The sequence below is a fragment of the Paenibacillus sp. JCM 10914 genome (assembly GCF_001315105.1).
Lineage (GTDB): Bacteria > Bacillota > Bacilli > Paenibacillales > Paenibacillaceae > Paenibacillus_AQ.
On record NZ_BAZR01000014.1, the window covers coordinates 1 to 57,671 of the forward strand.

Annotated in this window: 56 protein-coding genes, 1 tRNA gene and 4 pseudogenes (1 of these 61 running past the window's edge); 43 read left to right on the forward strand and 18 right to left on the reverse strand. The window is 50.8% G+C overall.

Annotated elements, in window-relative coordinates:
• Positions 1 to 387 (forward strand): annotated as a pseudogene (locus JCM10914_RS29300) (hypothetical protein); the annotation flags it as partial.
• A 604-nt stretch (positions 388 to 991) separates the two neighbouring features.
• Here JCM10914_RS29300 and JCM10914_RS15950 read toward each other — a convergent pair.
• Together JCM10914_RS15950 and JCM10914_RS30535 are read right to left on the reverse strand one after the other, a co-directional pair.
• A complete protein-coding gene (locus JCM10914_RS15950) occupies positions 992 to 1,792 on the reverse strand; it encodes a YheC/YheD family protein (RefSeq protein WP_023962801.1) in 801 nt (266 codons plus the stop codon).
• Positions 1,793 to 1,809: 17 nt separating this feature from the next.
• Positions 1,810 to 2,106, reverse strand: coding sequence for a hypothetical protein (locus JCM10914_RS30535; protein WP_023962803.1), 297 nt, complete (start codon positions 2,104 to 2,106; stop codon positions 1,810 to 1,812).
• Between the two features lie 196 nt (positions 2,107 to 2,302).
• Between JCM10914_RS30535 and JCM10914_RS15955 the strand changes: the two genes are divergently transcribed.
• The 20 genes from JCM10914_RS15955 to JCM10914_RS16045 all read left to right on the forward strand — a co-directional run bounded on the left by JCM10914_RS15955 (position 2,303) and on the right by JCM10914_RS16045 (position 18,882).
• Positions 2,303 to 3,448 (forward strand): glycosyltransferase family 4 protein, encoded by a 1,146-nt coding sequence (locus JCM10914_RS15955; RefSeq protein ID WP_036718561.1) that lies wholly within the window; start codon positions 2,303 to 2,305, stop codon positions 3,446 to 3,448.
• A 277-nt stretch (positions 3,449 to 3,725) separates the two neighbouring features.
• On the forward strand, positions 3,726 to 4,118 hold the full coding sequence (locus JCM10914_RS15960) for a WIAG-tail domain (RefSeq protein WP_231638678.1): 393 nt from the start codon (positions 3,726 to 3,728) through the stop codon (positions 4,116 to 4,118).
• Positions 4,119 to 4,297: 179 nt separating this feature from the next.
• Entirely contained in the window at positions 4,298 to 5,158 is an 861-nt protein-coding gene (locus tag JCM10914_RS15965; RefSeq protein ID WP_023962809.1) for a glycosyltransferase, read from the forward strand.
• A gap of 85 nt (positions 5,159 to 5,243) precedes the next feature.
• Entirely contained in the window at positions 5,244 to 6,242 is a 999-nt protein-coding gene (locus JCM10914_RS15970) for a glycosyltransferase family 2 protein (RefSeq protein ID WP_231638679.1), read from the forward strand.
• Positions 6,239 to 7,000, forward strand: coding sequence for a glycosyltransferase family 2 protein (locus JCM10914_RS15975; protein ID WP_023962813.1), 762 nt, complete (start codon positions 6,239 to 6,241; stop codon positions 6,998 to 7,000). Before JCM10914_RS15970 ends, JCM10914_RS15975 begins: the two co-directional genes overlap by 4 nt.
• Positions 6,997 to 7,728, forward strand: coding sequence for a sugar phosphate nucleotidyltransferase (locus JCM10914_RS15980; RefSeq protein ID WP_023962815.1), 732 nt, complete (start codon positions 6,997 to 6,999; stop codon positions 7,726 to 7,728). Before JCM10914_RS15975 ends, JCM10914_RS15980 begins: the two co-directional genes overlap by 4 nt.
• Positions 7,725 to 8,429, forward strand: coding sequence for a glycosyltransferase family 2 protein (locus tag JCM10914_RS15985; RefSeq protein ID WP_023962817.1), 705 nt, complete (start codon positions 7,725 to 7,727; stop codon positions 8,427 to 8,429). The genes JCM10914_RS15980 and JCM10914_RS15985 overlap by 4 nt, the downstream gene beginning before the upstream one ends.
• An 85-nt stretch (positions 8,430 to 8,514) precedes the next feature.
• On the forward strand, positions 8,515 to 8,802 hold the full coding sequence (locus JCM10914_RS15990) for a hypothetical protein (protein WP_023962819.1): 288 nt from the start codon (positions 8,515 to 8,517) through the stop codon (positions 8,800 to 8,802).
• A gap of 36 nt (positions 8,803 to 8,838) precedes the next feature.
• Positions 8,839 to 9,144, forward strand: coding sequence for a hypothetical protein (locus tag JCM10914_RS15995; protein WP_036718565.1), 306 nt, complete (start codon positions 8,839 to 8,841; stop codon positions 9,142 to 9,144).
• Positions 9,144 to 9,443: a hypothetical protein gene (locus JCM10914_RS16000; protein WP_023962823.1), complete on the forward strand. Its 300-nt coding sequence runs from the start codon at positions 9,144 to 9,146 to the stop codon at positions 9,441 to 9,443. Before JCM10914_RS15995 ends, JCM10914_RS16000 begins: the two co-directional genes overlap by 1 nt.
• 35 nt (positions 9,444 to 9,478) lie before the next feature.
• Positions 9,479 to 9,805, forward strand: a complete 327-nt coding sequence (locus JCM10914_RS16005; protein WP_036718567.1) for a hypothetical protein — start codon at positions 9,479 to 9,481, stop codon at positions 9,803 to 9,805.
• 206 nt (positions 9,806 to 10,011) lie between these two features.
• Complete coding sequence (locus JCM10914_RS16010) at positions 10,012 to 11,088, forward strand: glycosyltransferase (RefSeq protein WP_023962825.1); 1,077 nt, start codon at positions 10,012 to 10,014, stop codon at positions 11,086 to 11,088.
• A gap of 27 nt (positions 11,089 to 11,115) precedes the next feature.
• Positions 11,116 to 12,246, forward strand: a complete 1,131-nt coding sequence (locus JCM10914_RS16015; protein ID WP_036718574.1) for a glycosyltransferase — start codon at positions 11,116 to 11,118, stop codon at positions 12,244 to 12,246.
• A 157-nt stretch (positions 12,247 to 12,403) separates the two neighbouring features.
• The gene (locus JCM10914_RS16020; RefSeq protein WP_231638680.1) at positions 12,404 to 13,411 is read left to right on the forward strand and encodes a glycosyltransferase; all 1,008 of its coding nucleotides are present in this window, start codon (positions 12,404 to 12,406) and stop codon (positions 13,409 to 13,411) included.
• A 2-nt stretch (positions 13,412 to 13,413) separates the two neighbouring features.
• Positions 13,414 to 13,794, forward strand: coding sequence for a hypothetical protein (locus JCM10914_RS30540; protein WP_231638681.1), 381 nt, complete (start codon positions 13,414 to 13,416; stop codon positions 13,792 to 13,794).
• A gap of 34 nt (positions 13,795 to 13,828) precedes the next feature.
• A complete protein-coding gene (wecB, locus tag JCM10914_RS16025; protein ID WP_023962831.1) occupies positions 13,829 to 14,923 on the forward strand; it encodes a non-hydrolyzing UDP-N-acetylglucosamine 2-epimerase in 1,095 nt (364 codons plus the stop codon).
• Positions 14,913 to 15,899 (forward strand): polysaccharide biosynthesis protein, encoded by a 987-nt coding sequence (locus JCM10914_RS16030; protein WP_023962833.1) that lies wholly within the window; start codon positions 14,913 to 14,915, stop codon positions 15,897 to 15,899. The genes wecB and JCM10914_RS16030 overlap by 11 nt, the downstream gene beginning before the upstream one ends.
• Positions 15,896 to 16,723 carry an SDR family oxidoreductase gene (locus tag JCM10914_RS16035; protein WP_023962835.1) on the forward strand — a complete coding sequence of 276 codons (828 nt, stop codon included), beginning with the start codon at positions 15,896 to 15,898 and terminating at the stop codon, positions 16,721 to 16,723. Before JCM10914_RS16030 ends, JCM10914_RS16035 begins: the two co-directional genes overlap by 4 nt.
• Entirely contained in the window at positions 16,705 to 17,664 is a 960-nt protein-coding gene (locus tag JCM10914_RS16040; protein WP_023962837.1) for an NAD(P)-dependent oxidoreductase, read from the forward strand. Before JCM10914_RS16035 ends, JCM10914_RS16040 begins: the two co-directional genes overlap by 19 nt.
• Before the next feature lie 165 nt (positions 17,665 to 17,829).
• Positions 17,830 to 18,882 carry a hypothetical protein gene (locus JCM10914_RS16045; protein ID WP_023962839.1) on the forward strand — a complete coding sequence of 351 codons (1,053 nt, stop codon included), beginning with the start codon at positions 17,830 to 17,832 and terminating at the stop codon, positions 18,880 to 18,882.
• An 88-nt stretch (positions 18,883 to 18,970) separates the two neighbouring features.
• Here the strand turns inward: JCM10914_RS16045 and nagA are convergent.
• From nagA to JCM10914_RS16065, 4 genes and pseudogenes are all read right to left on the reverse strand, one after another.
• Positions 18,971 to 20,157 (reverse strand): annotated as a pseudogene (nagA, locus tag JCM10914_RS16050) (N-acetylglucosamine-6-phosphate deacetylase).
• Positions 20,154 to 20,882 carry a glucosamine-6-phosphate deaminase gene (gene nagB / locus JCM10914_RS16055; protein ID WP_023962843.1) on the reverse strand — a complete coding sequence of 243 codons (729 nt, stop codon included), beginning with the start codon at positions 20,880 to 20,882 and terminating at the stop codon, positions 20,154 to 20,156. The pseudogene nagA and the gene nagB overlap by 4 nt, the downstream one beginning before the upstream one ends.
• 5 nt (positions 20,883 to 20,887) lie before the next feature.
• Positions 20,888 to 21,763 (reverse strand): MurR/RpiR family transcriptional regulator, encoded by an 876-nt coding sequence (locus JCM10914_RS16060; protein ID WP_023962845.1) that lies wholly within the window; start codon positions 21,761 to 21,763, stop codon positions 20,888 to 20,890.
• 259 nt (positions 21,764 to 22,022) lie between these two features.
• Positions 22,023 to 22,247, reverse strand: a complete 225-nt coding sequence (locus tag JCM10914_RS16065; RefSeq protein WP_006208732.1) for a LuxR C-terminal-related transcriptional regulator — start codon at positions 22,245 to 22,247, stop codon at positions 22,023 to 22,025.
• Positions 22,248 to 22,459: 212 nt separating this feature from the next.
• On the opposite strand from JCM10914_RS16065, the gene JCM10914_RS16070 reads away from it, so the two are divergent.
• The 6 genes and pseudogenes from JCM10914_RS16070 (at position 22,460) to JCM10914_RS16095 (ending at position 28,757) form a co-directional block, all read left to right on the forward strand.
• A complete protein-coding gene (locus JCM10914_RS16070; RefSeq protein WP_052019840.1) occupies positions 22,460 to 22,738 on the forward strand; it encodes a hypothetical protein in 279 nt (92 codons plus the stop codon).
• A 150-nt stretch (positions 22,739 to 22,888) separates the two neighbouring features.
• Positions 22,889 to 24,685: a sensor histidine kinase gene (locus JCM10914_RS16075; RefSeq protein ID WP_023962848.1), complete on the forward strand. Its 1,797-nt coding sequence runs from the start codon at positions 22,889 to 22,891 to the stop codon at positions 24,683 to 24,685.
• Positions 24,660 to 25,445 carry a response regulator gene (locus JCM10914_RS16080; RefSeq protein ID WP_023962850.1) on the forward strand — a complete coding sequence of 262 codons (786 nt, stop codon included), beginning with the start codon at positions 24,660 to 24,662 and terminating at the stop codon, positions 25,443 to 25,445. Before JCM10914_RS16075 ends, JCM10914_RS16080 begins: the two co-directional genes overlap by 26 nt.
• Positions 25,446 to 25,560: 115 nt before the next feature.
• Positions 25,561 to 26,874, forward strand: a complete 1,314-nt coding sequence (locus tag JCM10914_RS16085) for an extracellular solute-binding protein (protein ID WP_023962852.1) — start codon at positions 25,561 to 25,563, stop codon at positions 26,872 to 26,874.
• Positions 26,875 to 26,978: 104 nt separating this feature from the next.
• Positions 26,979 to 27,859 (forward strand): annotated as a pseudogene (locus JCM10914_RS16090) (carbohydrate ABC transporter permease).
• A 13-nt stretch (positions 27,860 to 27,872) separates the two neighbouring features.
• Positions 27,873 to 28,757: a carbohydrate ABC transporter permease gene (locus JCM10914_RS16095; protein WP_023962856.1), complete on the forward strand. Its 885-nt coding sequence runs from the start codon at positions 27,873 to 27,875 to the stop codon at positions 28,755 to 28,757.
• An 89-nt stretch (positions 28,758 to 28,846) separates the two neighbouring features.
• On the opposite strand, the pseudogene JCM10914_RS16100 reads toward JCM10914_RS16095, so the two are convergent.
• From JCM10914_RS16100 to JCM10914_RS16110, 3 genes and pseudogenes are all read right to left on the reverse strand, one after another.
• Positions 28,847 to 30,231 (reverse strand): annotated as a pseudogene (locus JCM10914_RS16100) (nucleoside recognition domain-containing protein).
• Positions 30,182 to 30,928 carry a FeoB small GTPase domain-containing protein gene (locus JCM10914_RS16105; protein WP_023962862.1) on the reverse strand — a complete coding sequence of 249 codons (747 nt, stop codon included), beginning with the start codon at positions 30,926 to 30,928 and terminating at the stop codon, positions 30,182 to 30,184. Before JCM10914_RS16105 ends, JCM10914_RS16100 begins: the two are co-directional and overlap by 50 nt.
• Complete coding sequence (locus JCM10914_RS16110; RefSeq protein ID WP_023962864.1) at positions 30,925 to 31,176, reverse strand: FeoA family protein; 252 nt, start codon at positions 31,174 to 31,176, stop codon at positions 30,925 to 30,927. The genes JCM10914_RS16105 and JCM10914_RS16110 overlap by 4 nt, the downstream gene beginning before the upstream one ends.
• Positions 31,177 to 31,410: 234 nt before the next feature.
• On the opposite strand from JCM10914_RS16110, the gene JCM10914_RS16115 reads away from it, so the two are divergent.
• The 3 genes from JCM10914_RS16115 to JCM10914_RS16125 all read left to right on the forward strand — a co-directional run bounded on the left by JCM10914_RS16115 (position 31,411) and on the right by JCM10914_RS16125 (position 34,855).
• Positions 31,411 to 32,457: an NAD(P)/FAD-dependent oxidoreductase gene (locus JCM10914_RS16115; protein WP_036718612.1), complete on the forward strand. Its 1,047-nt coding sequence runs from the start codon at positions 31,411 to 31,413 to the stop codon at positions 32,455 to 32,457.
• 1 nt (position 32,458) lies between these two features.
• A complete protein-coding gene (locus tag JCM10914_RS16120; protein WP_023962868.1) occupies positions 32,459 to 32,767 on the forward strand; it encodes a metalloregulator ArsR/SmtB family transcription factor in 309 nt (102 codons plus the stop codon).
• 360 nt (positions 32,768 to 33,127) lie between these two features.
• Positions 33,128 to 34,855: a proline--tRNA ligase gene (locus tag JCM10914_RS16125; protein ID WP_023962870.1), complete on the forward strand. Its 1,728-nt coding sequence runs from the start codon at positions 33,128 to 33,130 to the stop codon at positions 34,853 to 34,855.
• A gap of 18 nt (positions 34,856 to 34,873) precedes the next feature.
• Here JCM10914_RS16125 and JCM10914_RS16130 read toward each other — a convergent pair whose 3' ends face one another.
• The 5 genes from JCM10914_RS16130 to JCM10914_RS31425 form a co-directional block, all read right to left on the reverse strand.
• On the reverse strand, positions 34,874 to 35,764 hold the full coding sequence (locus JCM10914_RS16130) for a carbohydrate ABC transporter permease (protein WP_023962872.1): 891 nt from the start codon (positions 35,762 to 35,764) through the stop codon (positions 34,874 to 34,876).
• A gap of 18 nt (positions 35,765 to 35,782) precedes the next feature.
• Positions 35,783 to 36,667: a carbohydrate ABC transporter permease gene (locus tag JCM10914_RS16135; RefSeq protein WP_036718615.1), complete on the reverse strand. Its 885-nt coding sequence runs from the start codon at positions 36,665 to 36,667 to the stop codon at positions 35,783 to 35,785.
• A gap of 245 nt (positions 36,668 to 36,912) precedes the next feature.
• Positions 36,913 to 37,314, reverse strand: coding sequence for a ClpX C4-type zinc finger protein (locus tag JCM10914_RS16140; protein WP_023962876.1), 402 nt, complete (start codon positions 37,312 to 37,314; stop codon positions 36,913 to 36,915).
• 157 nt (positions 37,315 to 37,471) lie between these two features.
• A complete protein-coding gene (locus JCM10914_RS31420) occupies positions 37,472 to 38,194 on the reverse strand; it encodes an extracellular solute-binding protein (RefSeq protein WP_023962878.1) in 723 nt (240 codons plus the stop codon).
• Between the two features lie 4 nt (positions 38,195 to 38,198).
• Positions 38,199 to 38,825: an ABC transporter substrate-binding protein gene (locus JCM10914_RS31425; protein ID WP_023962880.1), complete on the reverse strand. Its 627-nt coding sequence runs from the start codon at positions 38,823 to 38,825 to the stop codon at positions 38,199 to 38,201.
• Between the two features lie 210 nt (positions 38,826 to 39,035).
• On the opposite strand from JCM10914_RS31425, the gene JCM10914_RS16155 reads away from it, so the two are divergent.
• The 6 genes from JCM10914_RS16155 to JCM10914_RS16180 all read left to right on the forward strand — a co-directional run bounded on the left by JCM10914_RS16155 (position 39,036) and on the right by JCM10914_RS16180 (position 48,703).
• Entirely contained in the window at positions 39,036 to 40,622 is a 1,587-nt protein-coding gene (locus JCM10914_RS16155) for a sensor histidine kinase (protein ID WP_023962882.1), read from the forward strand.
• A gap of 250 nt (positions 40,623 to 40,872) precedes the next feature.
• Positions 40,873 to 42,537 (forward strand): response regulator, encoded by a 1,665-nt coding sequence (locus tag JCM10914_RS16160; protein ID WP_023962884.1) that lies wholly within the window; start codon positions 40,873 to 40,875, stop codon positions 42,535 to 42,537.
• Between the two features lie 77 nt (positions 42,538 to 42,614).
• The gene (locus JCM10914_RS16165) at positions 42,615 to 43,640 is read left to right on the forward strand and encodes an MBL fold metallo-hydrolase (protein WP_023962886.1); all 1,026 of its coding nucleotides are present in this window, start codon (positions 42,615 to 42,617) and stop codon (positions 43,638 to 43,640) included.
• 274 nt (positions 43,641 to 43,914) lie between these two features.
• Positions 43,915 to 45,096: a glucose-1-phosphate adenylyltransferase gene (locus JCM10914_RS16170; RefSeq protein ID WP_023962891.1), complete on the forward strand. Its 1,182-nt coding sequence runs from the start codon at positions 43,915 to 43,917 to the stop codon at positions 45,094 to 45,096.
• A 14-nt stretch (positions 45,097 to 45,110) separates the two neighbouring features.
• On the forward strand, positions 45,111 to 46,214 hold the full coding sequence (gene glgD, locus JCM10914_RS16175) for a glucose-1-phosphate adenylyltransferase subunit GlgD (protein WP_023962893.1): 1,104 nt from the start codon (positions 45,111 to 45,113) through the stop codon (positions 46,212 to 46,214).
• Between the two features lie 44 nt (positions 46,215 to 46,258).
• The gene (locus tag JCM10914_RS16180) at positions 46,259 to 48,703 is read left to right on the forward strand and encodes a glycogen/starch/alpha-glucan phosphorylase (RefSeq protein WP_036718582.1); all 2,445 of its coding nucleotides are present in this window, start codon (positions 46,259 to 46,261) and stop codon (positions 48,701 to 48,703) included.
• A gap of 298 nt (positions 48,704 to 49,001) precedes the next feature.
• Here JCM10914_RS16180 and JCM10914_RS16185 read toward each other — a convergent pair whose 3' ends face one another.
• Positions 49,002 to 49,565, reverse strand: coding sequence for a phosphatidylglycerophosphatase A (locus tag JCM10914_RS16185; protein WP_023962897.1), 564 nt, complete (start codon positions 49,563 to 49,565; stop codon positions 49,002 to 49,004).
• Between the two features lie 168 nt (positions 49,566 to 49,733).
• Between JCM10914_RS16185 and JCM10914_RS16190 the strand changes: the two genes are divergently transcribed.
• The 3 genes from JCM10914_RS16190 to JCM10914_RS16200 all read left to right on the forward strand — a co-directional run bounded on the left by JCM10914_RS16190 (position 49,734) and on the right by JCM10914_RS16200 (position 52,296).
• Complete coding sequence (locus JCM10914_RS16190) at positions 49,734 to 50,792, forward strand: GerMN domain-containing protein (protein ID WP_023962899.1); 1,059 nt, start codon at positions 49,734 to 49,736, stop codon at positions 50,790 to 50,792.
• A 109-nt stretch (positions 50,793 to 50,901) separates the two neighbouring features.
• Complete coding sequence (rph, locus tag JCM10914_RS16195) at positions 50,902 to 51,660, forward strand: ribonuclease PH (RefSeq protein ID WP_023962901.1); 759 nt, start codon at positions 50,902 to 50,904, stop codon at positions 51,658 to 51,660.
• A gap of 3 nt (positions 51,661 to 51,663) precedes the next feature.
• Positions 51,664 to 52,296 (forward strand): XTP/dITP diphosphatase, encoded by a 633-nt coding sequence (locus JCM10914_RS16200; protein WP_023962903.1) that lies wholly within the window; start codon positions 51,664 to 51,666, stop codon positions 52,294 to 52,296.
• A gap of 51 nt (positions 52,297 to 52,347) precedes the next feature.
• Here JCM10914_RS16200 and asnB read toward each other — a convergent pair whose 3' ends face one another.
• Complete coding sequence (gene asnB / locus JCM10914_RS16205; RefSeq protein WP_023962905.1) at positions 52,348 to 54,192, reverse strand: asparagine synthase (glutamine-hydrolyzing); 1,845 nt, start codon at positions 54,190 to 54,192, stop codon at positions 52,348 to 52,350.
• A gap of 163 nt (positions 54,193 to 54,355) precedes the next feature.
• Between asnB and JCM10914_RS16210 the strand changes: the two genes are divergently transcribed.
• Complete coding sequence (locus JCM10914_RS16210; RefSeq protein ID WP_023962907.1) at positions 54,356 to 54,670, forward strand: hypothetical protein; 315 nt, start codon at positions 54,356 to 54,358, stop codon at positions 54,668 to 54,670.
• A gap of 74 nt (positions 54,671 to 54,744) precedes the next feature.
• Positions 54,745 to 55,110 carry a hypothetical protein gene (locus JCM10914_RS16215; protein WP_023962908.1) on the forward strand — a complete coding sequence of 122 codons (366 nt, stop codon included), beginning with the start codon at positions 54,745 to 54,747 and terminating at the stop codon, positions 55,108 to 55,110.
• A gap of 90 nt (positions 55,111 to 55,200) precedes the next feature.
• Here JCM10914_RS16215 and JCM10914_RS16220 read toward each other — a convergent pair whose 3' ends face one another.
• Positions 55,201 to 55,497, reverse strand: a complete 297-nt coding sequence (locus JCM10914_RS16220) for a DUF4870 domain-containing protein (RefSeq protein ID WP_023962910.1) — start codon at positions 55,495 to 55,497, stop codon at positions 55,201 to 55,203.
• Positions 55,498 to 55,659: 162 nt separating this feature from the next.
• Here JCM10914_RS16220 and JCM10914_RS16225 point away from each other — a divergent pair.
• Both JCM10914_RS16225 and JCM10914_RS16230 read left to right on the forward strand, forming a co-directional pair.
• Positions 55,660 to 55,733 (forward strand) — tRNA-Arg (locus JCM10914_RS16225).
• Between the two features lie 137 nt (positions 55,734 to 55,870).
• Positions 55,871 to 56,311 carry a hypothetical protein gene (locus JCM10914_RS16230; protein WP_023962912.1) on the forward strand — a complete coding sequence of 147 codons (441 nt, stop codon included), beginning with the start codon at positions 55,871 to 55,873 and terminating at the stop codon, positions 56,309 to 56,311.
• A 73-nt stretch (positions 56,312 to 56,384) separates the two neighbouring features.
• Here JCM10914_RS16230 and JCM10914_RS16235 read toward each other — a convergent pair whose 3' ends face one another.
• Positions 56,385 to 57,671: the 3' portion of an arginine--tRNA ligase gene (locus JCM10914_RS16235; protein ID WP_023962914.1), read on the reverse strand. Its footprint extends 582 nt past the window's final position; the window shows 1,287 of its 1,869 coding nt (coding positions 583-1,869); its start codon lies off the right edge, out of view; it ends in the stop codon at positions 56,385 to 56,387.

Here is a 57,671-nt window from a genome sequence, read left to right on the forward strand (position 1 = left end):
GACGGTCGATACGGAGCGCGCAAACGCTGCGGTTCAGCGCTGGTATGGCGAATACAGCCTACCAGCTGACGTGTATGTCGTGAAGAAAGGGACGGATGTCGCCGGATATGGGCGAAGTCACCGCCTCGATGAGAAAGCACCGATATTTCTGAAGGACGGCTACATCATCGTTAACTTCAACATCGAGACGATCCGCGACGGGAATACAGCCAGGCCGCATCTGCAATATATCCATGGCCCGCTGATGAACCAGTGGCAGCTGGAAGGGTTCAATCGCTCCTACACCGACCATACGGGAATCGCTTTGCGTTGCAGGACGGGGATGTGCTGTTCTACCATGGCGACCAGTCGAGCAGAGGAGATTTCAGCTCACGGGTGCCGCATTAGCGGATGAGTGGAAAGCGCGAATACAATGGTTGGACGTCGGTTATCTCGAGCCCCCTAAGCCTCGTTGAAACATAACAGATCCAGCGGATTCACTCTCGGCTCGCACTTGCACGGTATCTGCCAATGGAGTGATCGCTGTCCACTAAAGAGGGGCTTTTCAGCAGGGGACACTTCAGATTGCATCCATTCAGATCGAAGTAACCTAGAATCAACCTCTCAAACCGCAAGCTAGCACATCACATTGGGGCGAGTGAGGTAAAACCTGCTAAAGTGCATCTTTTTAGTCTGGGTCAGGCTACAAATGAGGAAATGCCTGCTAAAGTGCATCTTTTTAGTCTGGATCAGGCCGTAAATGAGGAAATGCCTGCTAAAGTGCATCTTTTTCCAAGGAAAAAGCTCCAATTGGACCGTTTCTCTTGAAAAAGATGCACAATCGCAGGAATTTGTGGAAATACGCAAGTTTAGCGCAGGAAAAGCTGCATATTTGCAGCTTTTGGCCGCCTACCTTCAAAATGAATTGGTCGATCCGTATTGGCGACCAACAAATTACCCAAACCAACAAAGCATCATCACATAACAAAACCCAACAACGCCTGCCTCCCTGTCAAAACGGGGGCCAGGCGTTATTGTCGTACAGGTAGCGCGCGAAGGCCATGGGATTGCGGTAACTGTTCTTCCAGGCGTCTTGCATTCCGGCCTCGAGGAAGCCATAGCGTTGGTCGCAGCCATTGCATTCGATGAAATACAACTTGCCTTCATTCGTGATTCCAATGTCCAACCCGAAGTCAGCTGCATAAGGTATAAACAACGAGAGCACGCGGGCGATATGCTGTGAAAATTCCGCGATTCGCTCCAGAGTGAGGCCGATCGGCATTTCGGGCATGCAGCGGGACAATAAATCCGGCACTTCATACGCTGATCCGCCCTGGGCGATATTGGAGACGAAGGTCTGGGGCGGTGAAGTCTTGGCGAACATCCCGGCGATTTCCCAGTGGCCGCTGCCGCCGCGCTGCACCGTCACCCGGATATCGAAGGGGCGTCCCCTGTATTCCGCAAGCGGAATCCGTTCTTGGGCCAGGAAGGAAGAGCGTCGAATTCGCTGACGAATGATTGGATGAAGCGTCCCTGCCGTAGAGGATACCGTCCTCCAGCCTCTGGCAGAAGGGGAGGAGCGGGAGTAGGTCAGTTGATTTCGGTGCTGCCCACTGTTCTGAAGCCGCATAATCCCGATTCCGACGCTGCCGCTGCATGGTTTAAGCACCAAGTCTCCGTACTGGTGCAGCATGGTGCGGATGGTGGAAGGGGTTGCTCTCTCCGTATGAGGCAGAGCTTGCGCGAGCTGGGCTTCCTGCTTCAGCATATGATGAATCACATCTTTGCCATAACGGGTACGCCCGTTGAACACATAAATCCCTCGCCGAATCAGTTCTTCAATGAGCTGTTGATCTCTCTCCTTTGAAAAATCGACCTGACATGAATGGCACGCGGAATAGGGATATGAACGTGTGTATACCCGTTTGATCCGTTTGAATTGGGAATGTATCCACTGACGGTGCGGAGATCCGCTGAAATATGACGAATGGTAAAAAAACAAGGAATCAGCCCGTACATGGAAGCGGCCTCTTCATAGTTAGCGAGTGATTCGGTACCGATTCTCTTGCTGGTAATTCTGCGATACGTATGGTTGTTGAGCAGAATGCCGACAAATTCCGGGTACATGGTTATCCTCCTTGCTGCCAAAGATCCATAGTCTATGTACCCCATCGTATGCACAAGGAAGTTTGTCCCGGATGGACGGGTGTCGCGTGTGATTGGCCTATTCTTAAAATCCTTGCACCAGTCACCGTTAGACGGCTGTCCGGTATATGATAAAATATGGATTCCTCCCAAGTAGATATGAGAAAGGTGTGGCGTTATGAGTATGCGGAAGGTGGCGGTTGTGACGCCGGGGTCTTTTGTTATTCCTTCGGGGAGGAGCAGTTCAGTGGAACGGGTCGTCGAACAGACGGTTCCCTTGGCTAAACAGGCCATGGATCTAAGAATCTATGGCGTTCTCGGAAGGGGCCTGCCGTCCAAAGACAGCATCAATGGCGTTCCATGCTACCGACTGCCATCAGGCGCCAACTACTATCCTTCTCTGCTGCGCCGGCTTCAGAAATGGCGACCTGATATTATCGAGATTCATAACCGTCCCCAACTGGCCCACCGGCTAAAAATGCATCTGTTAGATGCCAAGGCCGTACTAACTCTTCACTCGAACACGTTTATTTCCCCGCCTTACATGAGCGAGCCGCGTTTTGGCGACATCGCTCGTTGGATGGACGGTATCGTTGTGAACAGCCGATTTCTGTTAGACCACATCGTAGAGAAGCACCCGCATATAGCGGACAAAATAACGATCAACCATCTGGGGGTGAGCCTGGAGCACTTTACGCCCCCCTTTAGTCCAGCAGCCAAGGCATTAAAGGAAGCACGATTATCGGACTATGGCTGGAGCGGGAGACGGATCATTCTGTTTGCGGGAAGGCTTATACCAGACAAGGGCGTCCACCATCTCATTCAAGCCCTCCCTCACATCATAGACAGACAACCGGACGTACTCCTGTTGATCATCGGAGGTGCCGCATATGGCTCTGATCGGGAAACCGCCTATGTCCGCGAATTGAAACAAGCGGCTAAGCCCTATCAACGATGGATACAATTCAAGCCCTTCGTCCCTTACCCCTCCATCGCGGACTGGTACTCGCTTGCGGAGGTGGTGGCTGTTCCCTCCTCGTCAAGAGAAGCCTTTGGACTCGTGAATGTAGAAGCGATGGCTGCCGGTGTGCCTGTTATTGCCTCTAGCTCAGGCGGCATTCCGGAAATTGTGGAGAATGGGGTGACCGGATATTTGATCCAGCATGACGATCTCCCGCATGGCTTGGCCGAGCATATTCTTCAGTTGCTTCAGAATGAGAGCTTGCGCCACAGGATCGGCATGGCAGGCCGGGAAACGGTGCGGCAGCGATTCCGATGGGATCATACGGCCGAGCGCTGGCTCCGTTTCATGCAGTCGATTTGAAAATGAATTGCGGCAAAGTCATGATAGGCTGTGGCATGTGCCCCTTTTACAGAATACGATGGTGTATCTAATAGAAGCAGAGGAGAGAGCTGACAGTGAATAAAGCCAGAAGGATCACCAGGGGAAGAGGGAGGAGGCCATTCCGGCGATATCCTGGCCGTTTTAGAACATCCGTCTATCGTGGGGCTTCTTCGGGACATTCGGGTACGGATCAAGCGAGTCGGAGTATAAGCTGGCCGAAGATACGATCGGAGCGAATCACCTCCGGCATCGAAGCGTGCGAAGTCAAGCTATTGAAGATTATTCTGTTTACAGCATACATCTATCTCCCGAATCGATCACGTCCTCCAAGATCGCCACTCAATCGGTGGATCTGGCACATCTGAACTTTACACCTGTTCAAGGGATAACGGATCGGCCGTTAATGCAGCAGTTTGGCATCTTGCCGTTCGTATTTCCGGAGGGTGAGAGCATGATTGACATTACGGTCCCGCTGCAGACCCCGTATATGGATCATTCGTATGTCATGGTTGTATCTTGCAGCGATCCCATATTTCATGCAGGGGTTCGGTCATGCAACGAATTACAAGGGATCGTTGGTATCACAAGGCCCGAAGGCAGCAACTGTGCAGCAGGTTATCTGTCATGGATTGCTATTGGTGGACAATAACATGACGGCGAAGGACAGGGAACGAGGAATCGATCTCTGTTCTTTTTTTGTATATACGTACATATTGCACAGCGGACAGCGGATAACCGTACATCTGCCGTTACAGCACGGACGCGCAAACATACAATAGGATAGATTGCCAAGGTGTCAAGAAACCTTCAACCGGAAGGAGGGCAAATATGCGAAAAGTACGGCGGGTAAGGCGGAATAAACGGGTGACCAGACGTCCGCTGAAAGAGCCGCTGGGCGTTAACCGTATGTATAATCACCCGGGCTATCGTCCCTCGGCTCCACATATACCGCGAGAGAATCATCCATTTCCGGCTGTATCGGTCATTATTCCGGCGATGAACGAGGAAGGCAGGATCGCCGCAGTCATAGCCGAGGCTCGGGCCGTCCATCCCGAGACAGAGGTGATTGTCGTAGCGAATGGATGCGAGGATCAGACCGCTATCATCGCGGAGCGAATGGGGGCTCATGTGCTGACATATACGGAGCCACTCGGCCACGATGTGGGACGAAGTGTGGGCGCAGGTTCGGCTAAAGGCAGTGTGCTGTTATTTACGGATAGTGATATGGTGATACCTGCCAATGAGCTTAGGCCCTATGTGCAAGCTGTCCAGCGGGGCGTGGACGTGGCGCTGAACGATCATACCGGTCCCATCGAACGTACAGAGGTGCATCGGGTGATTCTAGCCAAATATACGCTGAATTCCATGCTGGGCAGACCAGATCTGCACGGAGCCTCGATGACGGCAGTTCCACATGCTTTGAGTCGGCAGGCGCTTGAGGTTATCGGGGTGGAAGCCCTTCAGGTACCGCCGAAAGCGCATGTGTTAGCAATAGATCGTGGTCTGCGGGTAGAGGCCGTGCACCGGGTGGAGGTGGGACGGATGAACCCTGCGCGCGGCCATGGCCGCGATCCACTGGAATGGCTCGTGATCGGGGATCATCTGGAAGCGCTCGAGACATGGATCCAAAGACGCGGAACGCGCGGGGGACATCATGACGGTGGTCGAATACGGGATGTAGTGAGGTGAAACCATGCAAAAGCCTGTTCGTAAAAAAACAGCTTCATTCGCCCTGAAATCTCGGAGACCTCGTTCGCGTAGAGGAGCAGTGCATATGGGGAGATATCGGCTGCTGCAAGGTAACGGCTGGGAACGTCAAGCGATGAGGGCAGGATACCAAGCGGGAAAGCGCCGTAGTACAGGGGCTCGAAAGGCTGCTTCTCAGGCTTACGGCAGCTGGCTGTCTGTGAGCGGCATTCCCGCGGCACAGCGGTTCTATGTGTTACCAGGTACAGCTGAAGCTTTCCGGCGAGGCTTTGAACGCGGATCAAGACAGCGTATTCCAGGCCCCTTGTTGCCCCCGTTGGTCGGACGGCCATCGGTTATCGTATCTGCTTGTAATGAAGCAGCGGTGTTGCCGGCTGTTCTGCGCGAGTTAAGGCGCCTGCCCTTTCACGAGATCATCGTCGTGGAGAACGGAAGTTCCGATCAGAGCTACGCGGTGGCACGATCGTTCCCGGGCGTGATCGTGATCCATGTTCCGGAACGCTTGGGACATGATGTAGCTAGAGCCTTAGGGGCGCAGATGTGTACCGGAGAGCATGTGTTGTTCATCGACGGGGATATGCCGGTTCCGGCAGAACAATTGAGTGCCTATCTGGTTGCGGCGGATCAGGGAGTGGACGTGGTGTTGAACGATATCATGCCACTGTTGCCTCCATTCAGTCGACAAGATGAGGTAACTCGCTGCAAGACTTTTCTCAACCGGATGTTAGGCCGTGACGACCTGGGAGCCAATTCATTAACCGCGGTTCCGCACGCTTTGACGCGACACGCGCTTGACACGTTGGGTTATGCCAATCTGACCGTTCCTCCGAAAGCTCAATCCGTCGCTATTTCGAGAGGGCTGAGAATCGAAGCGGTTCATACCGTCAACGTCCTGCGCGTCAATCGTATCCGCAAGACGAACCGGGGCAGAGACAATCCGGTCGCAAGGTTGATTATTGGCGATCATATTGAAGCATTGGGAGACGCCATGAGGTCTCTAGGCATACGCCTTCAATGGGGACAGGTATCACGTGCCGAACTAGCCTTACGGAGGAACAGTCTATGAATGGAGTAACGAGTATCATTATCCCGACTTATAACGGATTGCATTTGCTGCGCACCTGCATCGAGCATATCCGTCTCTATACAGAGGTGCCTTACGAGATCATTGTGGTGGATAATGGTTCGAAGGACGGTACTGGAGAATATTGTGTACGAGAGAAATTGCGGCTCGTTTCATTACCGGTCAATACGGGTTTTCCCATCGCCTGCAATTATGGTCTCCGTCTGGCTTCAGGCGAACAGCTACTGCTTCTGAATAATGATGTATTCGTCTCGCCCCGCTGGTTAACTCATATGAATCAGGCGCTATACAGCGCAGACAACATTGGCATTGTCGGGCCTGTGACGAATTATGCCAGCGGCATTCAGCAAGTGAAGGTAGGGTATGCCGATCGAACGGCATACATTCAGGAAGCGGAACGCTGGAATACCGCGAATCCGGCTCAATGGCAGGAGGTAAACCGAATCGTCGGGTTGTGCTACCTATTCAAACGAACGGTTATGAATGAGATCGGTCTGCTGGATGAGACGTTCTCCCCTGGTCATTATGAGGATGACGATTATTGCTATCGTGCGCGGCTTGCAGGCTATAAGTTGTTGGTAACCGGTAACGTTCTGGTGCACCATGAGGGTAGTGCCAGCTTCCGCAGTCGGTTCCCGGGTGGATTTCAGGAGCTCATTGAGCGGAACCGAAGACGGTTTGTAGAAAAATGGAATGTGGACCCGTTACAGTTCATCGTTGAGAGGGGTGACGCATCATGAAAGGTGTAATATTGGCGGGAGGTAACGGCACCCGTCTGCTCCCGTTAACCAAATATATGAATAAGCATCTGCTTCCGGTAGGCAAGCATCCGATGATTGCATATGGCATACACAAGCTGCGTCAAGCCGGCGTGGACGACATCCTATTGATCACTGGCTCGAAATCAGTTGGACTGTATGCGGAATACCTGGAGAACGGTCGCCATTTCGGTGTCAATCTCACGTATAAAGTGCAGGAGCAGGCCGGTGGTATCGCCGAGGCGCTGGAGCTTGCCAAGGGCTTCATTCCCCCTGGGGAGCGATTTATCGTATTGCTGGGCGATAATCTATTCCAGGATGATCTGAAACCAATTATCCAGCATTACATGCAGGAGCCCTCCGGCATGGCGATGGTTCTGCTCAGCCCGACGGATCGTCCACATCGATACGGAGTTCCTGTCTTTGCAGAGGATGGCAGCGGCAAATTGTTATCCATTGAAGAGAAACCTGCAAATCCCCGGAGCCAATACGCGGTCACCGGAATATATATGTATGACCATAGCGTATTTGATATCATCAGCCGGATCAGCCCTTCTGCCAGAGGAGAATTGGAGATTACGGATGTCAACAATTTGTACGCGACGGACGGGAAATTACGGTACGATATTTTGAAGCAATGGTGGTGTGATGCCGGAACCTTTGAATCATTGCAGGAGGCGGCGGTGCATATGAAGGATGAATTGCCATGAATCGCACAAGAAAGCTTCCTGCCTCGCTCCATTCTGTGAGACAGGAAGGACGTAAGAATAATCAATATCAAGCCGGCTACGAAGCCGGCTATGCGTTAGGCCTCAGATTGGGTGAAGAAGATCGAGGCAGCGTTTTTGAAGGAACGAGCTTTTTAATCCCAGTTCAGGCCCATGCTGACAGAACGATCCATATCATTCGCCAATTGGAGAAGCAGGTATCACATCCTTATGAGATTCTTGTAGCCGATGCGGGGGCTACTCCAAGCACGAAGCAATATATCCATGATCGTAGCGGAGCTGTACGGCATATCAAAGGAAACCGCACTGATTCAATCGGCGCCCTGCTCAATCAAGCCGTTTCGATCTCTCAAGGCGAGTTTACGCTCTTGCTCATAAACGATTTCCCTGACCAGGAGTCGTGGCCGGATAAGCTGAGGCAGGAGTTTGAAGTTAATTCCGCGATTAAGGTCGTTTATATCAGTACAGCTCCATCGTCTGCGAGTGGGCAGACTTACGATCCACTATCGAATGAGTCGGTAAATGCCGTTTTATTTAGACGCAGTTTATGGTCCTCGACCGGAAAGCTTGATGAGCATGCGGTTTCTTTGGAAACGGCGCTGAAGCAGTGGTTGGAGCGTATTCCCGCCGAACAGCGCATCCGCATTGATGCATCCGATTTCATCTCCATTCCATCAAGGTAATAGCTTCGACTCGCAGCTGGCATGGCACGCAGTTTCGGGTCGGAGCATATGCTGAGAAGACCGAAGAACGAAGGAGAGACCTATAGTGGAAAGCAAAATCAATGATATGATCGCCCATCTCTCGCATTCTCAGCAGCAGCTCGCCCGAATATTGGAAGCACAGCGGCATGCTGCTGTCCGCATGGCTCAAATTATACATGGATTACCGGATTATGAACTTCAGGCAAGCGAAGGATCCAAATCAGGGGCGCAGACAGCGCAAGTAAACCGCAGTATCGTATCCTACTTGAACGCCATGGCGGATCTACAGCAGACAGCAGCGGACAGCCTGGAGATCGTATTAAAGGAATTGAGGGGTCAAGAGGAAGAATAACCCGGTATCGTACCGGAGGAAGAGGCGGGAATGTAGGTGAGTAAAGAAGAGTCTTTTATGCGCATGTTGGAAGCAGCCGTCGTCATTCAACGCGAAACCTCCTTGATATTGGAGGGAAAGGCGGTCGAAGCCGAGAAGGTTCGTCAATGGGTGCTCTCGCAGCAGTCTCCTCAGAACGGATTCAAGGATACATTGGCGATGCATGACCAGATTGTGGAGCAGATCGAGGGACTGACGCGGATCGGATCTGGTCTTTGCCGCAATCTAAGAGTGGCACTCGGCACTGATGGGCAAGCGGCTGGCGGTGGATTTGACGAATTTGATTTTGGAGATTCAGACTGATGATTACGCGCACATACCGGGAGCATGTGGCCAGAGTTGCGATGGTCTCTTCGATTGCAAGAAGCCAGGAGGCGTTGGCCGGGATTCTGCACAACATCGCGGATATTTCTGCCCACTCGGATGTGACCGCTAAACAGCTTGCAGAGAACATTCGGCTGTTGACAGATTATCAGTCGGTCATGACGGAGATGCTGGCAGGCATTCCGCTACATCGTACGAAGTGTGGGGTACCAGCCGCACCTTGGTTGGCAGCTGGGCGCATAGCCGGTTCGGATCAAGCAACCAGCTCAAGAGCATGACACGATTCGTATTTTCATATTCGGGAGGGTAACGAATGAAGTTGAAAATATCAGCCGCACGCAAGGTTAGAAGTACGCGTGTTGTCGGCAGTAAGAAAGTGACTTCTTATGTAAGACGTAATAAGTTGGTTCAAGGTCGTAAACGACGCAGCTTGGGAAGCTATGCCCTGCGAAAGCGCCGTGGACTTCGCAGACGGTACAGTTTGCGCAGAGGTGGCCGCGTGTTCTATCCGGCATCGTCTCAGGCCTACAGTCAAGGATATAACCAATCCTATGATGAAGGGTTTAAAGCAGGGTTCGCCAAAGGCTATGAAGACGGGCAGACTCCGCCAGCACCTCCAGCGCCCCCAGCGGGTGTATGAATAAGGTAGAATGCCCTCACACGAGATCGGGCTTTCGTGTGAGGGTATTTTTGTGTCCTTTTTTCCTTGAAAGTGGGCGATACAGGAAGGGCATACGCCAAATTCCCGTGCTAAGGGACAGTCGTCCATGATGCATCCGTCTGCTCGGCATATAGTTATATGAACCTTGGCAAATACCATAACAAAGTCGGGTGAAGACGGTGAGTATGGCTAAACTGGCGGGCCGGAAGAAAGGCTACCGGGCCGGGTACGATGAAGGATACCGCATGGGAGGATGCCGCGCACTTCTGGATCATGTTGAACCTCCCGCGCTTCCTTTTTTTGAATGGAAGATACTCTATGTTCCGCAAGGATTCGAGTCAATTGATGAAGGTGTGGCGAAGGCGCTGACGCAGTTGGTCCGAGAATGCATCGTGGTCCGTCCCGAGCAGTTGCTGGCGTCCGCCGAGCAGTTCCAACCCGATCTGATTCTCGTGATGAATGGTCTCCATGTATTTCCCTCGGATTTCAGGACTTCCGTCGATCGCTTGCGAGAACAGGGGTATATGACTGCTATTTGGTTTGTGGATGATCCTTATTTCACGGAAGAGACGCCGGAGCTTGCGCAGCACTTCGATGTGGTGTTTACCCATGAGCTTAGCTGCGTACCACTGTATGAGAGCGTGGGCGTGAAGCATGTTCATTACTTTCCGCTTGGCGTTCATCCTGATTTATTCATGCCTACGATGGCTGGACCGCAATACAAGTCAGATATTTGTTTTATTGGCAACGCCTTTACGAATCGAACGGCTTTGTTCGATGAGCTTGCTCCGTTTCTAGTTGGCAAAAAGGTGCGGATCATTGGCGGGTTTTGGGAACGGCTCCGCCGTTTTAAACAGCTATCGCCATTCGTGTACAGCGGATTCATCCCGCCTTCGGAAACGGTGAAATTTTACAACGGGGCCAAGATCGTCATCAATGTGCACCGGCCCATCACGAACGGAGACGATAACCGCAATACGCTCAATCTGCCCGGACGCTCCATTAATCCGCGCACGTTTGAGATTAACGCTTGCGGCACCTTACAGCTTACCGATGTGCGAGAGGATTTATACCGCTACTATTCACCGGGAGTGGACATCGAAACGTTCAGCTCGATTCCTGAGTTGAAACAGAAGATCTCTTACTACCTCATGGAGGAAGATCATCGCAGAAGTATTGCAATGCAGGCATTACGAACAACGATGACAAGGCATACTTATGCTCACAGGCTGCCTGAGCTTTTATCCTTGATACCATTCTAAATCATCTGAAGAGAGGGGCAATTACAAATGCCAAATCGCTTGGCTCCCGGACCAAGGCGGTCCGCCGGATCAAGACCAAACGCTCATTTGCAGGGCAGAAATGCCGGGTTGCATGAAGGATACCAGGAAGGATACTTCAGAGGGAAATCACACGGAATCGTCAACCGCGTTACCTACACACCGCCCGTACGTCATCTCAATGTGCTGTTTGTTAGCTCCGGCAAAGGCTTCCCATATTCGCCGATTGATGAAGCTATTATCGGTACGCTCCACAGCATGGTGGTTCAGGTAACGGTAACGGATGCGAATCAGGATGTAGCTGCGGAGGCGAACCGTACAAGACCGGATCTCGTACTCGTGCTGGATGGAATGTATCTGCCAGTAGAACAGATGGATGCGATCCGGGCGATGGGCATCCGCACGGCGGTATGGATGACGGATGACCCGTATTATTCGGACATGACCGTGGGGTGGGTGCAGCATTATGATTATGTGTTCACGCTGGAACTGAACTGTGTGGCTCTTTATCAGAACATGGGCTGTGCCCAGGTTCATTACCTTCCCTTCGCGGCCTTTCCTGGCCATTATTCTCCCATTGCGATGCCCGGTGCGGTCAAACGCGATATCGGCTTTGTTGGAACGGCTTATCCGAAGCGGATCCAATTCTTCGAGGCGATCATGGATCAACTGATGACGCATAGGACTTTCATCAACGGCAATTGGTGGGAGAGGTTTCCGGGCTATAGCCAGTTTAACAACCGCATCGAGATCAATAAGTGGATGGGCCCTGTCGAGACGGCCGATGTCTATAACAGCGCCAAGATGATTATCAATCTGCATCGTTCGGTGGATGATGACGCGATTAACCAGAATAGTGCGCATCTGCCTGCAGTCTCTCCGAACCCGCGTACGTTCGAGATCTGTGCGTGCGGCACGCTGCAGCTGTGTGACGAAAGAGCCGATTTGGCTCGATTCTACACACCTGGTGTTGAGATCGACACGTACCGCTCCCCTAACGAGTTGCTGGAAAAGGTGGAATACTACCTGGCCAATGACCAGTTGAGAAAAGACATGGCACACCGTGCACTGGAGAGAACGCATCAAGAGCATACCTACGCTCATCGATTAGACACCATGCTGTCCATCATTTTCCCGTAACGAAGGGAAGTTGCAGAAATAGATGAATGTTCAGGGAACAAGCGTCGTTACGGTTACTTTGTCCTAGTAATATATTGTACCAACTGGGTGAAAAGGAGGTGGATCGCATCCGGTACTGCTCGAGAATCCAAAATTACTGTGGATGCGGATAATGCCGATGGCCTCTAAACCAAAATTGTTGATATTCTCGCATGTCTCCAACGAGTTCAGTATTACAGGTGCTGAGAAGCTGCTCCTGTTCTTCTGCGAACAGATGACTCCTCACTTCGATTGCGTACTCGTTGCGCCGAATGAGGGTCGTCTGACGATATTAGCCAGACAGAGAGGCATGACGGTCAAGATTTATCGAATTCCATTACTGCACAATATCTACACTCCTCACCCTGGCCTTCATGCCGAGGCCGATCGACTCATCTCCTCGTCACCATTTAGGGCGCTTCTCAAATGGATTGCCAGAGAAGCTCCCCAGATCATTCTCGTTAATACTTGTGTTCATTTCTTGCCGGCTGCAGCAGGCAAACGTCTTGGCATTCCGGTTGTATGGCAATTGACCGAGAGAATCATGGACAACGGAAGCGAGTCAATCTCAACACACCTCATCGATCGTTACAGTGATTGGCTCATCGGTATTTCTGAGACCGCGGTACAGAGCTTTCCGATGGAGGTCAGGCAGAGTAAAATAACGATTCTTCCTCCTTCCTGGAGCCCGCTCGATCTTCATCCGGAGGAATGGCCTGCTTTGCGGAATGAAATGCGCGCTAAATTGGGCGTTGGCAGCGGCGCTCCGTTAGTCGGCATGATCTCCTCCTTCCTGATCGAGACCAAGGGGGTGCATCACTTTATCAACATGGCGCTATCGCTGAAGGACCTGTATCCTAGCGCGGTCTTTCTGATTGTTGGTAGTGTGCTGAACCTTGAGTATGAGAAGCTGTGCCGCGACATGATCGGCAGCGCTGGAGCGCAGCATCGATTCTTGTTCGCTGGACCGCAAGAGAATATAGAAGCTGTGTACTGCGCGCTCGATATTGTTGTGGTTCCCAGTCTTGTGCTTGAGGGCTTTGGACTGACGGCGATGGAGGGACTCCTGCACGCGAAGCCAGTGGTAGCTTATGGCTCGGGTGGACTGCACGAATTGCTGACGCTGTCGGATGCGAAGAGCTTCTAGCTGTGCCGGAGAACCCGGCTTCACTGGCGGAGAAGGTGAGGCTGTTGCTGAATCAACCTGATCATGGCAGGCTGCAGGGTCAGCTCAACCAGCTTCAGATTCAGAACGTGTTTGGACCTGAGATATATGCGAATCGCTTAAATGCAATGATTGCGCGCTGGATAACCGAGCACCCTGCCTGGTTTCAAGCAGGTGTGAGTCGACAAGTCAGACGACGGTCCGTTAAAGCACGGCGCCATAAGCCGCGAGGCAGGAAGAATAAAAGAAAAATGGTCCTGCGCCGGCGGGCGAAGCGTCTCCGACATAAGAGGAGTGTGAAGCCAGTGAGACGCCGGGCCAGCAAGTCCAGAGTACGCAGATCGCCTAAAAGGCGGTATAAGTAAGATCTGTGATTAAGTTGGCAAGGGAGAATCCATTATGAAAGTCATGACGATCTTGGGTACGAGGCCCGAAATTATACGATTAAGCTTGATCATTCCTCTGCTGGATCAGTATGCTGAGCGTCATGTGCTTGTGCATACGGGACAGAATTTCACCAATTCGCTAAGCGGTGTTTTTTTCTCGGAGCTGGGTCTAAGGCATCCGGATTACGTGCTTCAGGATAAACAGGCAACGTTGGGAAGTCAACTCGCTGTTATGTTCAGTAAAATGGAGGAAATATTGGACCAGGAACAGCCGGATACCGTCTTGCTCCTCGGTGACACGAACAGCGCTTTGTGCGCAATATTGGCTGAACGCATGGGGTATCCGGTCGTGCATATGGAAGCTGGGAATCGCTGTTTTGATTTGAACGTTCCTGAAGAGAAAAATCGCAAAGTTATCGATGCAGTGTCATCTATTAATATGCCTTACACAAGTTACAGCAAGAACCACTTGCTGCGTGAAGGAGTACCGAGCCAGCGCATCGTGCTTACCGGCAATCCAATCTATGAAGTGATGCAGCATTATGATGACAAGGTGGATGAAAGCACGATTATGGAGAAGCTCTCGCTCGCGCCGCAGCAATATTTTCTCGTGACGATTCACCGTGCCGAGAACGTAGACCGGCCCGAGCATCTGCGAGAGATTCTGAACGGGCTGAACGCGGTGGCCGAGACGTTCGGCCGTCGCCTGATCTGCAGTCTTCATCCGCGAACAGCATCCCGTCTTGGCGGAGTCCTGGATATAGCCCTGCATCCACTCGTTGAGATGCATGAGCCTTTTGGATTCTTCGATTTCGTCAAGCTGGAGAAGGAAGCGCTATGCGCGATAACCGATAGCGGCACGGTACAGGAGGAGTGCTGCATCATGCACGTACCTACCGTGACGGTCCGCCAAACCACGGAACGGCCCGAAACCGTGGATTGCGGCAGCAACATCGTGTCCGGATTGGATGCAGCCAGCATTCATGATGCTGTGAAACTTATGACACAGCTTAGTCGGGATTGGAAATGCCCGGAAGGTTATCTGGCGGACAATGTGTCGCGTACCGTCGTAAAATATGTGCTTGGAGGGAAAGTGAATGTTCACTAATCAACGGATTTTGGTGACAGGCGGCACAGGCTCTTGGGGACATGAACTGATCAGCCAGCTTTTGCCGCTGAATCCTAAACAGGTTATTGTGTACTCCAGAAGTGAAGCCACCCAGGTGGCCATGGACCGTGAATTTGAAGATCCAAGGCTTACGTTCCGTATTGGTGATATTCGTGATAAGGATGCCCTGACAGCAGCCTGTCAGGATGTGGATTACGTTTTTCACCTAGCGGCGTTAAAGCATGTTCCAGTCTGCGAGGAGCATCCTTATGAGGCGCTCAAGACGAATGTTGTTGGAACACAGCATGTCATTGAAGCGGCCATTGAGAATAAGGTAAAGAAAGTCATCTATATATCCACCGATAAAGCAGCCAATCCGTCCAACTTCTATGGCATGACCAAAGCGATTGGTGAGAAGCTGATCGTATATGCCAACCTGCTGAGCAAGACGACCCAGTTCGTGTGCGTACGCGGCGGTAATGTTCTGGGGACGAATGGTAGCGTAGTACACGTATTTAAGAATCAGATTCGGCAAAAAGGACAGATCAGCATTACCGATCAGCATATGACCAGATTCTTCCTCACACTGAAAGATGCGATTTCATTGTTATTTAAAGCATCCATTGAGAGTATTGGCGGGGAAATCTTCGTAATCATGATGCCAACATGCCGCATCGTCGATCTGGCCGAGGTGCTCATCGAAGCATCAGGCAGAACGGATGTTACCTTGGTGGAGACGGGAATTCGCCCTGGTGAGAAGATTCATGAAATATTGATGAGTGATTTTGAGAGTCTTACGACCGTAGCTTACGATGATGAGTATCTTGTGATATTGCCGACGCTAGATATTCCAAATCTGAAGGATCATTATCAACATCTGCCGAAAGTATCGTTTAACAGCTTCAGTTCAGAGCACCAGCTCATGACCAAGTCCGAAATCCGTGAAATATTGAAACGCGGGGGATTCTTGCCATGAAGATGCTCATTCTCGGGGGAAATGGTATGGCAGGACACTTGCTTGTGAAATATTTTCAATCTTCAGGCAAGCACGCTGTCTTTTACACCACCCGGGACCGATGCGATTCGCAAGGGCTGGTGCTGGATGTAACGGATATGAGCGCTGTTGAGCAAGTGGTTAAAGCGGTCAGGCCAGATATGATCATTAATGCAGTAGGGGTGCTCAATCAGTTCGCCGAGACGGATAAAATAAATGCTTATCATATTAACGGATTCTTGCCTCATCGTCTGCGTCATTTGGCGGATATGATCTCTGCCAGACTGATTCATATCAGCACAGATTGTGTCTTTCTGGGAACGAAAGGCGGTTATGTCGAGAGTGATACTCCCGATGGGGTCTCTTCCTATGCGCTGACAAAAGCGCTGGGTGAAGTGAATGAACCGGATCATCTCACCATCCGTACCTCGATTATTGGACCGGAGGTGCGCAAGAGTGGAATTGGCCTGCTGAACTGGTTCATGAAGCAAAGAGGAGAGGTCTCTGGCTACCGCAGGGTCATGTGGAACGGCGTTACGACTCTGGAGCTTGCCAAAGCGATCGAATTCTTCATGAATAGAGATGTCGGAGGCCTCATTCATCTTGCCCATCCCAAGCCGCTTAACAAATACGAACTGCTGCTGCTATTCAAGGATATATGGGGCAAAGAGGACGTGACGATACGGCCTTCCGATCATATGGTGCAAGATCGGACGCTGCAGAGCACCCGCCTGGATGCGGCGTATTTATTTCCGGATTACGCGCAGATGCTAAGGGAGATGCACGTATGGCAGCAAAATCACTGACAGCTTCGAAGTTATTGATTACCGGTGCGTCTGGTTTTACGGGACGTCATGCTTGTGCGCATTTTGTCCGGCAGGGTTACACTGTTATCGCTGCCGGGCGAAACGAACAGGCGTTGCAGACCATTCCAGGCGTAACTCCCTTCGTATGCCATCTCGAGGACCGCTCTCAAGTGGAAGACTTGATTCAGCAGATCCTGCCTCATTATATTCTGCATGTAGCCGGAAAAAATTCAGCCTCTGACTCATGGAAGTTTCCGACCGAGTATATGGAGAGCAATGTCATGGCTGCAGTATACGTCCTGGAAGCTGTGCGCAAGTATTGCCCCGGCAGCAGGCTCGTGATGGTAGGCTCTAGGCTTAGCACAGATCCTGCTAAGGGTGCAGCCGCCGTTCCTCATCCGTACAGCCTTAGCAAGACTTTTGCCAGTTGGGTGGCAACGGCATGGCAAAGTCTGTATCAACAGCCGGTTATTCTTGCCGAACCTTCGAATTTGATTGGACCGGGCGAGTCTGCAGGCTTTTGTACATTGCTTGCGAAATACATCGCCCGTTATGAAGCGGGTAGAGCTGTTCCCGAATTTCGAATCAGCTCGCGTTTTGAGTCACGTGATTTTCTTGATGTACGAGATGCGGTAGCGGCATATGATGTGTTGTTAAGAGAAGGAAAACCTGGGATGTCCTACTCGATTCAATCCGGCGTAGAGCACACTCTTGGGGAGTTAGCGCAGGCACTTACGGCTTTGGCACAGATTGCAGTTCCAGTGGATTATGGTCCAAGTGAAGCCAGACTAACTCCTGATTCATTAAACAAAGGAGCCAATGGAGCGAGTGGAGCAGAGCATCTTACGGAGCTTGGCTGGTATCCGCACTTTGCGCTTGAACAGTCGCTTGCCGATATTATGCAATATGCCCGGGAACAAGCACAGCAACCATCTTCATAGGGTAAGATAAAACGCCGGCAGATAGGCTATCTGTTCGGTGTTTTTGTATATAGGGACCCTGAACAAGTGTTATCTTCCATGTAAAAACCTTTCAGCATACCGTAATTGTCCGAAGGCCATCCTATACGTGTTAATACACTTATTATAGAGATGGAGGATGAATTCATGATGAAATCCAAAGCAGTTACGCTTACCGTCTCCACAGCTTTGCTCCTCAGTATGGCGGCAGTGACGGGGTGCGGCAACGCGAACGACGGGAATACGACCCGTACCAACAGTGTGGATGGAGGCCGTGTAGGTGTCCACTCTGTGCGCAATAATCAGAATATGACGGGGTCCCAGCAACATGATCTTACGAATCTGAAATACAGCAACGTGTTATCCAAGAAGGTAACCGATATCGAAGGAGTCGGCACTGCGCATGTCTTCGTGACGAATCGCAGCGCGTACGTCTCGATTTCCAAAGACGGCGTGAACACGAGCAATATTAATGGACACGTGACGGGAATCAGCAAGGGAACGCGAGCGAATTCTACGATTGACCGCAACACGACGGGAATTCGTACGAACACAGGCAAGACCCGGCTCAATGGCAATATGAGTACAAGCAGTGTCGGTTTGCTTCGTGGTATGGCCAATGAAACTCGGCATACGGTAGAGAAGGATATCGGCTTGGGACGCAGTGCAGACAATCGCGGTTTCGGGCTGAACGGTACGACACGTAAAGGCGGATTTGGTGGAAGCAGTTATAATACGCTGAACGGCACACGAACCAATGGCCTGATGGGTACCAACGGTACGCGCACAGGTATGGCGGGTACGGACGGTACGTTGAATGACAGCTATATGGGTACTGGCATCAACGGTGCGCCTTACGGCACATATAATCACAATAATATGGGCATCATGAGCAACAAGGATGAAGTGTCACAGCATGTTCGTCAAGAAATAACGAGCAAAATCCGGAAAACCGCTCCGCATATCTCTCAGGTTTATGTATCGACAGATGAAGAATTTCACCAGCATGCTGCCGGATACGTAACAGGTGACAATGCGAAGAACACACTAGGTACGCTTTCCCGTGATTTTGGTTCATGGATTAACCGTATCTTCCCAATGAATTTGGGTGCGCGTGACGGTATGAACGATACGCGTGGCAATCTCATCAAGAACGATACGGATGATGGTTGGTTCGGCGGAAATCGCAATATGCGGTAAAATCCCTATACAAAAAGGAGTTGCCTGTTAGGAATTTATATTCCTAGAAGAGGCAGCTCCTTTTGCCGTTAAACAATGAAAATGAAGGTTAATGCTTGCGCTGTCCTTGAATCCATACGCCGTGCAGCTCCAAATCGCTAGATAGCAGCAGTACATCTGCCAGCTTGCCTGCTTCCAGTGAGCCTGTACGTTGATCGATGCCGATTTTTTTGGCGGGATTGATGCTGCCCAGCCGAGAAGCTTGCTCGATGCTCAATCCGACCTCGCGGACCAAGAGCTGAAACCCCTTGATCATCGTTAATGTGCTGCCGGCCAGACTGTTGCGATTTTCTTTCAGCGTTGCAATGCCATCCTCTACGGTAACAGGCAAATCCCCGAGTGTATACTCGCCGTCAGGCATGCCCGTTGCTGACATGGCATCCGTGATGAGAATCAATTGACCCTCTGGTTTCATGCGGGCGAGTATGCGAATGGCAGCAGGATGGACGTGAATGCCATCGGCTATAATCTCGCAGCTAAGCCGGTCATCGCCGAGCATGGCACCAACGGCGCCGGGTTTACGGTGATGGAGTCCAGTCATGGCATTGAAGGTGTGCACGCCGTGACTTAATCCCGCTTCAACAGCCGTTTCGACTTCGTCATATGTAGCATCCGTATGACCAAGTGCTGCTACGATGCCGCGTTCGCTGAGCCAGGAGATTGCCTCCAGCGCTCCTTCACGCTCCGGAGCAAGCGTTACCTGGCGAACCAGGTCGGGATAACGCGAGACCCACTCTTCCAGCCATTCGATGTTGGCGTGAACGATATGTTCCGGGTTCTGCGCTCCCGGCCATTTGGGGCTAATGAATGGTCCTTCCAGATGGACGCCTTCAAGACGTGCATGTGGCATGCCTTGACTGCGATATTGATGCACTTCCGCCAAGACGCGATCAATGTTCGCTTTCGGCGCCGTCATCGTAGTGGCCAGCATAGCGGTAGTGCCTTGTGAACTGTGGAACGCCGTGATTTTATCTAGGTTTTCCTTGGACGCATCCATGAAATCCTCGCTGTTCCCGCCATGTACATGGATATCGATAAAGCCGGGAACAATATAGCCATCCGGCTGATTGATAACCTCCAGTGCGGACTCTTTAAGTGCTGCGGGCAAGTCGGCGGCATCGCTGCATAAGCGATGCGCTCACCTTGTATGGCGACAACTCCATCTTTGCTCATTCCGTTTGGCGTCAGGACATGACCGTACAACAATTGGACTGAAGCTTCGATGGGGCTGCTCATACGAGTAATCTCCCCGCACCTTGATCGAGAAGCACGACAACGTTCGGATGGCATTGAAGCAGGGATGCGGGACATTCTGTCGTAATAGGCCCTTTCAGCGCACGGTGTACGATCTCAGCCTTGTCCTCGCCTCGGACGAGCAGTAGGATCTGCCTTGCTTTCATGATCGTGGCGACCCCCATTGTGATCGCATGGGTAGGCACGTCATCCAGCGATGGAAAGAACCTCGCGTTAGCTGAACGGGTCTTTTCTTGCAGTTCTACGAGGTGGGTACCACCGCTCAAGCTGTCTCCGGGCTCATTAAATCCGATATGTCCATTGTGACCAAGACCAAGAAGCTGCAAGTCCACAGGCCCGAACTCTTCCAGCATGTTGTCGTAATTCAGGCATTCTTCTTCCGGATTGGCAGCATTGCCATTCGGTACATGCGTACGTTCCATCTCGATATCCACATGGTTGAAGAATTTCTCATTCATGAATGTGCGATAGCTTTCAGGATGATGCTCCGGCAAGCCCACATATTCATCCAGGTTGTATGTCGTGGTCTGTGCAAAGCTGACCAGGCCTTGACGGTTCATCTCAATCAGCTTGGCATAAAGGCCCACTGGCGTACTTCCTGTCGCAAGTCCCAATACAGCTCGGGGATTGGTGTGCAGCAAGCCGGAGATTAGGTTGGCCCCCGTTTGTACAAATTGTTCTTCATCGCGGAATGTGTAAATATTCATAAGTGTTATTGTCCTCCTCGGCTTTTGCGGTAATTTTGAACGTTATGGTAGGACTGCTCGAGCTTTGGAACATAGGTCGAGAAGTCCCGGCTGGCCATCCCAATGAACAGGATGTCGATAATATGGAGCTGGGCGATTCGGGACGCCATATCTCCGCGTCGCATTCCTTCCTCCAGAGAGGAGGAATACAAAGAAATGTCCGCTAATGCGGATACAGCACTGCTTCTGTAGGAAGTGATGCTGATGGTGAAGGCACCCGAATCCTTGGCGCAGGCAAGGGCATCGATCGTCTCCGGAGTCTCACCGGAATAGGAGACCGCTACGGCCACATCATTGGCCGTGAGCGTTGACGCGGATGTGATCTGCATGTGGGAATCGGCGAAGGCAGTGCAATTCTTCCCGATCCGTATCAGCTTTTGATAGAAATCTTGGGCGACGATGGAAGAGGTAGCTACACCATAGAGATCGATGCGTTTGGCGCGGCAGAGCGCATCGACCGCACGTTCCAGCTTGCCTAGATCCAGCAGTTCCGTTGTATCCCGGATCGAGGTGAGATGATTCGATTCGATGGCTTCTACAATGCCTGCAAGCGGATTGCCGGCGACGATATCCTGATAACGGGTGGCACCTGTTCTGGAAGCCATTTCGGCATGGGCAATTTCGGCAGCGAGTTTAACCTTGAAATCGGGATAGCCCTTGCATTGAAAATTTTTGCAGAAGCGGGTGACCGTCGCCGCGCTGACCTCGCATCGGTCGGCAAGATCCATGATGCCCATATGCACAATCTCGGAAGGCGCGGCCAGTATGAACTCGGCAAGTCGCCGTTCCTGACGGGGAAGACGATCTTTCTCGACTGAAATAATATGCAAGATCGGTGTCATTACAAGCCTCCTCTAAATAATCCCTGGATGAGCTTATATTCTGGGCAACAAAGCGGATGGGATTTCACAGAATCATTATTAAAAATAATTTTACATAATAACGTAACGAAAAGAAAATAATTTTCATTCCTCTCCATAATAAGACATGAAGCAAACGGAAGCAAGGGAGAAAATTAACCAAACAAAAAAAGCCCTCATATCCTGTTGGTACAGGATTGAAGGCTTTTATTGTGTCCCAGCTGGAATAGCTGGCGAGGTGTCAGATCTTCAACTCACCGAGTTTTATCAACTCGACGACAGCTTGCGAACGGCCCTTAACATTCAGTTTCTGCATGACATTGGAGATGTGATTACGCACCGTCTTCTCGCTAATAAACAACTGCCCAGCGATATCGCGAGTGGTTTTGTCTTGCACGAGCAATTCAAATACCTCACGTTCACGGTGGGTCAACAAGAACTTGCTGTTATGATCGGTCCCCTTCAATGGTGTCACCCCTCCTTGCCCGGGTATGTGTGGTCTAACAAGGTTAAGGGATACAGTCAACTCATCTTATGTAGAATGAGGGGGGAATGTGCGGAGACGCCAATAATTTGGGCTGTTCCCTCCAAATATGCCAATCCGATATGTGCTAAAATATAAAGTAGCTTATCCACAACGCAGATCATTCTTCAATGAACAACCGGAGGTTATTATTCATGGTACCCGTTCTAGTCGTTATATTGATCATCGTGATTCTAATCATCATCGCTGTCATACTCAGGAAGAGAAGCAGCAGTAACCATACATCCAGACGTAAGGTGATTCCGTTCAAGTCCGGGTCAAGATCCCGTGCGCTCAAGCAAGGGCAGGCGTGCAGTCGATGTAATCGCAAACGACCGCTCGTCTTCTATGCGAACGATGCCGGAATCGTCAAAGGATTGTGCAAAGAGTGCAAAAACAAACTGGAACAGCATCAGGAGCTATATCCTGTATAACATGCCTTCATCTGTTGAATATTGGAAGAAGTGCGCGGGGACACTAACCCGCGCACTTCTTTTTGTTTTAGGATGAATTCGACTCCCCATTTTGTTACAAATTGTGTATAGTGGATAGCAGTTTCAGGTGGAAGGGGAGTGTAACGTATCTTGGGCCGATTTGTTAAACTGAACACCCTAAGAAATCAAATATTTCTCGGATTCATGCTGGTCATGGTAATCGTTCTCGCCTTGGTCGGGGTTTTTGTATATGATCAGGTCGCTGTGCTTTTGCGTAACAGTGCAGAGAAGCATATTCAGCAGACGGCGGTCCAGACGACGGGCAAGCTGGACGCCCTGCTGGGACAGGTGGACACGCTCACGGCACAAGTCTCGACCAATGCAACGGTTCAGCGTTATTTGGCGCAGGAGACGGAAGGACGACCGCTCAGCTTTAACGAACGTCAATCTCTGCAGCAAGAGGTCCGTAAATTCGAGGCTTATGCGACGGGCATACGATCGCTGGAGTTATATACAACCGATTATCGGCGGCTGTTTCCGCTGGATGAGGGCAGTTTGCTCAGTCGGGTTTCGAGTGATTGGATTCATCGTGCGGATTACGGGATGGGGAAGCTAGTATGGTTCGGCGAAGACCCGCGTGATCCGGATGTGGTCGTAGCCGTCCGCCGAGTCCGCCTGATTGATCATTCGTATGCCCATGGCGGTTATTTGTATCTCAAGCTGGAGAAGGAGTATTTTGAGCTCACCGATACAAGCAGCAGCCTTAGGACCGACTCGCGCGAGGCGATGGGATTGTTCGATCAAGCGGGCAATGAGATTTCCTCGGACTTTGCCGTGCCTGTGAATTCGGCGGAAATATTACATCGTGAGGGTGAGACGATCACCCTTGGCAATGAGAATTATATAGCCGTTCAGAGGCGTTCCGAGGCGACCGGCTGGAATCTGGTGATCCTGACGCCGGTGGATTATACGACCGAAGGTATCTCCGTCTTGCGGACAGCAATTATCATATCCGGGGCGGTTGGCGCCTTGCTATTCCTATTCCTCAGCTTTATCCTGACCACGATGATTATCCGTCCTATTCTTAATTTGATCCGCGCGATGCGCGGCGTCAGGCTCGGTACGCTGAAACCGATTCCCGTCAGCTCCAAGACGATGGAGATCAACGAGCTTAACAATACGTACAATCAGATGATCGATTCATTAAATGAACTCATCGAGGTCGTCTATCAGAAGGAGCTCATTCAGAGCCGAACCGAGCTGAAAGCGCTGCAGGCACAGATTAATCCGCACTTTTTGTTTAACACATTGGAAGCGTTCTATTGGGCGTTAGATGAGCAGGGGGAAGAAGAACTCGCTGAGGTCGTGGTTGCCATGTCCGGTTTGTTCCGTTACGTCATTAACCGTAAGGATGAGGATGAATGGGTAATGATTCGGGATGAATTGGAGCATGCGGAGCGGTATTTGCTGATCATGAAGATGCGAATGCTGGACAGGTTGTCATGGCGGATTGAAGCGGATGATGCAAGCCGAAACGTTCCGATTCCGAAGCTGTTGATTCAACCGATCGTGGAGAATGCAATCCTGCACGGGGTGGAGCAGCGGCTGGGTCCAGGGACTGTCGTTGTCAGTGCCAGGAAGTCGCAGGCGCATCCGGGCTATACCGAAATTTCGATCGTGGACGATGGACCTGGCATGGATGAAGAGACGATTGCTGCCTTATATGCATCTATGGAAAAAGGGCAAGCGGTCTCGTCCAAAAAGAGTGGCGTTGGAATCGCCAATGTGGAGCAAAGACTCCGGCTGTATTACAATTCCGACCAGTCCGGTCTTCATATTGCTAGCATAGAAGGTCAAGGGACGACGGTATCATTTCGAATCCCGGATAATTTTCCGGTGTTGAAGGGGGAGGGAGCAGGACATGAAGACGATATTGATCGTGGATGATGAACCTAGAACGCGGGAAGGTGTAAGGAAGACGCTGGAGGCATGGTCTTCAGGCAAACATCGTATTGAGATGGCCGCAAGCGGAGTTGAAGCGCTGCAGTGGCTGCAAAGGGAAATTGCGCATCTTGTCATCACGGATATCCGCATGCCTGAGATTGGCGGACTTGAACTTATTGAGCGATTGCAAGATGTGAAGAATCCGCCTGTGATCATCGTTATTTCGGGGTATTCCGAGTTTGATTATGCACGCAAAGCTTTACAGCACGGAGTGGTCGATTACTTGTTGAAGCCGCTTGATAAACGGAAGTTAGTTGCGGCTGTTGAATCGGCGTTAGCCAAGGGGGAACGTCAGCAGCAGATTGAGCGCATGGAGAGGCTGGTCGATCCGAAGCTGCTTGAAGCCGCGCAGCAGGAGAAGATATACAGCGTTCAGGTGCAGGAAGCGCTGGAATACGTGGATGGGTCGCTGCATGAACCGGTGTCGCTCAAGGAGGTAGCGGAAGCACTCCATTTGAATTCGAGTTATTTCAGCGTACTATTCAAAGATCAGACGGGTATAACTTTCAGTGAATATCTGACGCGTCGAAGAGTACAGCGAGCCAAAGAACTATTGGCCGGCACTTCGCTGTCCGTTGCCGAAATCTCCGAACGGGTAGGATATCAGACTGCTAAATATTTTGTGAAAGTGTTCCGTGATCATGAGAGTGTCAGTCCAAGCCAATACCGTCAAGGTGTGACCGATACGAATGAACATATCTAATAAAAGTGGAATTAGTCCCAATGGTTATGTCCTTATCGCATCTTCTCCTCGCTGATACAATTTGATTAAAGCGGTTTCAATACGCGATAGATAATGAGGAAAAGGGGTTGTAAACGTGTTCAACAAAAAATGGACGGTTCTGCTTCTGACGTTGTGTGTAGCTCTGATTGCCGCAGGTTGCGGATCAGGCAACAGTGGCGGCGGTGCAAGTGGCGGTAGTGACGGCGATAAAGTAACGGTTAATTTCATGCATTTATGGCCAGCTGGCGTATCGGCAGGTCAGAATAAAATCGTGAACCAGATCATCGAAGAATACCAGAATGAAAACCCGAATGTCACGATTAAGCAAGAAGTATTAGACAACGAGCAATACAAGAACAAATTGAAAGTGCTTTCGGCTTCCAATGAACTGCCTGACGTTGGCGTCACCTGGGCAGCGGGCTTCCTGAAGCCTTATGTTGAAGGCAATCTGTTTGCTCCGGTAGACGACTTGCTGGATGGTGAACTGAACGGCAAGTTCGTCGCAGGTACTACAGAAGCTTATGCGATCGAGAATAAGACGTATGCGCTTCCGTTGGAGTTCAATATTGCGCCAGTGTATTACAACAAAGCGATTTTCGAACAGTACAATCTCGAAGTTCCGCAAACCTACGAACAATTTAAGGCGGTTGTGAAAACGCTCTCGGACAACGGCATGGCTCCGATCGCGCTGGGTAATAAAGATCGCTGGACCGGCTCCCTTTGGTACATGTATCTGGCTGACCGGATGGGTGGTCAGGAAGCACTGGCTAATGCGATCAGCGGTTCCGGATCCTTTACCGAAGAGTCGCTCGTGAACGCAGCAGGCGAAATTCAGTCGCTGGTGGATGGCAACGCTTTCGTGAAAGGCTTCAACGGCCTGTCTAACGAAGAAGCTAAATCTGAATTTCTGAACGAGAAGGCCGCTATGTACATGATGGGTACATGGGAGCTGCCGAACTTTACGACGAACGAAGAAATCCCGCAAGAGTTCCGCGATAACGTCGGCTTCTTTAAGTTCCCGACAGTGGAAGGCGGACAAGGCGATATCAATAGCTGGGTCGGCGGCCCGGGCGTCGGATTGTTTATCTCCGAAGGCTCCCAAGTGAAAGAAGAGTCGAAGAAATTCGTAGAATATTTCGTAACCAAGTGGGGAGAGCAGTCCGTTACGGGCGCTGGTGTCATCCCTGCCACCAAGGTGGACACGTCCACACTGGAACTGCCTCAATTGTATATCGATCTGTTTGATGAAATGAATCAGGCAAGCAGCATCACATTGTTCGCGGATGTGCAGATGGAAGCAAATGCAGCCGAGACGCACTTGAATATGATTCAAGCTCTCTTCGGTAAAGCGGTCACGCCGGAGAAATATGCAGAAGAGCATGATGCGGCCTTATCTAAAGGTAAATAATCCTTAGATTGATGGAACCCAAGTATGATCATTTATCCAGCAGCAATGCCGGATAAATATTTTTCATGAAGATCGTATGCAACATAAGAAAGGGGTCGGTTCCTGTGGATAAGGTGATGTCCAACAAGAGAATCATTGCATTGTACGTACTGCCCGCACTGCTTGTCATCATGGCCGTCGTTTATATTCCGATCGTGCTCACGGCCTACTATGGCTTGAATGACTGGAACGGCATCGGCGCGATGACCTTTATCGGACTCGAAAATTATCAAGCACTGTTAACGGACGGCAAGTTCTGGGATAGTGCGTGGCACTCCCTGCTGCTGGCTTTGTTCTCGGCTGCGAGTTTACTTATATATCTTGCTGTTGCGATGGTATTGTCCTCGAAGATCAAGGGGGCCAATCTGTTCCGCAAAATATACTTGATTCCGATGCTGCTTTCCTCCGTGGCGATCGCGCAGCTGTGGCTGCGTATCTATCATCCTACGAACGGTATCGTGAACAGCTTTCTGGAGTCGATTGGCATCGCCAATCCGCCGGCCTGGCTGGCTGAGCCATCGCTGGTACTCTACGCTTTGTTTATCCCGATCCTGTGGCAGTATGCAGGCTTCTACATTCTGATCTATTATGCGGCCCTTAAGAACATTCCGGCTTCGTTGGTGGAAGCGGCCAAGATCGATGGAGCTACCTCGATCCAGATCGCTTTCCGCATCAAGCTTCCGCTCATCATGGAAGTCATCAAGGTTACGATTGTACTCGCGGTTGTCGGTTCACTGAAATATTTCGATCTGATCTTTGTTATGACCGACGGTGGGCCAAATGGCGCGAGTGAAGTAATGGCTTCTTATATGTATCATACGGCTTTCCGCGCTTATGATTTCGGATATGGCAGCGCATCGGGTTCTTCCTGTTAGTCATCTGTCTTGTCGTGACGTGGTTTATCCGCAAGTTAACGGCAACCAAAGAAACAATCCAATATTCATAAGGAGGGAAGCTATATGATATCCGGAGCCGCAGGGCAGCTAGAAGGCAAGCGCAACCGTTCAGGCAAGAACGCGCTGAATAAGATAGGTTATCTACTGCTCTACGTGATATTAATCGGCGTGGGAATCTTTCAGCTGTTTCCTCTCGTATGGCTGATGCTGTTCTCGCTCAAAAACAATCAGGAAGTGTTCAACTTACCGCCGTTATCCCTTCCGCTGGATCCAAAGTGGGAGAATTACGAGAAGGTATGGAGTGCCGGTAATATCAGCGTCTATTTTCTGAACAGCGTGTGGATCACGGTCGTGGCTACGGGCCTGACGATCATTCTCGGCAGTCTCGTAACCTTTGCGATCACGAGAATGAAATGGAAGGGGAGTTCATTTGTGCTGGGACTGTTCATGGTCGCCATGATGATTCCGGTTCATTCCACCCTGATTCCATTGTTTAGCATGTTTAATAAAGTTGGGCTGACGGATCATCCGTTGTCGCTTGTGCTGTCCTACGTAGCGTTTAATATGCCGATTACGATCATGATACTACTAGGGTTCTACTACACGCTGCCGAAGGAAGTGGAAGAGGCAGCGGTCATGGACGGGTGTTCCGTTCATCGCGTATTCTTCCGAATCGTCCTTCCGATGACCGGCTCGGTATTGGCTACGACCGCCATCATTAACATGATTTATAACTGGAACGAATTTATATTCGTGAATACGTTTATCAGCTCGGATATGTTCAAGACGCTGACCGTCGGCGTTCAGAACTTTATCGGCCAATATACAACCGACTGGGGCGCGATTGGCGCAACGTTGATGATCAGCATCTTGCCAATCCTGCTTATGTTCCTCTTCCTCAGTGACCGGATCGTGGAAGGTATTGCGGCCGGTTCGGTTAAAGGCTAAGTATCATCATCATATGAGCAGCAAAAAGATCGCAGACAAGCTCCACTCGGAGTTTCTGTCTTGCGATCTTTTTTGAGCGTATCGTCGTTCTATACCCACCCGAGCGCTCTTACGACTTGGGCGACGATGAAAGTGACGCCGATAGCGATGGCCGTAGGGATGGCGAAGGCGAGGAAGGTCCATTTAGGACTCTTGGTTTCTTTCCAGATGTTGATCAGCGTTGTGCCGCACGGATAGTGTAGCAGCGAGAATAGCATCATGTTAAGCGCCGTTAACCAGGTCCAGCCCTGATCGACGAAGATCTGCTTGAGCGCGAACATATCGCTCACTTCCGTTAACGAGCCCGTTGCGAGGTACCCCATCAACAGGATGGGCAGCACGATCTCATTGGCCGGAAGTCCGATAATGAAGGCCATGAGAATGAAGCCGTCCAACCCGAGCGAGCGAGCGAACGGTCCAGGAAGTTGACAAAGTGCAGCAAGATGCTGGAATCACCGATATGAATGTTGGCCAGAATCCAGGTCAGCACGCCCGCTGGCGCGGCGACGATTACGGCTCTGCGCAGCACATAGACCGTTTTGTCGAGGGTTGATCTTAGAATCGTGTTCCAGATTTTCGGTTTGCGATAGGGTGGAAGTTCGAGCGTATAGTGAGACGGGACACCTTTCAGGGCCGTTTTGGACAATCCCCACGATACGGTCAGCGTGACCACAACGCCGATCAGAACCATTCCGATCACGACCGCGGCAGTCACAAGCGTCTGGGCACCTCCGGCAAAGCCGGCGGCCATAAACAGGGAAGCCAGCAGAATCAGGGTCGGCCAGCGGCCGTTACATGGCACGAAATTGTTGGTCAGAATGGCGAGCATTCGTTCTCTGGGAGATTCGATGATACGGGTGGACATGATCGCGGCTGCATTACAGCCGAATCCCATCGCCATCGTCAGCGATTGTTTGCCGTGCGCACCGGTTTTTTTGAACAAGCGGTCCAGGTTGAAGGCGACCCGCGGCAGATAACCGTAGTTCTCCAGCAGGGCAAATGCCGGGAAGAATATCGCCATCGGCGGCAGCATGACGCTGATAACCCAAGCCGTGCCGCGGAACAGGCCGAGTACGAGCAGCCCGTGCAGCCACTCTGGCGCTTGAACCGCCGTAAATCCCATCGTCAAATATCCTTCGATATAGCCGAAGAAACTCGCAAGCATGGAGGAAGGAACGTTAGCCCCGGCTATCGTGAGATAAAATATAACTCCGAGCATGGCCAGCATCACCGGAAAACCCCACAGCTTGGAGGTGAAGATGCGATCAAGCCGTTCGGAACGATAGAGGAGTTCGCGATTCGTGATGGTTACAGCGTCACTACAAAGCTCCCGCGATTTCTTGAATAACTCTCCTACGATGTCCTCGCGCACGTCATAGGGGGGTTCAGCAGGAATGCTGTCCGTTAGAGCTTCCAATCGTTGTAGGCGCTCCATAAGCGACTCCTCCTTTGTCTGAAGAACCCAGTCGGTCTTTCAGCGCTTCAATCAATTTCCGGTCACCATCAAGGAAGCGGAGCGCAAGCCATCTGGCAGGGTATTCATCCTGGAAGATCGCCCGTAGTTCCGGCTCCAGCCGTGATATTTCGTGCTCTAGCTGCTCATGATACCGCATGCGGTATGGAGTGGTTTTTATTTGTCCGGTACACATCAGAAGCAGCTTTTCCGATAGTGCATCAAGGCCTTCATTATTTCTAGCAGACGTCGGGATAACAGGAACTCCAAGTCTGGCTTCAAGCTTGCGTAGATGGACTTCGATCCCTTTCTTCCGGGCCTCATCCATCAGATTAAGACAGACAATGACCCGATCGGTCATTTCCAGCACCTGCAGCGCCAGATTCAGGCTTCGTTCAAGCGCCGTCGAGTCGAGTACCAGCAGCGTCACATCCGGTTTGTCGAAAATGATATAGTCCCGGGCTACTTCTTCATCAGCGGAATTGGAAAAGAGGGAGTAGGTACCCGGCAGATCGATGAGCTGGAAGCGAACATCTTTATAATCATAATTCCCGCTGGCCAGACTGACGGTTTTGCCGGACCAGTTGCCGGTGTGCTGCTTCAGGCCAGTCAGGGTATTAAACAGCGTGCTTTTTCCCGTATTCGGGTTGCCCGCTAATGCAACGGTATATGTTCTCATGATGAAATCACCTGTCCCCAGATTAGCTGACTTTCTTCTTTGCGCAGTGCAATGACGGTTCCTGCCACTCGGTAAGAGGTCGGGTCCCCGAGTGGACTGGACTTCAGCACTTCAATGACCGAGCCCGGTACGAACCCGAGGTCCAGTAGCCGGCGTTTATGGTCGCCGCGGATATGAACTTGCTCAATCTTGAAGCAATCACCAAGCGCAGCTTGATGTAAATGCTGAAGCTGTTTAGTCTTATCCATAAAATTTAACCTCTTCCTATTATATTGGGCCGAGCATATATTGTTTCCTATAAGCAACTTTACGCCTATAGTATGACTGCTATGTCATATTGTCAACGGAATTGATTGATTTTTTTGCTGAGTATGTGCCGGCCAGATCCAACCTTCTTGTTTTAAAGGCTTTCATATTAGGGTGGGATATGTTATATCTATATATGAGCAATCAATCATATAGTTTGAGGTGGTTTATTTATGATATGGGATGTCGTCGTTATCGGTGCGGGACAAGCTGGATTAGCGGCAGGTTATTGGTTACGCCGAGCAGGTATGTCATTTGTGATGCTGGATCGGGGATCGGAGCCAGGAGAAACATGGCTCGCTCGTTATGAATCGTTGCGGTTGTTTACGCCTCGGACGCATAGTGCGCTGCCCGGGATGGAGATGCAGGGGAACCCTGACGGCTTCCCTGATAAGTATGAAGTGGCTGCCTACTTGAAATCTTATGCATCCCGATTTGAATTGCCGATCCAGTGGAAGCAGGAAGTGTTGTCCGTAACGAAGGAGCGGGATGGGTTTGTCATTCATACCGAGGGAGAAGAACTGCGCGCGAAGAAGCTGATCATAGCGACAGGTCCCTTTCAGCGACCGCGAATCCCCGCTTTCTCTGCCGCGCTGCCGAAGGACATTCTGCAGCTGCATTCCTCCGCTTACATGGAGCCGTCGCAACTTCAGGGAGGCAATGTACTCGTGGTGGGCGGAGGGAACAGCGGGGCCCAGATTGCAACCGAGTTATCGGGCAGCCGTGAGACGTACTTGTCGCTCGGACAGCGGCCGCGGATCTTGCCGATGACGATGGGCGGGAAGAGTATGTTCTGGTGGCTGGATCGCCTGGGGATTCTGTCAGCACGCACAGATTCATGGATTGGCCGGGCGCTGAGGCGTAAAGGGGATCCGATTTTTGGATATGAATTGAAACAAGCGGTCAAGTGCGGTAAAGTGGTGTTGAAAAAGAGAGCTGTCCGAGCCGGCAGCTCCGGTATGGAGCTTGATGACGGGACGATAGTATCCGTCCGCAACGTCATTTGGGCTACCGGTTTTGTCTCCCGATATGATTGGCTCCGCATCGAGGGCGCGATGGATCATGAGCAGGCCGTCATTCATGCCAACGGTCATAGTCCGATCTCAGGCTTGTATTATGTGGGACTTCCATGGCAGACGCACAGAGGCTCCGCCCTCCTGACCGGAGTAGGAAGGGATGCGCGCGCGATCGTTCAGGCTATAATTAACGAAGAGGGGGATTAGTATGAATAAAGAGCATCATGAGCTGCTGCAAGAAGACCAGGCCATGGAAGCGTCACGTCTACTGAAGGCCATATCCGATCCGACTCGAATTCGGATCTTGCATCTGCTGTCCCAAGAAGAGTGCCCGGTTGGTCATATCGCCGAAGTGCTCGGCATGAGCCAATCCGCTGTCTCCCATCAACTCAGCTATTTGCGGACATTGCGACTGGTCAAATATCGCAGAGAAGGCAATACGTATTTCTATACGTACGAAGATGAACATGTCATCGGTATTCTGAAGCAGGTGCTGGACCATATCGACCATCTCTAAGAGAAGAACGGGATATCTTCCGCTTGACATCATGTTGATGCGGTTGTAATGTATTGGCAAATGAATTATCGTGAAGAACGATCATCAAGGACATGAGTTTGCCCGCATCCGGCAACACAGAGAGGAAGCCCTCGGCTGAAAGGCTTCTGAATGCCCGGTGGCAAGCTTCCTACCTTGTAGTTGCCCGCTGTTAACAGCGGAGCCGGCCCAGGCTCGTTATTGCCTTGTTGAGAATCTTGGATGGCAGCTGCTGTGCCGTGCAGGATTGAATCAGGGTGGTACCACGAAGCACATTCGTCCCTAGCGGAGAATGTGTTTTTTTTGCGTTTATTTTCAGAAGATGAAGGAGGTTATCAAGATATGAGGCAAAGTCAATTGTTTATGACGACGATGCGTGAAGTGCCATCCGAAGCCGAAGTATCCAGTCATCAGTGGATGCTGCGAGGGGGATATATTCGTCAAACGGCAGCAGGAGTATATTCATATCTGCCGCTCGGACGACGGGTACTGCGCAATATTGAGAGCATTGTCCGTCAGGAGATGGATGCAGCGGGTGCACAGGAGATGCTGATGCCAGCGATTCAGCCGGCGGAACTGTGGCGAGATTCGGGAAGATACGATGTATATGGGGCGGAACTGATTCGGCTGCAGGACCGGCATGAGCGGGAGTTTGTACTGGGACCGACGCATGAGGAAGTGATCACCTCAATCGTTCGTCAGGAAATCTCTTCCTATCGAAAACTTCCTGTGAACCTTTACCAGATTCAGAGCAAGTATCGGGATGAACGCCGCCCGCGCTTTGGTTTGCTTCGTGGACGCGAATTCCTGATGAAGGATGCATATTCATTCGATGGTGATTGGGGAGGGCTCGATGTCGCTTACCGGGCCATGTATCAAGCGTATGAACGAATATTCAAGCGCTGTGGGCTGACGTTCAGGGCAGTGGAAGCAGACGCCGGTGCGATCGGTGGTCAAGGCGAGACGCATGAGTTCATGGCGCTGGCGGCCATCGGGGAAGACACGGTGGTGTCCTGCAGCCGTTGTACGTATGCCGCGAATCTGGAGCGGGCTGAAGCAGCCGCCATGGATAAAGCTGCTGATAGGACAGATGCCATCGCAGGCGGCTCTCCAGCTTCAACGACGGAGCGGGTGCACACACCGGGCGTCAAGAGCATGGAGGAACTGACCCGATCGCTCCAGGTGACTTCGGCGCAACTGATCAAAACGCTGATCTTCCGTGTGGATGGACGTAGCTACGCCGTGCTTGTCCGCGGTGATCGGGAAGTCAACGAGACGAAAGTAAAGTCCTATCTGCAGGCAGAACAAGCGGAGCTTGCCGAAGCGGAAGAGGTCACGCGGATTACCGGTGCGTCTGCCTTGTTTGCTGGACCGGTGGGTCTAACGATACCGATACTCGTAGATTATGAGGTTGCGGCTATGGTTCACGGAATAACGGGTGGCAATGAGAAGGATATTCATATCCGGGGCGTACAGCCTGGAGTGGATTTCCCGCTTGAATTCGTTAGCGACTATCGCAACGTAATCGAAGGTGAACCGTGTCCGAGGTGTGGGGAGCCGATACAGTTCCATCGCGGAATTGAACTTGGGCATGTGTTCAAATTAGGGACGAAATACAGCGAGGCGATGAATGCAACGTACTTGGATGCGGAGGGAGAGGCCAAGCCGCTGATCATGGGATGTTATGGAATCGGGGTATCCCGCGTCATGGCTGCGATTGCCGAGCAGAGCATTATCGAAGATCGACTGGTATGGCCGATCTCCGTTGCTCCATTTCAAGTGCATATCATTCCGGTCGCCACGAAAGATGAGGTACAGCTTAAGCTGGCTGAACAAATATACGGTGAGCTCCGCCATGCCGGACTGGACCCGCTCCTGGACGACCGCGATGAGCGGGCGGGCGTGAAGTTCAAGGACGCCGATCTCGCAGGAGCGCCGATTCGTATAATCGTGGGCCGCGGCGCCGCAGCAGGCGAGGTCGAATGGACGGGCGCGGATGGCGTGAAGATGAACCTTACGGTTGCGGAAGCCATCGAGCGTGCCCGGGCAATCACTTGTCAGGAGAGGTAAGTCGAGAACACTCTTGCCTTATCCTTTCACCGCGCCGGCGGTGATCCCCTTAGTCATCTGTTCGGTGAACAGCAAGTAGATCAGAATTGTTGGCAGGGCGATGATGGTCATGACGGCAAACTGAGCTCCGTAATTGGAGGAATATTCACCGGCAAATTTCATGATGGAGAATGGAATGGTCTTAATATTCTCACTCGTGAGGAAGGTGTTGGCCATGATGAATTCATTCCAGGTACTGATGAAATTGAGAACGCAGATGGTCGCAATCGCCGGCTTGGTGATGGGAAGGATAATTCGGAAAATAACCCCAAAGATGCCGGCTCCATCCATGACGGCCGATTCCTCAATGGCCTTGGGGATGGTCTCCAGAAATCCGGTCATGATGAACATGCTAATTGGAATGACGATAGCCGTGTAAGGCAGAATGAGCGTAAACAGGTTGTTTAGCATATCCAGCTTATGAAACAGGATGAAATTCGGCAGCAGCGTGGCATGGATCGGAATAATCATCCCGAGCATGACGAATCCGAGAAAGAAGCCGCTAAGCTTCCATTTCATCCGGGTAAAGGCATATCCCATCATCAAGGCCAGTATCGCTGAGACGACAACGGTAATGACGGTGACAAGGAGACTGTTGAAGAAGAACAGTGGCACACGGCCGTAAGTGAAGGCGTTCTTATAGTTAATCCATTGGGGCGGGTCGGGCCAGATTAGAAAGCTTTTTCCGAAGAAATCCCCGCTCTTCAGCAATGAGTAATCGATCAGCCAGATTAACGGAAACAGCTGGATCAATGCCACGATAATCATAAAAGTAAATAGTGCAATCTTAGGCCACGGACTGCGCCGGACGATCCGGCTTGAGGACGGAACCTCCGGCGGCTTCTGAGCTGTTGATATTGGTGATGACAACTGGAATCCCTCCTCTAATTAAAATTCTCCGACGTCTTTTTTCAGAGCTTTGTTCAAGATTACCGTCAGGATCAGGCAAAAGATAATGAACAACACGGAAATGGCGTTCCCGTACCCGTAGAGGGATGAGGAGAAGGCTACCTTATAGATGTAGTTGCCCAGGAATTGCGTGCTGTTGGCGGGTCCGCCGTTAGTCATTAGGAACACGGTTTCCATCTGCTTCAGACAGGTAGTAACCGCGATAATGACGGCCACCCGCATCATTGGTGAAAGCAGCGGTATCATGATTCGGGTGTACAGCTGCGTATAGGTGGCTCCGTCGATTTTGGCGGCTTCTCCGAGATCCTTCGGTATTCCCTGGAGACCGGAATAGTAGAGCAGGAGCGCATATCCGAAGCCTTGCCACATCACGACAACAATGATGCACCAGATGGCGGTCGCCGGGTCGCCGAGCCAATCGTGCTTAAGCACCCCTAGTCCGATGCCGTCCAGGAATTTGTTGAGCAGACCGTAATTCGGGTGGAAGATACCGCTCCACAGCTTGGCCGTAACGACGATGGAGATGACCGCCGGAATGAAGAAGATCGTCCGGAATATCTTCTCGTACTTCCCGCAATGCGTAAGGAAGATGGCCAGTAGGATGGCAATCGGATGCTGGATCACAAGGGTGGCCGCCGTGAGCAGCAGAGCGTTCCAGAGCGAACTCCAGAATACCGGGTCCTCAAACAGAATCTCCTTATAATTACTCAGGCCGACGAAATTGTAGTTACCGATGCCGCCCCAGTCCGTCGAGCCGTAATAGGCGCTCATCATAATGGGAACGCAGATCATAAATACAAATAAGATCAAGCCCGGAGCGATGAGCAGAAAGATTGCTTTTTTGTCACTGAGTACTTTGTGCATGGTGTTCAACATCTCCGTCCTTCTTATACTGGGTGGGGCTTGAATCAACCCCAAAGATCCGATAATGCTATCGTATCCGAGCCATCTTGGAGTGAACATGCCGGAAAATTAAGATGAAGGTATGCATTTTTAAGGAGGATGTTAGAACTGAGGTAGTGAAGATCATCACCGAGTATAGAAGAAGAGGGCGACTCGCAAGATCGATCTGATCTGTGGAGGCACCCTCTTCATCGTGGATGTGTCTGCTATGGTTGTGATTGAACGACTTGCTGCCCGAACTCAAGGCATCCGCTGCAGATTGACACACCCGGTCCAAGTGCAAGCTGACCTACTTCATCCTTACTCCGGTTGCAGAATGAACAAGAGTCGGTATGCGCAACGCCATGTTCTGAGGCCGTGATTCCGTTACCGGATGCAGCTTGATAGAGATGACCGATTACGCTCTGGTCGATGTATTCGAACTCGCCTTTTAACTTCAGCGCCACCGTCGTATAAGCAATGGCCATCCCTTCATAGAATCGCTGACGTTCAGTGTGGTCGCTCTTGACCATATAGCTTTCGCACAACTGACTGAGCTTCTCAAGTTCTAGTATCGTATCTTCGATTTTGGCACCGCGAAACATTTTTTTACGAAAATCCTGATCCATAAGCTTGAATTCCTCCTCTTTGTTTACAAATGTATACATGGAGTCTATGTTCAATATTCGTGATTGATCCTGCAATTCCTGCCAATACTCCAAAAAAATAGGTGTCCGTCAGTAAGCCTAACAATCAGGCTTACTGACGGACACCTCTCAAGGTTGATTATTTACCGTTTGCTTTGGCAGCTGCGGCATCGAGATCTTTCGCGAATTGATCAGGCGTGATCTTGCCTGATAACAGCTCCTGATGGATTTCCATCGATTTCTGCTTGAATTCATCACTTGAAATATCTTGAAGCGGTGTTCCGGCAGAAGATGTCATATTGGTGAATATGTCGATGAGCTGCTTCTGCAGCACCGTTTCTTCGCCGGTTAAGTATTGGTCAAACTTCTGAGCTGGTGTGCCAGCGCCGGATTGCCACACTTTCTTCGGCCAATTGTCCGGCGTAAAGAAATATTTCATGAAGGCAATCGCTTCTTCCGGATGCTTGGTGTTCTTGGAGATGGCATAGCCGCCTCCGTACCAAGCTGCAATATCGGTTTGAGCTCCTTTATCGGAAGCAGGGAAGGAGATGGCGCCTACGTTCTGGCGGAATTCCTCAGGGAAGTTCTCATCAGCGGCGAGGCTCGCTTCCCAGTTGCCCATGAAGAACATCGCTGCTTGTCCCTGGCCGAACAGATTCCGCGCCGTACCGTAATCTGCCGTTAGCCAGCCATCAGCAAACCCTTTCGCTTCTGCGAAAGCCAGCATATCGGTTGCGCCTTGGACGAGTCCCGGATCGGTAAAGGAGATTTCGCCGTTAAATGCCTTATCCATCAACGTAAAATCGCCGGTCGCGCGCTGTGCGTAGTAATCGTACATAATCGGCAGCGTCCAGCCTTCCATCCCGTTAATCGCTACAGTTGATGTTCTTGGCTCGCAGCTGTTTTACGACGTCGAGAAGTTCGGTCACCGTCGTCGGAACCTTCAGGCCATTATCGTCAAAGATCTTCTGGTTGTAATACAGCACAGCATAATCCGTATTCCGCGGCAAACCGTACTGCTTGCCGTCTTTACTGAAGCCGTCAACGGAGCCTGGAACGAATTCGCTGCCGCTAAAATCATCGGGATTCAGTTCCAGGAGCATGTCGTTGTCAAGGAGGGGGGAGAGGAATGATGGCTGTCCCCAAGCCTGGATGATATCAGGTAATTGGTTAGTAGACGCATATACCTTGATTTTGGCTTTATAAGGCTCATCCTGTAGGGCCTCAACCTCAATCTTAACATTCGGATTGTCCTGCATGTACGCATCGACGATCTCTTGCTCAATCTTACCGGGGCCGTTCGCACGATCGGCATAAGCGGTAAACATCTTCAGCGTAACAGGATCAGCGGTTTTGCTATCCTGATTCGTATCCGGGCTCGTTGGTTGAGGCGTTGTTCCATTGTCAGACGAGGTCGTCCCGCCGGAACCGCCGCAGCCGGCCAGAACGAGCGCCATGATCACGGTCAGCATCCATAATCTCATAGATTTCATGTTGATTACCCACCTTTATTCATATTTTCAGCTTGCATGATTCATCATACCGGGCAAAGGGATAGTTGCAACATGCCGAAAATTTCAGATGGATGTATTCATTTTTCAGTTGTTGCATGGCGACGTCACCTTTTCCGGAAGCAATCCGCTATAATAACATTAATTCCAATATTTCACTTATCTCTATTGAAAACAGGTGATGACTCCAGGATGCTAACCCCGCAATTTAAGCAGTGGTATACCGGCATGCCGATTCGCTTTAAGCTCCTATTCTGGTTCGTTCCGTTGCTGATGGCGACGATCGTGGCTATGGGTTGGATTGCATATGGGATCGCCTCGAACGAAGTCATGGACAAGATGACCCAGACGCAGAATCAGCTAACCCAAAAAACAGCGGACCAGATCGATAGCGTAGCGAGGGAAATGCTGTTCTTCTCGAATAACTTGTTTTTGGACGATGAGATTCAGCGTTTACTGGAATCGGATTACCAGCCGGCAGAGCGGCAGAAGGCGTTCAAGACCATATCCAACATGATGGTGGCCAGCGATTCGATACAATCCATGATCCTATATACGCTTAAGCCGGGCTATGAGCACTTGGAACCGTTTGCAACGAATCAAGCCGGCATAACGAGCGCCATGACCTTGTCTCACTTTATGGAGGGCCCTTACTATCAAGCAGCGCTTGAGGCGAAGGGGAGTCCCGTGTATGGCTTGGTTAGGCCTACGGACGGTATCTTTGTCGGAGACCATTACCATAAGATCGTGCTATCCCGCGTCATCGGCAATATCTATAATTTGAAGCCGGCAGGACTGATCATGATTGGCGTAGATGCTGCACGTATTGGCAGATTATATCTGGGTCAAGGCCAGTCTTCGTCACAGACCGAGATGTATGTCATTAGTCAGGACGGGCTTATTATTACGGCGACGAACCAGAGCTGGATTGGCAAATATGATGTTGAGCTGCCGTACAACACCATGGAAGCGGAGCCTGCGCTTATGTCGACCGATGATCGTTTGAAGCTGTGGAAAGAGTCGCCGAATTGGATTATTACGCAGGTCGTCTCACCGAGTACAGGCTGGCATGTGGTCGTTGTGAGCACGAGAGAGAAGCTGGTGAGCGAGCTCGGGCGAATCGGGCAATTAACCGCCTGGGTGGCGGTTCTCTGCTTTCTGATCAGTCTTTGTATAACTTGGCTGTTATCGAATATGATTACGAAACCGCTGATGAAGCTGTCCCGCTCGATGCGCAAGCTTCAGACTGGGGACTTTACGCAGCGCGTCCATTTTACCGGGCAGGATGAGATAGGAGAGCTCGGAGCGGGATATAATGCCATGGTCAGAAGAGTCAAAGCTTTGATAGACGATGTTTATGCAACGCAGCTTAAGCAGAAGGAAGCCGAGCTCAAGACGCTGCAGGCACAGATTTCGCCGCACTTTTTATATAACACGCTAAATACGATCAGTTGGTCGGCCGAGAAGAAGGGAGAGAAGGATATCGCCGATATGGTCTATTCCCTGGCCCAGGTATTCCGGTTGAGCTTGAATGACGGCAAGGACTTCTTCTCGATTGAACGGGAAATGGAGCTCGTACGTAATTATTTGTTCTTGCAAAAGAGTCGCTTTATGAACCGGTTCGACTTCTCCATCGAGATCGACGAAGAAGTTCGATCAGCGATGATTCCCAAGCTTATTGTACAGCCTCTGGCGGAGAACGCAATCATACACGGCATAGAACCGCTCGATGGGAACGGGTTCATCACGATAAGGCGTATGCCAGGGACGGCAGCGTGATCCTGGAAGTACTCGATAACGGCATTGGGATGTCGGAATCGCAGCTGCAGCGGTTAACCGAAAGGCTGCAGCGAGTAGAGAACCGCAGCTTGAAGTTAGCGATACGGAGCGGCGTTCCGGATTCGCCCTGCTCAACATTCAGGATCGGTTGCGGCTGTTTCAAGGGGAGGCTTATCTGGAATTGGACAGCAAGGAAGGTAAGGGTACTTGTGCGGTTATACACCTGGACAGAAAGAAGGATTGAATAAAGATGAAATTATTGATTGCAGAGGATGAGACGGCTGTCAGAGAGGGAATGGTCCACCTGATCGATTGGGAATCCCATGGCATCGAAATATGCGGGGAAGCCGGAAATGGCAGTGAAGCGCTCGCACTTATGGAGAGCTGTCGTCCCGATATTCTATTGACAGATATACGGATGCCTTACATGGATGGACTGGAGTTGATTGAACAGGCGAAGTCCAAGGGGCTAACCTTCCGCTCGATTATTCTTAGCGGGTATAACGAGTTCAGCTACGCCAAGCAAGCCATACGACTCGGAGCTGCCGATTTCATATTGAAGCCGTGCCGGCCGGAGGAGATTCTACGCACCGTGCTTGAAGCCAAGCAAGCAGCTGAGACGCAGGAAGCTAGTGAATCCAGGCGGAAAGCGCGTGATCTGTCGTGGAATCGCAACATTCCACTCATGAAGAATCAGGTCCTTCTGCAATGGGTTAAATACTCTGCTGTACCGCTGGAGGAGCGGGGACAGGTCATACGAGAATTATCCATGGATATTCATGATGTCGGGGCACAGGTCGGTTTAGTTCGTGTGGACACGTCAAGAATTCCGCTTGTGGAGCGAGATGTGGTTCTACTGCGATATGCGGCCACTAATATTGTGAAGGAAACGCTCGATCATGTATACGCAGGTCGAATCGAAGTATTTCAGGACGGGAGTGACTTGCTGTGGGTAGCGAGTCTGCCGGGGCATGTAAAGGCAGTTCCGTCTGGTAAAGCGATGTTATCGGCTCCGCGTCAGATCAAGTTGGAGCCGCATATCCGTTTATTGCAGCGGAATCTGGAGAAGTATCTCAAGATGACGGTCAGCATCGCGCTCGGTTCGTGGAAGCCGTTGATTGATCAGGTGAACGAATCGTATCAGGAATCGGTGCAGGCGATGGAATCGCGTTTTTTTCAGGGAAAAGGGGGCGTATTCTTCTATTCGGAGCAGGGCCAGAAGGAGAATGCAACGCTATCCAGCAGCAATGATACGTCGATACTGGATAACGAAGGCTTTGAACAGAGTGAGCAGAAGATGCTGGAGCATCTAAGGCATGGTCATTTCGAACACGCGCTGGACGAATTGGAGATCTGGCTGTCATTGTTCAAATCACAATTCCATTATAGCAAGCAGGAGGTCAACCTCAGGGCAACCACGTTCTTGATCCGTATTCAGGAGATCGCGAAGGAGCATCGCATCGGTGCGTTTGAGTGGAAGAACGAGTTAGTGAATTCGATGGAGCAGCTTCCGCAGGTGGAGACATTGGAAGAACTGGCGACCATCGTCAAGAAGATGATGCAGCATCTTGTCGAAGCATGTTCATCTAACCGGACACTGCATCGGACCGTGCAATCTGTGCTGGAGCTCATCAAGGAGAGGTACAATACCAACCTTACTCTGGAGGCCGTAGCTAGGGAGGCTTATATATCCAACACCTATTTGAGCTCTTTGTTCAAGCAGGAGCTCGGTGTTAATTTTCTGGATTATCTACACCAATACCGGATCGAGAAGTCCAAGGAACTACTGCGTCAGGATCTGAAGATCTATGCGGTCGCTCGTCTGGTGGGATATCAGGAGGAGCGGCACTTTAGTTCAACGTTCAAGAAATGGACCGGCATCACTCCTTCCCAATTCAAATCAACGATTCATTAACGAACCGTGAAGCTATACATAGTAAGCTTTCCAGCTTATGATGGAGACAGTCACATCAGAGATGGAGGTTTCATCATATGAACAAGGATCAAGGGCAGGAGCATACTCCGGCTATCGATGATATAAAAGAGCATCAGTTGCCCCAGGTGAAGATTACGCTGGCGAATCCGTTACGCTGGGTCAACAGCTATATATTGCGCGGCGAAGACGGCGTTACCATTATCGATCCCGGTCCTCGGACGGATTCATCCGAGCAGGAATGGATGAACGCATTGGAGAAGCTAGCCATCCGCTTTGACGATATAGCATCCATCGTGCTAACGCACCATCATCCGGATCATTATGGACTGGCCGGTTGGTTCCAGGAGCGCTCGGGCTGCCAGGTTTGGATGTCGGCGCGTGCCCATCAGGAAGCGGAACTCATGTGGGGAGAGTCCTCTTCCATGGACGCAGACCTGCCGGATCTCTTCCGCCGGCATGGCATGCCAGAGGTTTGGCTGCAGCGCTTGAGCGAGCATCTGAATAGCTTCTTTCCACAAGTCACGCCGCAACCGGCCATATCGATCATACATGATGATTTGCCGTTTCGGATGGGCAATCGGATCTGGCTGCCGGTTCAGACGGCGGGCCATGCGCCCGGCCATTTATCCTTCTATCATGCAGACAGCGGTGTTCTTCTATGCGGCGATGCCGTATTACCGCAAATCTCACCCAACGTCAGCCTGCTCCCCGGCAGCGATTCTGACCCGCTAGCCTTATTCTTGGCAGGACTAAGTCGCCTGCGTGAGCTCGATGTTCGAGTGGCTTATCCCGGCCATCGCCATCCGTTCACGCATTTCCGGGATCGGATCGACGCCCTGCTTCTGCATCACGAGGAGCGCTTGCACGATATCGCAGGCATGCTGCAATTGACCGGCGGACTCAATGCTTTCGAAGTCTGCCTTGCCCTCTTCGGTGATAAACTGGGCATTCATCAGCTACGCTTCGCGATGTGCGAGGCGCTTGCGCATCTGGTCGAACTCGTAGATCGCGGCTTGGCGGAACTAGGTGAGAATGACAACGCCACGCTCTATTTTTCTGTACGTCAATCACCCGTTTCCTGATATAATTGAATCAGTTAGCAACCGTCTGCTTTACGCTCCCCATGACCATGCGTAGAAAGGACGGTTTTTTGTTTATAAGTAAGAGAGCGACGCATGTAATACCCATTCCGATTCACTCCGTACATTCGAATGACGCGTACCGGCAGCAACGAGTATGTTCCTCACACAAGACTTCTTGGGCAGTTTTCAACAGAATCATTTCACATTCCTTTTTGTGCAGTACGTAATTCATGTAGTATGCAGTCCCAAACATACGATATGAGGAGAGGCTGTCATGATGAAAAAAGAAGTAGTGGCGATGTTGCTCGCAGGAGGACAAGGCAAACGATTGAAGGGCTTGACGAAGACGCTCGCCAAGCCAGCCGTTTATTTCGGGGGAACATATCGGATTATTGATTTTCCCCTTAGCAATTGCTCTCATTCCGGCATGGATACCGTTGGCGTGCTGACGCAATACGAGCCGCTCGTGCTGCATTCGTATATCGGCGTAGGCAGTGATTGGGATATGGATCGCCTGAACGGGGGCGTGTTTGTGCTACCTCCGCATGAACGGGAGGACGGCACAACCTGGTATAGGGGAACGGCCGATGCGATATTTCGTAATCTGAAATTCATCGACCAGTACGATCCGGAGCATGTGTTAATTTTGTCAGGCGACCATATTTACAAGATGGATTACGATCGGATGCTCGCCTATCATAAAGAGAAAAATGCCGATTGCACGATATCGGTTATCGAGGTGTCATTGGAAGAAGCGACAAGGTTCGGGATGGTGAACACCGATGAGGCGTACCGAATCCATGAATTCGAGGAAAAACCGTCCCATCCCAAGAGCACAACGGCATCGATGGGGGTCTACCTCTTTCGCTGGAAGCAACTTCGTTCTTATCTGCTGCATAATGCGGAGCAGCCCGATACGAGCCACGATTTCGGTAAGGACATTCTTCCTCGCATGCTGGAGGAGAATAAGACGTTATACGCATATCCGTTTGACGGATACTGGAAGGACGTCGGCACGATTCAGAGCCTGTGGGAAGCGAACATGGATTTGCTGAGCGAACAGCCGAAGCTGGATCTGAACGACCCGCATTGGCGGATCTATACCCGTAACCCCAATCAACCGGCACAATATATTTCACCGACAGGGGTTATCAGAAACAGCATGATTAATGAGGGGTGCTCCGTGTATGGCGAGGTGGCGCATTCCGTTCTATTCTATGGCGTCGAGGTTGGTGAAGGAAGCGTGATTACGGATTCCGTCATTATGCCTAAGGTAAGAATCGGTAGAAATGTCCGCATCCATCGTGCGATCGTGACGGAGGACATGGTGATCCCGGACGGTACGCATATCGGTAATCCGAAGGAGCATGAATCCGAAATCGAGCTTGTCAGTGGCAAGGAGGAGGAGATGCTGAATTTACTGCAATCATCCTCCGCTTCTATAAATCAGGGTTAGGACGGGAGGCTGCGATGAGGGATCTAATGGGCATTATTAACTTGGAACATGAGCGCGATGTGCTGAATGAATTGACGTATTTCCGATGTGGAGCCGCCGTGCCCTTTGCCGGGCGCTATCGGCTGATTGATTTTGTCATGTCCAACATGATGCATGCCGGCATTCAGGATATTGCACTCTTTGTACGCAGGAAATACCGATCGCTGATGGATCATCTGGGAGAAGGTCGGCCCTGGGATATGCATCGCAAACGAGGAGGACTCTTCATCCTCCCGCCCGACTGGAATGATGATACGGATGTGTCCTCTGGCGAGCTCCGGCATATTTATAATAATCTGGACTTTTTTGAACGCGGCCCTGCCCGCTATGTCGTCTACTCCGGCAGTCAACACATCAGTACGGTGGATCTCAAGGAAGTCTATGATTATCATCTGGAGCAGGGCGCGGACGTTACGCTTGTATACACAAAAATCACCCCCTTAAAGGATGAGCATCGTTCCTGCACCCGATTGGATGTGAATGAAGACGGCATGGTGACAGATATCCATTATGAGCAGAACCATGGCGGTATCTATATGGAACTGTTCGTGATGGAGAAGTCATTGTTCCTCGAAATGGCCGATCATTGCATTGCGCATGGCGGAAGCCATTTCTTCCGGGACGGGATCATGCAGAATCGTCATAAGCTCAACATCGCGGGGTACGAGTACCAAGGATATCATGCCGTGATCAACTCCGTTGAAAGCTATTATCGTACCAGTATGAATCTGCTGAATCCACAAACATACAACAGCTTATTCCGTAATCAGACGGTTCATACGAAGATCAAGTACGAGGTGCCGGCCAAATATCTGAATTCGGCGGATGTCTGCAATGCGCTGGTAGCCAACGGATGCCATATTGACGGTGAAGTGAAGAACAGCATTCTGTTTCGCGGCGTTCAAGTGAAGCGGGGGGCAAGCATTCATAATTCGATTATTATGCAAAAATGCGTAATTGGTGAGAACGTGAGGCTGGAGAACGTCATTCTCGATAAAGACGTGATCATCTCCCGCGATCATAAACTCCAGGGCGATTTTCGCAAACCGTTCGTTATCGCCAAGGATATCTCGATTTAATAGCGCCGGACTGCATGATAACGTTTGTCAGGAGGAACATGCTATTGTTCAACAACAAGGATACATTCAAGCAGATTTTTACAGAACAATTGGTGAGTCGGTTAGGCAAAGGGCTAGAGGAAGCCACAGAAGGAGATGTGTATAAAATCCTCGGTGGCATGATTAGGGAATACGTGGGCAAGGAGTGGGCCTCGACTAATCGAACGTATCGCGAGCGTGGAGAGAAGCAAGTTTACTATTTCTCGCTTGAATTTCTGGTTGGTCGCTTGATGGGCAATAATTTGCTTAATCTAGGCGTGTTGGATACGGTAAGTACCGGACTGCAGGAGCTAGGCTGGTCCATGGAGGCGATTGAAGAGCAGGAACCGGATGCGGGTCTTGGCAATGGAGGACTCGGGCGTCTGGCGGCCTGTTTCCTCGATTCTCTCGCATCGCTGGGTTATGCCGGACACGGATGTGGAATCCGCTATAAATACGGACTGTTCGAGCAGAAAATCATCGACGGATACCAGGTTGAATTACCGGATAACTGGCTCCAGAAGGGCAACGTCTGGGAGGAACGACGAGCTGATAAGGCTGTGGAGGTCAGCTTCTGGGGAGATGTTGAGATAGGACAACGGGACGGGCGAACCGTATTTGATACGATCAACGCAGAACGAATTCTTGCGGTACCTTATGATCTTCCCGTCATTGGATTCGGTGAAGGGCAAGTCAACACCCTTCGATTATGGAGCGCCGAATCACTCGGAGATTTATCCAGGATCCGCGCCCCGCATCAGCAAGGAGGTTACCAGCCGTTCCTGGAATACAACCGCTCGGTAGAGTCGATCTCGGAATTTCTGTATCCCGATGATTCGGCGTATGAAGGGAAGTTGCTGCGACTGAAGCAGCAGTATTTTCTCTGCTCGGCGGGACTGCAGAGCATTCTCCGAACCTATGCCAAGTTAGGCATATCTTTCAAGTTACTGCCGGAGCATGTAGCCCTGCATATCAATGACACCCATCCAACGCTGGTCATTCCGGAATTGATGCGTATCCTGATTGATGACCATAGTTTCGGTTGGGATGAAGCGTGGGATATTACTAACCGTACGGTCTCCTATACGAACCATACTTTGCTGAGCGAGGCGTTGGAGAAATGGCCGGTCGGTATGGTGCGGGAGCTGTTGCCGCGGATCTACATGATCATCGAGGAGATTAACAAACGCTTCTGTGGCATGTTATTGAAACGTTATCCGAATGATGTTGAACGTATTTCGGAATTGGCGATCATCGAGAGTGATCAGATCCGGATGGCCAATCTGGCGATCGTGGGCAGCTACCATGTCAATGGAGTTGCGGCGCTGCATACCGAACTGCTGCAGACCCAGGTCATGAAGCCGCATTATGAGTTATATCCTGAACGATTCAGCAATAAAACCAACGGCATTACCCATCGCCGCTGGCTTATGCACAGTAATCCCGAACTGTCTCGTCTTATCATCGAGACCATTGGCACCACCTGGATGAATGAGCCGGAGCGGCTACATGAGTTACTTTCATATAAACATGACCGTTCGTTCCAAGAACAGGTGGAACAGATCAAACGAAATAACAAAGTGCGGCTAGCTGATTATATTAAGCAGAAACAGGGGATTCCCGTGAACCCGGATTCTATCTTTGATGTCCATGTGAAACGGCTGCATGGGTATAAGCGGCAGCTGTTGAACATTCTTCGCGTCATCGATGTATACCATGAGATCAAAGATAACCCGGAGTCGGAGTTTATACCGAGAACCGTCATCTTTGGAGCCAAAGCAGCGCCTGGATACTACTTGGCCAAAAGTATCATCAAGCTGATCAATGTGGTTGCAGAGGTCGTGAATCAAGACCCGCAGGTGCGGGATAAACTGAGAGTGGTCTTCTTGGAGAACTATTCGGTATCCCTAGCGGAGAAGATTATCCCGGCCGCTGATGTCAGCGAACAGATATCAACGGCAGGCAAGGAGGCCTCGGGTACGGGCAACATGAAGTTTATGATGAACGGGGCTTTAACGATCGGTACGCTGGACGGCGCCAACGTCGAGATGTACGAATGGTTAGGCAACGAGAATATGTTTCTATTCGGGCTTCGATCTGAAGATGTAATAAGGTACTACCGAACGGGCGAATATATTTCCCGTGAGCTGTATGAGCAGGATTCACGGATTAAGCGTGTACTGAATCAGCTTCGGTCCCCAGGTCCATTCTGCTGTCATGAGCAAGAGTTTGGCCAGATTTTGCAGTCGCTCTTGGATTATAATGATGAATTCTTCGTTCTGAAGGACTTCGCCAGCTATGCAGCGACCCAGCGGAAGATTGATGAGGCGTATTCCAATCGGCGATCCTGGACGGAGAAGTCGATTGTGAATATCGCATGTTCGGGGCATTTCTCCAGTGATAATACGATTCGGCGTTATGCGACGGACATTTGGAAGGTTGCACCCGTCCATGCTAGCGTCTGCAGATGAAGCCATACGATATAGACACAAAGAACCCCGCCATAAGTATGGCGGGGTTTTCCATAGGTGCTCTACTTGGAAGGTTCTTCAAGATAGGATATGATGCAAGATCGTAGAATGACTAGATTGTTCTACGGGTGCAATTACTATTTTTAAGCCCTTTTTTTCATAGAACAGGACCAGACTTACATTTATAGAAGGAACTTGTCTGGGTTTGTTGTAATCGGGGGTTTCGAGTATTTCATGGCCTATGACTCTACGAAAAAGGGAGCACTCGTGAAACGACGAGTCTCCCTATCGTGGTAGGCTATTCTTTGGGCAGCTCTTCGGTTGAGCCGTATAATTCAATCTCTCGTTCCGCCTGCTTACGATGGGCGATACGACTGCTGGCTGCAGCTGCGACGGCTCCGACGATATCGTCCAGGAAGGTATGCACCTTGCCGCTGTTTTTATCGTTTAATCGCTCGAGCACACCCGGCTTGAGCTTATCGATATAACCATAGTTGGTGAAGCCGATGCTTCCGTACACATTGACAATGGAAAAAGCCAACACTTCGTCCACGCCATATAATCCTTCGTCGTTGGCAAGCATCTCTTGAAGCGGTGGATCGAGTTTGCCCTGCTCTGCGAGTATGTCCAATTGGATGCCGGTCAACACCGCATTCTGCACTTCTCGCTTGCTGAGTACCGCGTCCACGTTATGGATGCATTCTTCCATCGTTAGGCTCGGATAATATTTCTTCTGCAGGATCATCACCAGTTCCGCAATCTCCTCGAGTGTAATGCCGCGTTCATGTAGAAGCCGGCGGGTGGCGTCCGCTACTTGTTTGCTGTTCAGACTGTAAGGGTTGCTTGAATCCATGGCTGCCATGATGGAACTCACCTCATTTTCTGTAGGTTAATAATGCTGCATACGAAGATTGTACTTTTTTCGCGCCCCCTTTGTCCAGAAACGGCAAAGTCGGGGTTATTTTTTTGTATGGGGCTCGTATACATAGTAGTACAACCTGTAATAAAAAATGTTAGGGAGGAACAATACATGAATCGTAATCAACGTAATCTTCGCAGGCTTTCGGTTGCCGGGCTGCTTGCTGTTCCGATTATTGTGTCCGGCTGCGGAGCGTTCGGAGGAAAGCAATCGGAGGCGATTGACCCGCCGCCTGCGCAAGTGGAGAAACAAATGTTGAACACAGCAGGTTCAACGGCCGTGCAAGGTGATATCGGTGCACAAGCAACGGTATTCCTGACGGACGCCAAAGGCATGCTGGCACCCGTCACGCTGGGCATTCCGAAAGTGGATGGAGCGAATGGACTGAAGGAATCGCTCGAGGTACTGGTGGATGGCGGTCGATATGCCGGCTATGTACCGCAAGGATTTAAAGGCGTGCTGCCTGCCGGCACACAGATCAATGATGTTACGCTGGATGCAGAGAACAAGCTGGCGGTTGTTGAATTTAATACATCGTTTACACAGTACCAAGCGGCTGATGAGCGCAAAATACTGGAAGCCTTAACTTGGACCCTAACCGGCCATGACGGAGTTGAACAGGTACAAGTGTGGGTGGATGGCGCCAAATTGAACGAGATGCCGGTGAATCATACGCCGCTTGACAGATCGCTCACGCGGGCAATGGGCATTAACTTGCAGAAGGCTGACGATGCTGTATATACTGCCTCTTCACCGGTCACAGTCTATTTCTCGGCAATGACGACAGGTGGAATCCAGTATTATGTGCCAGTAACAAGACTTGTTCCGACAGGTCAAGAAGCCGTGCAAGCAGCCCTGAATGAACTGATTCGCGGGCCTCAATATGGTGACGGGCTTGTTGAAGTCATTCCGGATGATACGGTCGTCACATCCATTGAAACGGACGAGGATGGAGCCGTAACGGTATCGCTCCAAGACAGTATGTTCCAGCAAGGCGATCAGATTCCGCTGGAACTGCTGCAGGCTGTCGTATTGACGGTATCGGAAAATGCGAACGACGCGAAAGTGAAAATTCGCATGAACGATTTAGCGGAAGTTATGGGCAGCGACAGCCGTAATTATAGCGAACCGGTCAGCCGTCCGGAGATTATTAACGAAATTTCGATCTAATGATGGGTAAACTTCAATCGTTTTGTTCAAAAGGTGATTTTGTGCCTACACTTTGGTAGAATAGGGAATGCTAATCAGGATTTGCGATAAGAAGTAGGAGGCAGAAAACATGAGATCTAACGGACGGAAGAGCGATGAGCTACGCCCGATGAATTTATCGACCCATGTGAATAAATATGCGGAAGGCTCCGTGTACATCGAGATGGGAGACACCAAAGTGCTGATTACAGCGACGGTGGACGAGAAAGTCCCCCCATTTCTGAAAGGACAAGGTAAGGGCTGGGTGACGGCGGAATATTCAATGCTGCCTCGCGCAACTCAATCCCGGAATCAACGGGAGGCCAATCGTGGTAAATTAAGCGGCCGGACGATGGAAATTCAGCGGCTCATTGGTAGAGCGCTCAGGTCTGTTGTCAATCTGCATGCACTTGGCGAACGAACCATTACGGTGGACTGTGATGTCATTCAAGCCGATGGCGGAACGCGCACAACCTCGATCACAGGGGCGTTTGTGGCGTTGGCGATCGCCGTTAACAAAATTGTAGAGCAGCACAAACTGCCTGTATTCCCTATTACAGATTATCTGGCATCGATAAGTGTCGGTATTGCCGGCGGACAGGGCCTGCTGGATCTGAATTATGAAGAGGATTCCAAAGCGAAAGTTGATATGAATTTGGTGATGACAGGCACCGGGAAATTTGTTGAGGTCCAGGGGACCGGAGAAGAAAGTCCGTTCTCTCGCGAAGAGCTGGATCAAATTCTTGAGCTTGGGGAGAAAGGGATTCGGGAGCTCATCGAGCGCCAACAGGAAGCCCTTGGTCCGATTGCCGCCAAGATTGGTTCGGTTAACGCCAACTCCGGGGTTTAACATATGACACTCGCACTAGGAGATACACTAATTGTTGCTACCCGCAATCAGGGGAAAGTGAAGGAATTTGCGCATGCCTTTGCTGCGTTGGGTACTACGGTGAAGAGCATGTACGATTACCCCGACCTGCCTGATGTCGTTGAGGATGGAGTAACCTTTGCCGAGAATGCTTATAAAAAAGCCAAAGTGGTTGGAGATGCTCTCGGATTGCCTGTGCTAGCAGACGATTCCGGTCTGAGCGTCGATGCCTTGGACGGTGAACCCGGCGTGTATTCAGCCCGGTATGCGGGCGAGCACGGCGCGGATGAGGATAATAATGACAAGCTGCTCAGCGAGTTGGAGAAGCTAAGGCTCGGTGAAGATACCGAGCAGCCGCTGCTGAGCCCGGCACGTTTCATATGTGCGCTGGTGTTATACGATCCGGCTTCCGGCAAGAAACTCGAAACCGAAGGCACGGTGGAGGGCTGGATAACCTCAGATCCAGCCGGATGCGGCGGGTTCGGTTATGACCCACTATTCTATCTGCCCAGCTACGAGAAGACAATGGCGGAGCTGACACTCGAAGAGAAGCAGCAGATCAGCCATCGAGGCGATGCCTTGAGACAGCTCGTAGCGAAGCTGCACGCCTCTTCTTGAACCAATTAGAAGCCATACCGGCTATTCCCGGTATGGCTTCTTTTTGCGCGTTTAGCGAATCGTTACGTTATATTCTTTGAGCCAGAAGTGAACTTGTGCCAAGTAAGCAAACAGCTGAGGTCCCGACATTAACTGACCGAACCAAGGCAGGTTCGTTGATGCGTCTGGCGAAGAAGCAAGCTCGCGAATGCGTTTTGTATCGATTAACGGCAGAAGCGGGGATGATTTATCATCCAGAATGCTCAGCACTTGTGCTTTGACGGCCGCCAGGTAGTTCGGATTATGCGTTTTGGGATACGGGCTTTTTTTACGGTACAGCACATCATCCGGCAGCACACCTTCCAGCGCTTTGCGGAGGATTCCTTTTTCGCGGTCGCCGGTCGTCTTGATGTTCCATGGTATATTCCATACATAATCAATCAGGCGATGATCCGTATAAGGGACCCGGACCTCTAATCCAACCCCCATGCTCATCCGGTCTTTGCGGTCCAGCAGGGTCGGCATGAAGCGGGTGATGTTGAGATAGGACATGACTCTCATCTTGGCCTGTTGACCGGTTTCTCCATCCAACTTCGGCACCTCGGCCACGGCGTCGGCGTAGCGGTCGCCCAAATATTCCAGCGGTTTGATCCAGTCCCGAATTTCAGCGGACAGTAAGCCTGCCCGCATATCCGGGGCGACCGACCATGGGAATGTACCAGAGTTCAGCATTTCCTCCCGATGGAACCACGGATACCCGCCGAAGATTTCATCGGCAGCCTCTCCGGATATCGCGACGGTCGCTCCTTTTTTAATCTCATGACAGAATAATAGCAGGGAGGCGTCGACATCGGCCATTCCAGGTAAATCACGCTTTTGTGTTGAGACATCCAGCGCCTCTACTAGTTCCGGCGTATCAAATTCGATCCAATGATGGGCTGTTCCCAATTCCTCATGCATTCGTTTGATCCACGGCGCGTCGGCTCCAGGCTGGAACGAGTGTGATTGAAAATGCTTATTGTTGTCCACATAATCCACGGAATACGTATGCACTTGTCCTTGGCCCGTCCGCTTGTAGTATTCAACGGCAAGGGAAGAGAGGGCGCTGGAGTCAAGTCCTCCGGATAACAAGGAGCAGACGGGTACGTCCGATACGAGCTGTCGTTCGACGGTATCCTGCAGCAGTTCTCGCAGATGGCTGGCTGTCGCATTCACATCATCCTCATGAGGCTTGCTTTCCAGCTTCCAATATGTGTATTTACGTAAGCCTTCGCGGTTAAAGATCATGGACATGCCTGGGCGAAGCTCGGAGATGTCCCGGTATACCCCGTGTCCCGGTGTGCGCGCGGGTCCAATGATAAACACTTCGGCAAGCCCCTCAGCACCAACGACAGGCTCTACCTTCGGATGCTGCAGCAGAGCTTTCGGCTCGGAGCCGAAAATGAGCGTTCCGTCGATGTAACTATAGAACAGTGGCTTTACCCCCACGCGATCTCGTGCCAAAAACACCTGCTCGCGCACGCTGTCCCATATGGCGAAAGCAAATATGCCGTTCAATCGTTCCAGGCACTCAGGTCCCCATTCGATATAGGAGACCAACAATACCTCGGTGTCGCATTTCGTTTGAAACCGATGGCCTCTTTTTACTAATTCGTCTTTAAGTTCCGCAGCATTATATAATTCCCCGTTATATACAATGGCATATACATCCTCTTCCTGATGAAGGATCATCGGTTGAGCTCCATTCTCGGGGTCAATTACACTGAGCCTTCGGTGACCGAATGCGCACGGGTTGGAAATCCAGGTGCCGGATCCGTCAGGTCCGCGGTGAGCTAAACTTTCTGTCATTTTTACCAGCAACTGCGAATCCTGCGTCAAATCGCCGCTCCATTGTATAAAACCGGTTATTCCGCACATGACGGTTCATCCTCTCTTTGTCTTTGTCATACGCTGTCCCATCTTTTTTTCTCCTACGTCGCCAAAGTGATACAGATATATGCCGAAGGAAGGCATAAAATGTCTGTCCTTTTACGAAAACTAAGAAAGAGGGCGAATTTCAAAGTAAAGGAGAGAAGCGTCCATGGAGAAATCAACTTACTACGTCTCGGTACAAAGCCATTCGGTGATGAATGAGCAGGGGCAAAGTTCTTACGAATGGGAGATCGAGGCGACGCCGGAAGAGGCCGATCAGGTTCGGCTTGAGCTTGACATGATGCAGGAGAAGGACGAGGAAGCGACTGGGTATATGTTTCCTTGGCCGGATACACCAGAAATCAGCTCCAATGCATCCTTTCAGTCTTCTGTGGACAAGGTATATCGGACGATCTATGAGCTTGGCACGCCAGAAACCAGACGGCAAATGGAGGACATGAGATTATTATCGAACTTGTCCTAAGCTAATGGAAGCATGCAATATCAATCAGGATGTGCGAAATGAAATGCAGCGCATCCCAAGAAGGAGAATGATGGATGTACGCGATTCGAGACGCAAAAATCAGACGCATTACCGAAATGAATGGCGTTCCCTGCGCAGAGGTTGAGGTATACCCTGTTGCCGAAGGGGAGAATGCCGTGTTGGCCTATTTAACACCTTCGTTGCCATTAGGCGGATATGAACTTGTCAAAGTCGTCCGGAGCAGCGCCAGCATGGAGGTGGATTGGTTCGATAACAGCATGCACGATGCTTTTGTGGATGCCACAGACGAAGCTTTTGAGAGTAACGCATATTCGACGGCCGAGGATGAGCGCGACGCTTTTAAGCAGCAATTGCTCTCGACAGGGCAGTTATATGAGCAATTGAACCAGCGACTCAGCGAAGGAACTCAATATTTCTAGAATCAACAGACAAAAAGAGATCTGTCCGATTGCTTTCGGCAGATCTCTTCTGCATTGTAGACGAAACGTGGTCAATGCCCGGACACTAGACTAGTATGCAGGTTCCCGCAATACTTGAATACCGAGAATGACGTTATACACAAAGGCTCCGAAGTAGATGACCCCGAACAGAATCAGATAGCCAATCACGGAGCCGAATGAGCCGGAGGTAACGGCCATGTAGATTAAAGGAATCGCCGCGATGACGGGAAAGATATGGGAGAATAAAGCGCGACGAGCATGCTTGGCGATATAGGCGTCCGGAGTGAGAATCCACACGATGACGGGTAACAAGAACGGCGCGAAAAAGATGCTGAAATAAGATAAAGAGGATAAAAACTGCCTCATTTGGATTCACGCTCCTTTAATTTCGTTCATGATATACATATTACCCAGATCGATGTTGGCTATTCTGCGACACCGATCATGAGTACAAAAAAAGTTCTTTGAATTTCGCTCACTATGCGGTATAATATATTTCGTTACTGTTTTTAATTTTTATACATATTTGTCCCAGTAGCTCAGCTGGATAGAGCAACGGCCTTCTAAGCCGTCGGTCAGGGGTTCGAATCCCTTCTGGGACGTAAACAAAAAAGACACCGTTGTTGACGGTGTCTTTTTTGCGTCCACGAGGATGTAAATAATTCTGACTTCAACATCATTTCACATTATAATAGAAGAAAAAAATATGTTCCTATTATATATTGAGGAGGCATCACGTATGCAACTGACTAAAATCTCGCAAAATACCGCCATTTTATTGGAGCATGCCCAAGCATCAGGGCTTACTTCCGCCGAGCTCTTGGAGGCTGTTCGTTCAGGAGAGATCGATAGATTCCAGGTTGCACAGAACGGTCATTTTCGCTATGAAGACCTGTTCACCTACGCGGAAGAGCATGGGGAAGATCTGGAGCAGGCCGTAAGCGAAGGATACCAGATCACGTTTAATACCCGCAATGGTCTGAAAATATGGCTGGAGGAGGCATTTCAGATCCGTTCGGAATCCGACTTTGTGGTGGGAGAGGGAATTATCGAAGGCTTAATCCTGCAGAGGGATCAACTGGCTCGTCTGAAGGAAGCGCTGGCCGTCAATTGGACGCTGCAGGAAGAGCCGATCGCTGCTGGCATTCAGGTTAAGTTGTCTGTCAGAGGACTGCAATAAAAAGAACAACAGCCACCTTTCCTTATTTGTGAAGAATGAGGAGGGGTGGCTGATTTATTTACACCGAGAATGATTACATTCGGCTTGGAGTTGGGAGACCAAGAACGTTCAAAGCTTCGCCGAGCGTTCTCTTGAATAAAGAAGTGAGCCATACACGGAACTGAAGCACTTCAGGCTGTGCTTTTAATATCGGACATGCCGCATAGAAATTATTGAACAATGAACACAACTCGTACGTGAAATTGCAGATCGTGCTCGGTGAGAGCTCACGTCCCGCCGTATGCAAGGTGTCTTGCCAAGTGCTGATATGGCGCAGGAGCGCATGCTCGGCATTCTCGAGCGTAGGGAATGCTGCAGGTATGCTGACAGCCTGGGTGCCTGCATCCTGTGCTTTATTAAGAACGCTGAGTGCTCTTGCATATGAATAGAGGAGATAGACCCCCGTATTGCCGGAAATCTCGGTAGCTTGTTTCAGATCAAACACAACCTCGGTTTGCAGGGCAAACCGCAGCAGGTAGTAGCGAATAGCGGCGGCTGCGATCTCGCGGCTGGACAGACCGTTCTTATCGGAACGGGTCTGTTCAATCACGTTCTCGACTTGCTGGAGCAGCTCTGTGATTTTGATGCCGATCCCTTGGCGGCCGGACATGGCATAAGAGGCTTTACCGTCGGAAATATCGATGCCTAGATCAGCGGCTGCTGACGGGCTTAGCGATACGACGCCGTAACTGACATGCCGGAGCTTATCGGCTTCCTTGGTAAACCCTAGACTCTGAAGCGCCTGCTTGACCATCATCTGCGGATATTGTTGTCTGTAATCAATGACGTTGATAACCATGTCGGTACGGCCGAAGTTGCGGGCTTCCCCGTTCGTGCTGGTCGTCCACACATTATCCGTGAATCGTTTATATACAAAATCATTCGCAAGCACGCCATATTTCCATAAATGATAGGCGATGTCTTTCGCCGTATAGGTGAGAATGCCGTTGGAACGTACAAGAACTTTATCGGCGCTATGATCCGACTCGGTATCTTCCACCGTTTCTTCTTGTTCGGTTTGCTTAAGCACCCAGCAGCCAGCAAGCTTACCTTCGGTTTCTAGTTGGAACAAGGACGTTTTCTTCAGCAACTCAAAGGCGGAGTCCCAGAAACCCTCTCTCACAATGTTGCTCTCCCATACCAACAGATCGTAATCAATGCCAAATTGCTTCATTTCCTCAAGGTGCTCTTTAGCGATTCTTTCTGCTACAAGCAAGCCGATCCAGGCCAGATTCTGATTACCTTCTTCCAGCGCATGCAGAACCTCTGTCCGATGCGCCACAAGCGCGGGATCTTGAACGTACGCCCGGTTCGTACTGGA

Coding starts and splice junctions, on each gene's coding strand:
- JCM10914_RS16105 (WP_023962862.1), bottom strand. CDS start 30,928: ATGAGAACATATACCGTTGCATTAGCGGGCAACCCGAATACGGGAAAA.
- asnB (WP_023962905.1), bottom strand. CDS start 54,192: ATGTGCGGAATAACCGGTTTTATACAATGGAGCGGCGATTTGACGCAG.
- JCM10914_RS16080 (WP_023962850.1), top strand. CDS start 24,660: ATGAAGACGATATTGATCGTGGATGATGAACCTAGAACGCGGGAAGGT.
- JCM10914_RS16000 (WP_023962823.1), top strand. CDS start 9,144: ATGATTACGCGCACATACCGGGAGCATGTGGCCAGAGTTGCGATGGTC.
- JCM10914_RS16155 (WP_023962882.1), top strand. CDS start 39,036: ATGCTAACCCCGCAATTTAAGCAGTGGTATACCGGCATGCCGATTCGC.
- JCM10914_RS16020 (WP_231638680.1), top strand. CDS start 12,404: ATGGCCTCTAAACCAAAATTGTTGATATTCTCGCATGTCTCCAACGAG.
- JCM10914_RS16230 (WP_023962912.1), top strand. CDS start 55,871: ATGCAACTGACTAAAATCTCGCAAAATACCGCCATTTTATTGGAGCAT.
- glgD (WP_023962893.1), top strand. CDS start 45,111: ATGAGGGATCTAATGGGCATTATTAACTTGGAACATGAGCGCGATGTG.
- JCM10914_RS15955 (WP_036718561.1), top strand. CDS start 2,303: ATGAGTATGCGGAAGGTGGCGGTTGTGACGCCGGGGTCTTTTGTTATT.
- JCM10914_RS16200 (WP_023962903.1), top strand. CDS start 51,664: ATGACACTCGCACTAGGAGATACACTAATTGTTGCTACCCGCAATCAG.
- JCM10914_RS16015 (WP_036718574.1), top strand. CDS start 11,116: ATGCCAAATCGCTTGGCTCCCGGACCAAGGCGGTCCGCCGGATCAAGA.
- JCM10914_RS15980 (WP_023962815.1), top strand. CDS start 6,997: ATGAAAGGTGTAATATTGGCGGGAGGTAACGGCACCCGTCTGCTCCCG.
- JCM10914_RS15975 (WP_023962813.1), top strand. CDS start 6,239: ATGAATGGAGTAACGAGTATCATTATCCCGACTTATAACGGATTGCAT.
- JCM10914_RS16010 (WP_023962825.1), top strand. CDS start 10,012: ATGGCTAAACTGGCGGGCCGGAAGAAAGGCTACCGGGCCGGGTACGAT.
- JCM10914_RS15970 (WP_231638679.1), top strand. CDS start 5,244: ATGGGGAGATATCGGCTGCTGCAAGGTAACGGCTGGGAACGTCAAGCG.
- JCM10914_RS31425 (WP_023962880.1), bottom strand. CDS start 38,825: ATGAAATCTATGAGATTATGGATGCTGACCGTGATCATGGCGCTCGTT.
- JCM10914_RS16035 (WP_023962835.1), top strand. CDS start 15,896: ATGAAGATGCTCATTCTCGGGGGAAATGGTATGGCAGGACACTTGCTT.
- rph (WP_023962901.1), top strand. CDS start 50,902: ATGAGATCTAACGGACGGAAGAGCGATGAGCTACGCCCGATGAATTTA.
- JCM10914_RS30535 (WP_023962803.1), bottom strand. CDS start 2,106: ATGTACCCGGAATTTGTCGGCATTCTGCTCAACAACCATACGTATCGC.
- JCM10914_RS16170 (WP_023962891.1), top strand. CDS start 43,915: ATGATGAAAAAAGAAGTAGTGGCGATGTTGCTCGCAGGAGGACAAGGC.
- JCM10914_RS16060 (WP_023962845.1), bottom strand. CDS start 21,763: ATGACACCGATCTTGCATATTATTTCAGTCGAGAAAGATCGTCTTCCC.
- JCM10914_RS16125 (WP_023962870.1), top strand. CDS start 33,128: ATGAGGCAAAGTCAATTGTTTATGACGACGATGCGTGAAGTGCCATCC.
- JCM10914_RS16110 (WP_023962864.1), bottom strand. CDS start 31,176: ATGGATAAGACTAAACAGCTTCAGCATTTACATCAAGCTGCGCTTGGT.
- JCM10914_RS16160 (WP_023962884.1), top strand. CDS start 40,873: ATGAAATTATTGATTGCAGAGGATGAGACGGCTGTCAGAGAGGGAATG.
- JCM10914_RS31420 (WP_023962878.1), bottom strand. CDS start 38,194: ATGGAAGGCTGGACGCTGCCGATTATGTACGATTACTACGCACAGCGC.
- JCM10914_RS15965 (WP_023962809.1), top strand. CDS start 4,298: ATGCGAAAAGTACGGCGGGTAAGGCGGAATAAACGGGTGACCAGACGT.
- JCM10914_RS16185 (WP_023962897.1), bottom strand. CDS start 49,565: ATGGCAGCCATGGATTCAAGCAACCCTTACAGTCTGAACAGCAAACAA.
- JCM10914_RS16210 (WP_023962907.1), top strand. CDS start 54,356: ATGGAGAAATCAACTTACTACGTCTCGGTACAAAGCCATTCGGTGATG.
- wecB (WP_023962831.1), top strand. CDS start 13,829: ATGAAAGTCATGACGATCTTGGGTACGAGGCCCGAAATTATACGATTA.
- JCM10914_RS16045 (WP_023962839.1), top strand. CDS start 17,830: ATGATGAAATCCAAAGCAGTTACGCTTACCGTCTCCACAGCTTTGCTC.
- JCM10914_RS16215 (WP_023962908.1), top strand. CDS start 54,745: ATGTACGCGATTCGAGACGCAAAAATCAGACGCATTACCGAAATGAAT.
- JCM10914_RS16120 (WP_023962868.1), top strand. CDS start 32,459: ATGAATAAAGAGCATCATGAGCTGCTGCAAGAAGACCAGGCCATGGAA.
- JCM10914_RS16005 (WP_036718567.1), top strand. CDS start 9,479: ATGAAGTTGAAAATATCAGCCGCACGCAAGGTTAGAAGTACGCGTGTT.
- JCM10914_RS16070 (WP_052019840.1), top strand. CDS start 22,460: ATGGTACCCGTTCTAGTCGTTATATTGATCATCGTGATTCTAATCATC.
- JCM10914_RS16095 (WP_023962856.1), top strand. CDS start 27,873: ATGATATCCGGAGCCGCAGGGCAGCTAGAAGGCAAGCGCAACCGTTCA.
- JCM10914_RS15985 (WP_023962817.1), top strand. CDS start 7,725: ATGAATCGCACAAGAAAGCTTCCTGCCTCGCTCCATTCTGTGAGACAG.
- JCM10914_RS16030 (WP_023962833.1), top strand. CDS start 14,913: ATGTTCACTAATCAACGGATTTTGGTGACAGGCGGCACAGGCTCTTGG.
- nagB (WP_023962843.1), bottom strand. CDS start 20,882: ATGAATATTTACACATTCCGCGATGAAGAACAATTTGTACAAACGGGG.
- JCM10914_RS16190 (WP_023962899.1), top strand. CDS start 49,734: ATGAATCGTAATCAACGTAATCTTCGCAGGCTTTCGGTTGCCGGGCTG.
- JCM10914_RS16040 (WP_023962837.1), top strand. CDS start 16,705: ATGGCAGCAAAATCACTGACAGCTTCGAAGTTATTGATTACCGGTGCG.
- JCM10914_RS16140 (WP_023962876.1), bottom strand. CDS start 37,314: ATGGATCAGGATTTTCGTAAAAAAATGTTTCGCGGTGCCAAAATCGAA.
- JCM10914_RS16165 (WP_023962886.1), top strand. CDS start 42,615: ATGAACAAGGATCAAGGGCAGGAGCATACTCCGGCTATCGATGATATA.
- JCM10914_RS16135 (WP_036718615.1), bottom strand. CDS start 36,667: ATGCACAAAGTACTCAGTGACAAAAAAGCAATCTTTCTGCTCATCGCT.
- JCM10914_RS16220 (WP_023962910.1), bottom strand. CDS start 55,497: ATGAGGCAGTTTTTATCCTCTTTATCTTATTTCAGCATCTTTTTCGCG.